Raw genomic sequence first — 57,040 nt, 5'->3', positions numbered from 1 at the left:
CGTTGTCGAAGATGGGCTGCATCCACGGGTTCATCTTCTCCTCGAGCGTCCCGGGCAAGAACCCGATGTCGCGGCCGAGGGGGAAGACGGGCCGGCTGACGAGCAGCTTCTGGTAGACGCTCTCCTCGGTCACCTTGTGCAGGCCCGCGGCGATCGCCAGCAGCGTCTTGCCCGTGCCCGCCTTGCCCACGATGGTGACGAGCTTGATCTCGTCGTTCATCAGCAGGTCCAGGGCGAAGCTCTGCTCCATGTTGCGCGGCCGGATGCCCCAGACGCCCTCCTTGATGCCGCGCGAGAGCGGCACCACCCGCCCCCGGGATGCATTGAAGCGGCCCATGGCGGCGTGGGACGGGTTCGTCTCGTCTTTGAGGAGGATGAACTGATGCGGCGAGAGCGTGTCCTGACCGGAGATCTCCACCTCCGCGCCGGACTTGTACATCTGGTCCACCATGTCCCGCGGCACCAGCCGCTCGGTGAAGCCCGTGTACAGCTCGGTGATCTCCACGCGCTCCGCGTCATAGTCCTCGGCGAGCAGGCCCAGGGCATCCGCGCGGATGCGCAGGTTGGTGTCCTTGGTGATGAAGACGGCCGGAGACTGGGGCTCGCGCTCCATCAGATCCAACGCCACCGCGAGGATGCGGTTGTCCATCAGATCCCTGTCCGCCATGGACAGGGGCGCTTCACGCTCGGTGAAGCACACCCGCAGCACGCCGCCATGCGGCAGACGCACGCCCTCCTTCAGCGAGCCCTCTTCCCGGAAGGAATCCAGGTAGCGCGCGACCAGGCGCGCGTTGCGGCCCAGCTCGGAGAGATCGCGCTTGAACTGATCGATCTCCTCGATGACGTAGATGGGGATGATGACGTTGTGTTCTCTGAACCCGTAGATGGAGCGCGGATCGTGGAGAAGGACGTTGGTGTCGAGGATGAAGTTCTTTCGCATCGTGTGGAGCGCGACCTCGAAGTGGGTGCGACCGATGGACCGACCGTGCGACGGGACTCCGACTGACGGACTGCGCTGCGCCTGCTCTACTCCTCCCGAATATAGGGCTCGCTTCCTCGGCAGGAAGCCCGACGAAGCCGTTTCGGGACCTCCTGGAGTTTTAACGCGTCCAGCGACGAGGACACTCCCCAATCACCCGGACTCCCGGAGCAGTGGACAAAGACGCGCGGAGGACACGCGCATGCCAGCCGGGTGTTGCATGACGCACCAGGGCGAACAGGCCGCTACACGTAGCGGATCTGGACGAGGGTGTACTCGATCTCCCCTCGGGGCCGGACGACCTCCACGGTGTCATCGACCTTCTTGCGCAACAGGGCCCGGGCCAGGGGGGACTCCACGCTGATGCGCCCGCCCGCGGTGTCGATCTCGTCCGAGCCCACGATCTGATAGGTCACCCGCCCGCCGTCCTCGTCCTCGAGCGTGACCGTGGCGCCGAAGTAGACGTGCCCGGTGTCCGTCTGCTCGGACGGAACGACGATGGTCGCGGTGTCCAGGCGCTTCTGGAGGAAGCGCAGCCGCCGGTCGATCTCCCGCAGGCGCTTCTTGCCGTAGATGTACTCGGCGTTCTCCGAGCGATCTCCCTGGGCGGCCGCGGCGGACACCTCGGCGGTGACCTTGGGACGCTCCTCGTTGAGCAGCCGCAGCAGCTCCTTGTGCATGCGCTCGGCCCCCGCCCGGGTGAGGTAGCGCCGGGGTTTGGAGGCGGGCTCCTCGTCCTCCTCCCCTTCCAGGTCCAGGTCGTCGGGTTCCTCGGGTGCTCCCTCGGAGTGTCGGCTGTCGCGGCGCATGCTTCCGGTATAGCGCCTCGCGGGGGGAGCGCCAGCCAGCGGAGGGAGCGGGGCACGTGGAGGTTGGCGGGAAACAGGGACCCGGATCGGGAGTAGAAGTCCGGAACGAGTGCTGGTAGAGAGTGGCCACATCGAGGGGCCTTGCGGAAATCGGAGGGTCCCGTAAAAAAGAATAGTGCGAGTCGCTAGCTCAGCTGGTAGAGCACCGGCCTTTTAAGCCGAGGGTCGGGGGTTCGAGCCCCCCGCGACTCACAGAGGTAGAAGGAGCCGTCCCCGTCGTCTAGAGGCCCAGGACGCTGGCCTTTCAAGCCGGTAACACGGGTTCGAATCCCGTCGGGGACACACGGAAAAGCCCAGCAATCCTACGGGGTTGCTGGGCTTTTCTTTTACCCCCGGTTCCGCATGTGCCCTCAAGTGAGCCCTCCGGCGTCTCTGGTCGGTACGGCGGCGTGATGCCCGCCCGGCCCAGTGCCCGCTCCAGTCGGTGCTCCGTCATGCCAGCGGTCAGTGACTGGCCGTCCTCCTGACAGAACACGTAGGGACCGCGCAGGTGCCGGTGTCCCTTGAGGGCGTCCACTGCCGAGCGCGGCAGGTCCACTGTCCGCTCGCGTCCGCCCTTGGGCAGTCCAGTCATCCCTGCCAGATGGAACGGCGCACCTGGAGCTTGCCGCGCTGCAAGTCCAGCTTGAGGCAATGTTGAGGCATCTGGTGTCTTGCCTGTTCGCGCTCCGAGCGTCCGAGCTTCAGCTTTCGCACTGCCGATACATGTATGCTTTGCTGTACGCTGGAACTTAATCCTGACTCTTCCAACCATATGTCCCTGCCCCTGCTCCCGCCCGGCCGCCGTTCTTTCCTGTTCAAAGCGGGCAACGTGAAGGTGCTGATGACGCGGGACTGCTTCGCCCCCCCATACACGGAACGGGCGGCACCGCTACTACCTTGACTACTGTTTTGAAGCTGCCAGCGCCGGTCAGGACGACGGGCCAGAACGCATTCTGATGGCCTGCGGCTGCAACCCGTCAACGGCCACGCGAGAGGGCTCGGACAATACGGTGTCGAAATTGGTCAATGTCGCCCGGCAATGGGGCTACAGTCGGCTGCTCATGGCCAACGTCTTTTCCTACTGCGACAAGGATCCCTCCAAGCTCAAGGCGCCAAGCTTAGTCTTGTGGGATCGGCATACTGACCGGTTCCTGAAGGCCATGGTGGCCAATGCCGAAGCGGTCTTGTGCTGCTGGGGCGCGTCCGCCATGGACATCAACGCGGGGCGCTGCGCCGCAATCGAAGCGCTACTGCGCGCGACCAACAAGCCACTTTTCTGCATCGGCTACTCGCGGGGCACGGTTATTCCCAGGCACCCGAGTCGCCTCAGTTATCCGGCCGCTCAGGTACCTTTCTAACTCGGAACCCGATGACATGAACTTAGAAGCCATGTCAATCGGCGGATGAGCGACAGCCCCACTCATTCCCAACAAACGCCAGGGCAATTCATTGATACGCACGCGCAGCAAGCAGTAATCAGACCCACCGTGTGAAGCAACTTCTTCAGTGGTAGCGGCGCAGAGGCTGGGGAAGCCAAGCGATTGGATCACCGGAACGCATCAACGATAAACGCGGCTGCGACAGAGCCTTCGAGGATGGCGGTTCCAGTTTTGGACTCGGGCAACTTCCGCATTTGGTCATAACCGAGTCGTGCCACCGCACAAAGGGGAACTTTTTCGCCGGTCGGCGACTGCGCTTCGTAGTAACGGATTACAACCTGCGGACCGCTCGTCCAAACCTGCCCATACAAGCGGCTCGTCGCCGTGAACGGGCCGAAATCCTCCCTTGTGACACTCTCAATGGGCCCATCGTAGAGCGTGACTCGTCGGCTCTCTGTTTGGTTCGCGTCGAGATCCACCAACACGCTGTCCCCAACACGCAGTCCCATGTAGCGCATCGCCTTCTTTGACTCCGCCGGGCACTCCTGTAGCCCCGGGCTGCCATCGGGGCGCAGTGTTACGCCGTTTCCAGTGCAGCCGGTTGAGAAGGCGAGCAGGATGGTAGCGGTGAGCAAGAGAACTCTAGCGGTGTGCATGGTCGGCACCTCTACTTCCGAATCAGCGTGCGGTCCATCCTCACGTAAACTTGAAGCAGGCCATCACCACGGAAGATTTGGAGGGCGAGATCGGTGAGCTGCCCGTCGTCGGTCTGAAAGGCGCTCTTGTCCGCTACCACCGCGATCCTCCCTGTTTCCCCCTCGACGATGCTGCTTCGGTCCATGCGAAGCGCGAAAGGCCGAAGCGTGTAGTGGGTAAGGTCACGGGTCAGGTAGGCACCATCGAACTTCCAGGGCTCGCCGTAGTAGGTGTTCTTCAAGGTGACGAGCGCTGCCGCTTTGCCAGGACCCTCGAAGACTTCGACGACCATGTCCATGTCTTGATTTTTTGGCCGGTAAACCAATCTGCGGCGAAACGGCGTTTTCTTTACCTGCCCGTTTGCGAGCAGCGTCGCGTAGGCGTGGTCGATGGAATTTTCTTCCTGCTTGAGCCGCTCGTTCTCCTCGTTCAGTGTGTGCTCCCTCTTGAGGGAGTCATAAAGGCCAGAGAGAACCGCGTTGTAACTGTCGGGGTCCTTGAACACGTTGACCTGATAGTCGATCCATCCCCAGTCTTGGCGGCTCTTGGGCCTCACAAGGAACGTGAACTCCGTTCCGTCCACGAGCGTTACGAGCAGGGGCAGCGACTCGCCGTTACCGAGGTCTCTCAGCGGTTCTAGAACCACTTTCTTACCGCCTACGAGCGGGGGCTCAAAGCGCCCCTCCCACGCGAGGAACTTCGTTTTCGCTGGATCAACTTCTTTCTCGAAGCGGAGCGCCGTCACCACCTGACCGGCAACGAAGATGGAAGATGGCTCCTGGCTCGGGTGATCTTGGTACTTCAGCGTGCGAATCGTGAGCTTCTCGTCCACGTCCCGGGCCAACGCCGGGACACCCAGCAAGACGAGCAACAGGCCATACCTGAAAAGTGGGAGCGCGCGCATGGAGGAGCTAACCTACCAAGGCGGGCCCGAGCGCAGCAACATTCACGACTCCTCTGTAGGCTGCCGGTCCACATTCTGCTCGGGCGGCCCAAGAACCGCTGGAGCCGACGCTGAAGGTTCCGAGCGTCGGACCCCCTGAAGGCCGCCCGGCTCGGAGGTCTCCGCCCTGCCCACGGGTTCGAATCCCGTCGGGGACACACGGAGAAGCCCAGCAATCCTACGGGGTTGCTGGGCTTTTCTTTTGCCCCCGCTTCCACATGTGCCCTCAAGTGAGCCCTCCGGCGTCTCTGGTCGGTACGGCAGCGTGATGCCCACTCGGCCCAGTACCCGCTCCAGGCGGTGCTCGGTCATGCCTGCGGTGAGCGGCTGACTGTCCTCCAGACAGAACACATTACCGAAGTAGAGAAAGCCTTCGCGAATACCAGGAAGCTTGAAGACCAGAATTGCGCCCCTGGCCATCCGATGGCGGAGCTGTGAGCCCTGTCGAAATTAGACGGACCGCCCGGTCCTCATGAAATCAATGAAGGCCCGAAGCGCCACCGGGAGCTGGCGGCGGCTGGGGTAGTAGAGAAAAAAGCCAGGATAGTCGGGGCACCAGTCCTCGAGGACCCGCACCAGACGGCCCTGCTCGAGCAAGGTGCTCACCAGCTCCTCGAAGACATAGGCCAGGCCAAGGCCGTCCAGCGCCGCATCGATCATGAAGCCCTGGTCACCGAACGTCAGGGGTCCATCGACCTCGACCGTCACCTCCTCGCCGTCACGCTCGAACTCCCAGCGATAGAAGGCGCCGCTGAGAAAACGGTAGCGGATGCATGGCAACTCCCGCAGCTCCCAGGGTGTCCGGGGCACGGCATGCCGCGTGAAATACTCCGGCGAGGCCACGACGGCGGAGCGCTGACGGGGGCCCAGGGGAACGGCGAGCATGTCCGCAGCGAGGTTCTCGCCGAGGCGCACCCCGGCGTCGAAGCCCTCCGCCACGATGTCGCTCAGGCCGTCGTCCACCCGGATCTCCACCCGCACGTCCGGATAGGCCCGCGCGAACCGGGAGATCACGGGCATCAGCGCCAGCTGGGCCGATGTCCGGGCCGCGTTGATGCGCAGCGTGCCCGTGGGCTGGCCCCGGAAGTCATTCAGCTCCTCGAGCGCATCGCGGATGTCGCGAAAGGCGGGGCGGATGCGCTCGAAGAGCCGCTCGCCCGCCTCCGTCAGGGCGACGCTCCGGGTGGTGCGATTGATGAGCCGCACACCGAGCTGCTCCTCGAGACCGCGCAGCGAGTGGCTCAGCGCCGAGGGCGACACCCCCAGCTCCACCGCCGCCCGGCGGAAGCTGCGGTGGGTGGCGATGGCCAGGAACGGCGACAGGGCGATGGGCTCGATCGGCTTCATTGATGAAATCCACTCACCAGCTCGATGCGGACTCAAGTGATTCCCTCAACAACGGGTCCCCTCTACCTTCTGTCTCGCAACGCCGGCGCTTCCGTCGGCGACGACCCCAAGGGGTATTCATCATGCGTATCTGGTTCATTACTGGAGCTTCTCGTGGTTTCGGAGCGCTGATCACCGCCGAGGCCCTGGCCGCGGGCGACGCCGTCGTGGCCACGGCGCGGGAGCCGGCGACCATCACCGCGAAGTTCGGGGAGCACCCGCGTCTGCTCGCCGTCCGCCTCGATGTCACCCAGGAGGAGCAGGCCCGGGCCGCGGCCGACGCGGCGATCCAACGCTTCGGCCGCATCGACGTCCTGCTCAACAACGCCGGCTACGGCCTGCTCGGCGCGGTCGAGGAGGCCACGGCCCGGGAGGTCGAGCGCGTGTTCTCCACCAACGTGTTCGGGCTGCTGAACGTCACCCGCGCGGTGCTGCCGCACATGCGGCGTCAGCGCTCGGGGCATGTGATCAACATCTCCTCGCTCGGCGGCTACGCGGCCTATCCGGGCTGGGGCGTCTACGGCGCCACCAAGTTCGCGGTGGAGGGGCTCACGGAGGCACTGGCCGCCGAGCTCGCGCCGCTGGGCATCAAGGCGACCGTCGTGGAGCCCGGCTTCTTCCGCACCGACTTCCTCGACGGACATTCCCTCGCGGTGGCCGCGCCGATCGCCGACTACGCCGCCTCGTCCGGCGTCACGCGCGAGTCCGCCACGCGGCTCAACCACGCGCAGCCGGGGGACCCCGCGAAGCTGGCCAGGGCCATGCTCGCCCTCGCGAACGCCACCCACCCGCCCCTGCGGCTGCCGCTCGGCAGCGACACGCTCGCGCGCATCGAAGGCAAGCACCGGAGCGTCGCCGCGGAGATCTCCACCTGGAGCGAACTCGCGCGCTCCACCGACGGGGACGGCGCGGGGGTGGAGCGGCATCTGTCCTGATCAGGGCACCCGCGGCGCGCTGAACTCCGGAATCAGCTCGCCCGTGAGACGCAGGCTCTTCATGACCTGCTCATGCCGGAGGGCACCAACCTGGTGGAAGGACATCAGGGCGTCGATGCCGAGCGCCTCGTAGCGCTTCATCCTCCGGCGGACCTGATCCTTCGTGCCGACGATCAGCGACTCCTGCTCGCTGAGCACCTCCCAGAGCTCCTGGTCCGGCACGGCCTCGTTCGACATCACCCGGCCGAGCAACCGCTGGGCTCGGGACTGAGGGGCGTTCGGATCCTTCTTTCGCAGGTACTGGCCCGTCAGCCCTCCGCCGGCGGGATCCTTCGCCAGCGCCTCGAGCTCGGCGGCCGTCTTGACGAAGTGCTCCTTCGCCTCGAAAAAGGTGAAGGAGCCGCTCGTGTACCAGGCCGCTGCCCTCGCCGCGCCGTTCTCCATGGCCTCCTGCTCGCTGTCCGCGCAGTGCACGAAGGTGAAGAAGGCCACCTGGTCGTTCACGAACTCGCCCACCGGCTCGCACCGGGTGCGCAGCGCTTCCCGGTAGAGGTGGATCATCTCCGCGGCCTCTTCCAACGAGGCCCACAGCGTCACCCCCAGCGCTCCCACGCCGTTGCGCCCCGCCTGCTCGAACGAGGCCGGGCTGGAGCAGGCCTGCCACAGCGGCGGATGAGGCTGGCGGTACGGCTTGGGCACGACGTTGATGTTCTTGATCTGGAAGTCAGGGCTGTCCCAGGAGAACGCCTCCCGGGTCCACATCTTCGGAATCATCTCGAAGGCCTGCTGCAACTGCCCCCGCGTCGAGTCCGGAGGGATGTTGAAGTTGCGCCACTCGGGGACGGTGCTCCGCGCCAGGCCCAGTTGGCAACGCCCCCTGCTCAGGTGATCGAGAAAAGCCGCTCGCTCGGCGACGCGGATCGGGTGGTTGAACCGCGCGGGTGCCAGCACCGACGCGTGGCCCACGTGCAGGTTCCTCGTGCTCATGGCGATGGCCGTCAGCATCACCTCGGGCGCCGAGCTGTAGCTGAACTCCGCCGCCCCATGGTGCTCCACCTGCCACCACACCCCGTAGCCCAGCTCGTCGGCCAGCCTCGCCTGCTCCAGGGTTTCCTGGATCAGCCGTTGCTCGTGTCCCCCGTCTCCCCACAGCGCCTTCGGGTACTGCATCTCCGAGAAGACATCCACCCTCATGGTTCCCTCCGTCCCAGCGCAAAGCCCAGGGCACACGCTGACGCCGCCACCCCGGGAGTTCCCGGTGGCTCGCTACGACACGCCCGAGCTGACCCCTGGCCCCGAGCCACGCTGGCCGGCGCCGACGTAACGCGCCCGGATCGGCACCCACTTGCGGACGGTGACCAGCACGAAGCTCAGCAGGCCACTGGTGAGCAGGCACCAGGAGAGACGGGACAGGAACAGCCCCGCCGAGCCCGCGTACGCGAGGCCCAGCAGCGGCAGCAGCAGGCAGTTGCCCAGAACGGGAGTCAGGTCGCTCCACGGGCCCGCGCCAAAGTTCTCCGCCAGGGCATGCATCATGCTGAAGAGCCCACAGACGGCGACTCCCGCCAGCAGGCCCACGCTCATGCCGAACGCGAGAGTGGAGGAAGTGGAGCTGGCCAGGATGGGCTGGAGGACGGCCCCGAGAAAGGCGAACACCGCGACCATGCCCAGCAGGACGGTCCCGAACCATTGCCCTGGCGCCTCCCGCCGCCGCAGGAAGAAGGCCAGCAAGCAAGGGGTGACGAGCAGCAGGCCGAGCACGGCCCCCATCGCCCGCTCCCGCTCCATGCCCCAGTACAGCTGGGCCTGGACGAATTGGAGGCTGATGAGGCTCAGCGAGGCGACCAGGACGAGGCTCTCCGCCAGTCCCCACGCCACCGCCAGCACCTGATCCCGGGTGGGCATGACTCGGGTTTCGGCCCGCTGCATCCACAGCACACCACAGGCCGTCCCACACATGGTGCCCAGGGTGATGCCCGCCACGATCCAGGAGCTCTCCCTCAAGGGGATCGACACGAGCACCGCGACCGCGCCCGCGAGGCCTCCCAACGTCGCCGCGCCCACGGCGGCTCCCACCCCCGTGAGCAGGCTGAGCCCCAGCGCTCCCACGATCGCGATGCAGTAGGACATCGTGAGCTCCCGCGTCATCCCCGCCATCACTCCAGGGGGAAACACGTCGGCGTAGACGAGGAACTGGCCCGTGAGCGCCAGATCGAACAGGAGCACCGTGACGAGCGGCCCCAACAAGCATCGCAGCAGGAAGATGAGCAGAGGCATCTGCTGGGCCTGCTGCACCGAGAGCTGGTAGGCCCCGAAGTCCAACGCCAGCCGAGGGTCCACGGAGGAGAGTTCGCGCTTCCAGACCTCCGCGTCCGCGATGGCCGCCACGAACAGCTTGATGGTCCCATAGGCGAAGCTCCGCTGCCGCCATCCCTGCTGTCCGGCACCACATCGCCGGTTCCAGAGAGACAGGAGGGTCGAGGCCGTGACGGCGAGCACCCGGCCCTCCTCTCGCGTCCGCTGGGTCACCAGCCCCACCACCTTGCCACCCCGCACCACGGGGCAGCCCGGCAGCTCCCGCATGTCCACGCCGGCATCCGGGCTCGTCGTCACCTCCAGCACGTCCCCCTCCGGGCGGAGCCGGCCCAGGAAAGGCTGTCCGCCCTGCGCGGAGGAGAGGTGCACGAGGCAGCTCGCACTCTCCATCGGCGCATCCGCCAACAGGGACCACTGATCCTTCGCGTCCGCCGTGGTCCCCAGTACCTCGACGACGAGGTCCGAGCCGCCAATCGGAGCGCCGCCCTCCACCGCGGGGGCCAACAGCGCCAGATTGGCCTCGTCATCCGATGTCAGGACGAGCACCTGCTCCGCCTGCCCGGCTGCTCGGACCACCACGCGCCGCACGTCCCGGTGCTGAGCTCCCAGCAAGTGGGAGCAAGCCGTCAGGTAGAGGTCCGGGCCCACGCGCCAGGCGGCGACCTCACGCGCCTCTCCGCTCTCGGCGGGGGTACGAAAACGAACGACCTCGGGTCGAGTGTCCATGCGGATTCCCCCCGTGCAGGGCCCGTGAGCCGGACCCGCGTCACGTGGGTACAGCCCACGTTACCAGACTCGGGACGAGGCCACCTCCAGCAGCGGCTCCCTGGGGGTCCCCGGGTTGTCGGAGCGAGGGCTTCCCTCCTGTGAAATTCTCGAGCCAGGGGGCTAGAATCGGGGCTCGCGCCTGAACCCTGGAGGCCGTACTTTGAAACCATGCGTCGCCGCAGTGGTGGGTCTCCTCCTGCTCGCTCCGGTGGAAGCCTTCAGCTTCGCCACGGGCAAGGACGTGACGTTCGTCAGCGTGGAGCTGCTCGATTCCACGGGGACGGCGGACTCCTGTGACGATGACGGAGTGCTCGACACGGGCGAGACCGCGCGCGTGCACGTCACGCTGCGCAACAACGGCACCGAGAAGCTCACTCAGACGAGCATGACGCTCTCCAGCGTGGACCCGGACGTCTCCTTCCCCAAGGGACAGGAGGTGACCTTTCCCGCCTCGGAGCCAGGCAAGCTCACCAGCGCGGAGCTGACGATGAAGCTCGTGGGTTCCGCCAAGCCACGCGACGTCTCCCTGCGCATCGACTACCGCGATAAAGAGCAGCAGGTGCCTGGGGACAAGACGCACACGGCGGTGTACCGGGTGAACACGGACTATCTGCCGGGGACGAGCACCCTCGAGACGGTGGAGGCACCCGATCATCCGTGGACCATCACGGCCAGCCCGACGAGCCTCTCACAGTGGACGCGCCAGCTCGATTCGACGGGCACGAACTGGTTCTTCCGCGGACCGAACAACAAGGTGGCCGGAGACCTCGCGCTCGTCTCGCCTCCCCTCCAGGTGTCGGAGACGAAGGCATTCCGGTTCACCTTCCAGCACCGCTACGTCTTCGAGGCGGCGCCCGGCTCGAACTCCTTCTACGACGGCGCCGTCATCGAGCTGAGCGAGGATGCAGGGCGGACCTGGGTGGATATTGGCACCTGGGTAGACCCCACCTACAACGCGACCCTCGAGAAGTCGGGGCAGAACCCGATCGGGGGCCTGCCAGCATATGGAGGCCAGAGTCCCGGCTACCCCGCGTTCGCTCCGGCCACCGCCGACCTCGGTACCAACCATGCCGGGAAGACGGTGCTCATCCGCTTCCGCATCGGCACGGACCTCGACACGGGCGCCACGGGCTGGGACCTGGATGACCTCCAGTTCGAGGGGCTGGTGAACACGCCCTTCAGCTCGATGGGGGCGCACCGGGGCGTGTGCCTCAACCGGGTGCCGGTGGCGAACGCGGGCCCGGATCAGATCGTCAACGAGCGGCGCCTGGTGACACTCGCTGGCAGCGGAACGGACCCCGAGGGCCGCAAGCTCACCTACGAGTGGAAGCAGGTCGGAGGCCCGCTCGTGACGCTCAGTGACGCGAGCGTGCCCAACCCCACCTTCGCCTCGCCCAAGGTGACGGCGGACACGGATCTCCGATTCGAGCTGCGGGTGCGCGATGAGGTGAACACGAGCCCGCCAGACTCGGTGACCGTGCGGGTGCGCGACCTCCCCGAAGGCAACCACGCGCCCACGGTGACAGCCAAACCGGAACTGAGCGTCTTCGAGCTGGAATCGGTGACCCTGGAGGCCTCGGGCACGGACGCTGACGGGGACCCCCTCAGCTACCAATGGACGCAGGTGGGTACGCCCGCCGTCTCCCTGGACGGTGCCACCACGACGAAGGCCACCTTCGTCGCACCCGAGGTGAAGGAGACGCTCGTGCTCACCTTCCAGGTCGTCGCCAACGACAGCGAGGAGTCGAGCGCCCCATTCACCGTCACCGTGAAGGTGAACAACCGCGAGCATGCGCCGGTGGCCTCGGTGAAGCCGGTGGAGGCGGTGGACGAGGGGACTCGCGTGACGCTCGAGGGGAGCGCCACGGATGAGGATGGGGAGACCGCGTTCGTCTACAAGTGGAAGCAGACGGGCGGCACCATCGTCTCTCTGAGCGACAAAGACACGGCCTCGCCCTCCTTCACCGCGCCCAACGTGGACAAGAGGACGGAGCTGAGCTTCCAGCTCATCGTGAGCGATGGAAAGCTGGAGAGCACACCGGTGAAGGTGATCGTGCCCGTCCTGGACGCGTCGATAGAGGCCCGGGCGGGTGCGGACCAGCGCGTGCGTGAAGGCAGTGGGGTGACGCTCAACGGCTCGGACTCGAAGGGCACCGACCTGAGCTACACCTGGACCCAGGTGGACGGTCCCACGGTGAACCTCATCCTGGCGGGCCCGAGGGCCATGTTCAACACGCCCGACGTGGACGAGGAGACGGCACTCACCTTCCGGCTCCAGGTGACGGACGGCCGCGGAAAAAGCAGCGAGGACACCGTCACCGTGCTCGTGACCGACCAGCAGCCATCGTCTCCTCCGAGTTCGGGCTGTGGCTGCGCCGCGGGCCAGGATGGGGACGTGCCCATGGCGGTCCTCCTGCTGCTCTCGGCGCTCGGCTTTCGTTTTCTGAAGAAGAGCTGAGTCCAGGAGCCACTCGGCGCCGCCCAAGCCCGCGCAATCGGCCTGGTACCTTCCCCCCATGTCCCGTGCCTCTCGCCTGCTCGATCTCATCCAGTTGCTGCGCCGCCACCGCGCGCCGATCACCGGCCCGGCGCTGGCCGAGGAACTCGGTATTTCCATCCGCACCCTCTATCGCGATATCGCGACGTTGCAGGCGCAGGGCGCCGACATCCAGGGTGAACCGGGCCTCGGGTACGTGCTGCGCCCCGGCTTCACCCTACCGCCCCTGATGTTCTCGGCCGACGAGCTCGAGGCGCTGGTTCTGGCCATTGGTGATCGGCTTCTTCGACAAGGTGCTGGTGCTCGCCGCGTGGTGCGAACTCAGCTATGTACTTCCGACTGGCCTGAAGATCGGCCTCTGGCTCGCCAACGAGATGGAGCCGACACCGAAGCCCGCTGGCGGCGTCGAAATCTCGTTCAGCGAAGAGAGCAAGGATGCCGTCCGCGCGACCTATGCCGAGTGGACCAGGCTCGGCCTCAAGGTGGTGCAGGAGCCCACGGACATGGACTTCGGCTTCACTTTCGTGGTCGAGGATCCGGATGGGCATCGCCTCCGCCCCTTCGTCCCGGCCAACAATCCGCGTTAGACCAAGAGCAGCCCAATGCCGCGGCTCGTCGGAGCCAAGGCGTCAGGTTCGTGCCATCACCGGAAACCGATGAGGCCCGGGCGGCAGTTCCAGGCCGCGCACGAAGAGGTCGGCCTCCATGTCCTCTCCGACGACATCCGCCCGAGGCCACCAGCGCTCGGGCGTGAAGCCGAAATGGACCGCCGTGATGGGCTGGTCAATCAATCGCGGGATGTAGGGCCGCAGGTCGAAGGGCTCACGCGCGAAGATGTCGTCGATGTAGAGCGTGCCATCCTCGACACCGGCGAACACCCAGGCATCCGCGTGCAGTTGGCGCAGCGGCCGGGAAAAGGCATTCGCCGCATACCAGCTCGCGATCCTCGCATGGCCGCGTGAGCCAAAGTGCTCGGTCACCACGAGCCCCTCTTCGGACAAAGAGACCAGTCCCGAGCGCACGTGGGCCTCCGCCAACTCGAGCACCGGCGCGGGCTCACCTCCAGGCACCGCGTGGAACGCCGCGCCGAACAACGCCTGCGCCCGAGGCGTGAACCCGAAGCGCGGATAGAAGCCGAGCACGTTCTTGTTGGCGAACAACAGCACCGGCGCTTCGCCGCAAGACTCGAGCGCCGCCCGCATCACCACCCGCGACAGCCCCCTGCCCCGGTGAGAGGGCACGCAGCCGACCGCGCCGAGCTGGTAGCCGATGACCTCGCGGCCCTCGACCCGCAGCCGCATGCGCATCACCGAGGCATTGGCCACCACGCGCCCCTCGTCGAGCACCGAGAAGGCTCGATAGTCATCGTTCCATTCACCCCACTCGCACCAACGCCGGAAGTCCACGGTACGGAAGACCCGAGGCACATAGTCACAGAAGGCGGATCGCAGCGCGGGGTCGCGGTGGTCGATTTCCACGACGGCAGGGGTTGTCATGGTTGGATTCTCCCGCGTCACGCGCTCGGCGCCAGTCTCCAGGCCGCCGTCTGCCGGGAAGCTCTCCGCGAAAAAGCCATTGCAAATCCGGCGACGAGGTGTACCTTCCTTTTCGACGCGTCCCCCGCGTCTCCCATGATCTCCTCTCGCTAAACATCCTCCGCCACGCGGCCTTTCGAGGTGAATCGCCTATCGCTCCTGGTAGGCCGGTTGCCCATTGGCCGCCCGATTGCACCATCGCGACGACGCTCCACGGGTTTCCGCGGGAGTTCACGTCGTGAGCGGGTGACGGCGGAGTGAGGCTACCTGACAAGCGAACGCTCCGAGGCCCCGCCGCTCACCGGCGGGTGGCTGCCTCGCGCTCGCTCGCCGCCCGTCGTCCGACGGGCCGAGCAGCCCGAGAGGCAACCCATGTCACGGCTCTCATTCGCCACGTCCATGCATCCGCCATCCCCATCCGCAGTGCCCAACTGGAGGGCTGTATGAGAGTCGAAACCGTATTCAACCTCTTCAACTATGGTGTGTTTCCCGCGTGGGCGCTGCTGCTGTTCGCACCGCGTTGGAAGTGGACCCGTCGGCTGGTCCATTCCGTACTGATACCCGTCATGCTGGGCGTGGCGCATCTCGGCCTGATGTTGGGTTTGAACCTGAGTGCGTCCATCCCTGAAGGGGCCAGCGCGGCGAGCCTTCGGGGCGCCATGCTGCTCTTCAGCGACCCCTGGGTGGCGGTGCTCTGCTGGATCCACTACCTGGCGTTCGACCTGTTCGTGGGCGCGTGGATCGTCCGGGATGCGGGGCGTCGCGGACTTCCCCATCTGGCGGTGGCTCCCTGTGTCCTGTTGACCATGATGTATGGCCCGACGGGGCTCCTGGTGTACCTCGTCCTCCGCTTCTTCATGCGCGGGGCGCTCACCCTCCACGAGGAATCCGAGGCACCACGGCAAAACGGATGACGAGACGCCGATGCACACACGGCGGCTGTCATCGAGGGCACACCGGCCCGGAGCGGAAGGAAGTCCGCTCCGGGCCGGGACGTTCACATCAGGGTGTCAGGGCTCGAGGCCCCACTGGAGGCCGCCAGAGATGTAGCCGGTCGCCTTGCTCCAGTCCGCATACGTGGTGCCCGCCGAGGCAAAGGAGTAGTCGCCCGACTGCGTGTAGTTGCTCCAGTCGGATTTGGAGAACCGGATCTGGATCTCGATGCTCTGCCCGGCCGCGAGGCTGCCTGCCCCACTCGTGAAGCCAACCTCGAGGTAGTGATCGGCGCCGGTGGCCGGTGTCGCCATCTTGACGAAGGTTCCGGTGACATTCGAGCCACCCACATGGGACCAGTCACAGAAGAAGCTCTGCGCCTGCTCTCCGTCGATGGTGTAGTAGTAGCGGAGCTTGACGGTCGAGAGCGTGATGGCGCTCGTTCCCGTATTGAGCAGCTTGAACCTCGGGCTGATGCCATTGACGGTCGCCGCCGTGGACCCGTTGTACATCTGCACCTTGATGTTCCCCGAGCCAGTGGAGGTCGTATCGATCACCGTGATGGCCAGAACGGGGGACGTGCCCGCGCTGAACTGGAAGGTCAGGCTCGTCGTCCCGACCGGCTGCCTGGCCAGATAGCTCTTCGACAGGGTCACGATCGAGCCGGAGACGGTGTAGTCCGTGCCGGACACGAGCGTCGCCGTGCCATTCTTGATGCCGCCGAAGGTGTTCCCGTTCAGCGTCATCGTCACGGTGATGTCCGCTTGATTGCCCGTCTTCTTGTCGAAGGATGAGCTCGTCGGGCTGATGGTCGACTGCTTGACCGGATCCGGGTCCGGGTCCGGCGTACCGCCCACCGGGTCGCCATAGACGATGCCACGGCCATTCGTGCCCACATAGACGCGGCCGTACACCCGCGGATCTCCGGTGATCGTCGTGACCCTCGCGTATTGATGCTGAGCGTCATTCACCCTCACCCAGGAAGCGCCCCCATCGTCCGAGCGGAAGAAACCGCGCACACCATCGATCCTGGCGATGACGTACAGGGCCATGTAGCTCTGGCCCGGCGCCGCCTTCCCGAACCCGACTCCGTCGGCCTCCTGCACGTTCGCCAACTTCGTGAAGGTCGCGCCGGAATCGGTCGAATGCCACAGACCGTAGGGGCCGGGGGTCTCATTGCCACCAGCGAACCAGACGTCACCTTCGCGGCCAGGAACGGCCTTGAGCGAGGCGGCGCCGCCGCTGGGAAGGCCCGCCGCGGCCGTCTGGGTGAACGTGGCGCCTCCGTTGGTGCTGAGATAGAACTTGCCGGCCGAGTAGGCGTAGAACCTGCTCGGGTTCACGCGGTCGGAAGCGATCTTCGCCCCCGCCGGAATGCCACTGCTGGCCGTCCAGGAATTGCCGCCCGACTTCGAGTAGTACACCCCCACATCCGACGTGCTCCACACGATGGCGTTGCCGTCGGCCGAGACCGAGACCGTTCCCCCGCCCTTCGTTCCCGTCGGTTCCGAGGACGCCTTGTACCAGTTCGCTCCCCCGTCATGAGAGAGGCCCACCGACCTGGCATTGGCATCCGCCGCGTAATCCGCCATTCCCACACGAACCGTGAAGCCCGGGTTGAGCTCCGCGTAGTCGATGCCGTACGTCGTGCTCCACGCCGGCACGGACATCGTCTTGGCGGGCGGCGCCGTCAGGTCATCATGACGGAAGCCGGAAATGTCACCCATCGCGCTGAGGAGCGGCGCTCCAGCCGGCGGGCTGATCAGCTCCATGATGGCCGTTTCCTCGATGCCCCTGGCCATGACGGAGATGTTCACCTTGCCGCCGCTGTCCCAGTCCGTCAGGTTGTTCGTGCCATACAGGGTCGCGCCCGTGCCGTACATCATCCGGTTGGAGTTGAAGGGATCGATCTCGAGATCCCCGATCATCCAACCCAGCTTGGGAGAAGGAGTCGGCGGGATGGGCTCGATGCCCAGCGACAGCCAGGGGGCCCCCGAGATGTCTTGCGTGTAGCGGAGCTTCCGGCTCGGGTAGCCATCCCAGTCCCAGATCGCCGTCCAGGTCGCACCGCCGTTCGTGCTGCGGAAGAGTTTGGCATCCGGCCACCAGCTGTTCAGCGTGGCGACCACGAGCGTGTCCGGGTGCTGAGCATCGACGGCGAGACCACCGTAGCCGTAATAGTTGTCCGTGCTGCTGCTCGGCACGGGGCTGATGTTCGTCCAGACACCCGTCTGGGTGTTGAACTTCCAGACATCTCCCTTGGCGCCATCGTAGGGCCCGACGCCATCGCTATAGGAGATGTAGAGGTTGCCATTGGAGGCAAGCTCACCATGGTGCGGCAGATAGCCGACGGGCTGGCCGGGAATCGCCTCCCAGGTGGCGCCGCCGTCCGTGCTGCGGAAGATGTTGTTCTCCTTGTCCGCGACCCCCACGTAGAGCGTCTGCGTCGCGCCGCCGGCCGTCCCCGTGCTCGGATCGAACGTGATCCACGCCAGCCCGACGATGTCATTGCCGTAGGAGTTGTTCGGGTCTTGAACGTAGGTTCCGGGGTTGGGGAACTGGGTGACCTTCGTCCAGGTCGCTCCGGAGTCCGTGCTCTTCCAGAGGCCGTTGCCGCTGCGCGCGCCGAAGAACAGGATGCTGTTCTTGTTCGGATCAACCACCAGACGCTCCCCCATGGAGCGTCCGGGCATGTTGCCACCGACCTTGAACGGGAGGGGAGTCACCTGCCACGTGTCCCCCTTGTCGGTCGAACGCATGATCTGGCCGTTCGTATCCCAGTCGTTCGTATAGGTGCCGGTCGCCATGTAGACGCGGTTCGGATCGACCGGGTCGGTGGCCAGGGCATCCACACCATTCTTGTTCCAATCCACCCAGCCCGTCGTGTCGGAGAGCGGAATCCAACTGGAGGTCGCGGCATTCCAACGGTACGCACCGCCAATGTCCGTCCGGGCGTAGATCAAATCCTTCTGCTTCTTGTTGAAGATGATTCCCGGAATGAAACCGCCCCCGCCTCCCGTCACGACGTTGCGCCAGTTGTAGGCGGCACTCGGAGCCGCTCGCGCCTCGGGGACAAGGCCACTCCAGACCGAACCAATGGCCGCGGCCAATAGAAGGAAAATGCCAGTCTTACCGAAATGTCTCGTATACACCGCCGTGACCCCCATGGCTTGGAACCATTCAACCTGGTCCAAAAACCAGACCCGGTTAAACGTTTTACCGCTCTCTCACTGTGGGAGTGCTAAGCTGTAAATACCAGGAAAAACGAACTGGAACTGGGATTTCCAGTGTCACGATGCGCCAGATTGGCTTGACACACCGTGTCGATTTCGCCGTGGTTGTAGGTTCTCAGCCGGGGCCGAGAACCGTAGTCCCCATCGTGACACGGCGCGGAGCCCATGGGCGGAGCAATCATTGCCGCGCCATGTTGCGCTACGTGCGGTGGAGTGATTGATGGGCGCTCAGGCCAGCGCCCGGGTGAGGGTGATGGAGAGCTGGCTGCGCACCAGCGCCAGGATGTCGTGCAGTTCCTCGGCCTCCACCTTCAGGCGCTTCTGAAGCTCCCGTTGGGTGGCCAGCAGCAGCCGCTCCCGCGCGTGCGCCAACCAGCGCGCCATGGTGACCCGATGCACGTTGTAGAGCTCTCCCAGCTTCTCCTGGCTCGTTCCCCCCACGAAGTGCAGGCGCAGCAGGTTGAGTTCCTGGTCCGTGAGCGCGCCGAGCGCCGCGCGGAATGACTGCTGGAACGCCTCACGGTACTGGATCTTGATCAGCTGGAGCTCGGGGCCGCAAGCCTCCGTCTTGAGCCCCTGGGCCAGGCGCTCGTCCAGGGGGACTTCGACCGTGGCGCCGCGACGCAGGTTGATGGCCACGCGCAGCGTGACGGCGCGGGCCCACCCCCCCAGCGGGCCCGTACCCAGATAGGAGGCGATCTTCGGCTCGCTCCGATCGCGGCGCAGGAAGAGCCGCTCCCGCACGGCCTGGAGCGCCTCGTCCACGAAGGCCGGTGAAGGATCCACCCGCTGCAATGCCCCCCTCAGCTCGGCACCGAAGCGCTGGTCGAACTCCGCCAGGGCCACGGGGTGGCCCGCGGCGCACCCCAGTGCCAGCGCGAGCTCCTCGGCCTGGACGGTCCGCAGCGTGCCCAGGCTGCCTCCATCCGCCGGCACATGGCGCAGCAATGCCCGGAGGAAGTCGTCGTCCGACACGCCGAAGCGGGTGCGTGCGTGCGCGCTGGCCTCGAGGAGCGCGTGGAGCAACGTCCCCAGCGTGGCGTCCGTCTCCAGCGCGCGCGCGGCCCGTGAAGACAGCAGTTCCAGGGCCCGGGTGTGGAGCTGCGATGGGGAGAACGATGGCATGAGGCCCGCATAGTCCAGCCTCCGGGGGATTCCCAGATGGATGAGGGCCGCCCCCCGGGCCTTCATTCAGTGCGCGGTGGATGGAGCCTCGAACAAGGCGTCTATCTCGGCGCGCGAGGCGGGACCTACCCGCTCGCGCAACTCCAGGATCTGCTCTCGAGCCCGCGGCCGGTCCGTGCCCCCTCTCTTCCACTGCACGAGGGCCAGACCCAAGCGGGCCTCCGCCTGCTCGAGGCTCTTGTCCGGACGACGCGCGTAGAAGGCGAGTGCCCGCTCGAGGGAGGCGCGTGCCTCGTCGAGCCGACCCAGCGCGATGAGCGTCTTGCCAATCTGAACCTGGGCGTTGGCCCGGAAGGGATGATCCTCCGCGAGAGCGGACACGAAGATCTCCTGCTCACGCTGGAAGTGCTCCAGGGCCTGGGAGTGCTGTCCCAGCTTCCGCAGCGCGATGCCCATCGTGTCCAGCGTGGCGCCCACCATGACATGGCGAGGCCCCAACTTCGCGATGCGCAAGGCAAGCGCCTCGCGGCAGAGCGCCAGCGCCTCCGAGGGATGTCCCTGGCGGTTGTGGACCGTGGCCATGTTGGTCAGGAGGGTGGCGAGCTCGGCGGGATCCGAATCCTTCCGCCCGCGTTCGATGTCCACGGCGCGCTGGAACGCGGAGAGCGCCGCCTCCTGCTCTCCCAGCACGTTCAGCAGGAGAGCCAGGTTGGCCAGGGTCTGGACATACTCGCTGGAACTCTCACCCGTCAGCCTGGCATGGATCCGCAGCGCCCGTTCATAGGCCGCGCGGGCCTCGGAATACTGCTTCCGGTGGCGCGTGATGATGGCGAACATGTTGAGCCCTCTGGCGAGCGTCCGCGACTCGGGGCCCCAGTGGCGCTCCGTCAGCTCCAGGGAGCGCTGGATGGCCGCATATGCCTCCTCCGAGCGCCCCCGCATGTGGAGCGAGGAGGCCAGGTTGTAGAGGGCCTCACCCAGATCGGGCGCGTCCGGGCCGAGCGTCTGCTCCATCCGCCTGACGCGCTCCTCGTCCAGCGCGAACGCCTCGTCGAAGTGTCCCTCCGCGTTCGCCAGGCTCGCCCGCGCACTCAGCATCTGCAGCTCCAGGGACGGTTCCTGGCGGTCGAGCCGCTCGAGCTTCGCCTGGGCGTGCTCGATGCCGCGGCGCGCCGCGGCGAGTTCCTTCCGGTGGCCGCTGTCGACGAAGACCATCTCCATCCAGGCCCGAGCGGCGAGGGCATCCTCGTGCCCGGCTTCCGCCCGGAGCACCGCCCGGTCCAAGACCTCGACGGCGCGAGGAAGCTGCTCGTCCATGCGCCGGAGAGTGCCCTCCAGCAGGAGCGCCTCGGCCTGCACGGGATGGAAGCGCAGGGCCTCGGCGGCCCGGGTCAACGCCTCGGCGCGCGGCAGCGCTTCCCGGGTACGGCCCAGCTTGTTCAGCGTCTCCAGCTCCGCCATCTGCTCGCGCAGCGCGAGTACCTGCTGCCGGACGGCGGCATCCTGGGGCAACCCCGGGCGGTTCAGCAGGGCATCCACGTTGGCGCACTCACTCAGCGGGGGCAGTGCATACACGGCGTTCAGCGCCTTGTCCGCCGTGGCCCGGTCCGCATGCTCCAACCGCCGCGCCAGGGCCGACACACGCTGGAGCGCGTGGTTCAGGCACAGCATGCGACGATCGAGCAGTTCCTCGGACTGTTCACCCCGCACGCGCGTGGCCTCACAGGCCTCGCGGTGCATGGTGGCCCAGTCCCGCGTGTAGACATCCACGCTCCGGGCGAGCAGCGCCCATGTCGAGTCCGCGCCGGGCACCCCACTGGCCATCAGCCCGTGGCGCACCCCCTCTCGGACCGAGTCGCCCCAGACGGATTGGACGCGGGTCGGCCCTCCGGCACACAGCTCGGCCGGGCGGGAGAGCCGCCACAGGATGCCCGCCCCCAACAGCCCCAGGAGCAACAGGCTCGAGCCCAGCAGCGCCACCAGGCGCGTGCGCCGCCGCGCTGGCTCGAGTTCCAGGAGGGCCAGCAGGGCCTCCATGGAGGGATGGCGCGCCGTGGGCTCCACCTGGAGTCCTCGCACGAGCGCCGCGTGAATCGGGGCGGGTACGCCGCCCTGACGCTGCGCGGGGACGGAGCGCAGGCGGCCGGAAGTGACTTCCTGGGCCACCTTGTCCGGCGCATCGCCTCCGAAGGGAGGCTCGCCGTAGAGCGCCTCCCAGAGGGCCACGCAAAAGCTGAACTGATCCGTCCAGGGGCCCGTCTCCTTGCCCAACCACTGCTCGGGAGCCATGTAGCGCGGAGTGCCGGCCTGAGCGCCCGAGCGGCTCCACGCCAGGGACTCCGTGCGCCCCGCCTCCTCGCCAGAAGGAGTGGCCGGCTCGGGCCGCATCGCTCGAGCGAGGCCGAAGTCCGTGACGCGCACCTTCCCGTCCCGGCCGATCAGGACGTTGTCGGGCTTGAAGTCGCGATGGACGAGCCCCACCACATGGGCCGCGGCCAGGCCCCGTCCCGCCTCCACGAAGCAGCGCACCACCTGCCGCCACGAGGGCTGCTCGGAGGCCAGCCACCTGCCCAATGTCTGTCCATCCACCAGCTCCATGGCCACGAAGACCCGCTCGGCCTCGTTGCCCACGTCGTACACGGTGACGACATTCGGGTGGGACAGCCGGGCCAGCGCGCGGGCCTCGCGTTGCAGCAGGGACTGCCCCCGCTGAGATGCAGCCCCCTGGGGGCCACTGGGGGACAGCAGCTTGAGCGCGATCTTTCGATCCAGCCCCGGATCGTACGCCGAATACACCACGCCCATGCCACCGGAGCCGATGCAGTCGAGCACCAGGTAGCGCCCCACGGCCGTACCACGCGCCAGCACGGGGGATGGGTGCGCGGGAGGGGAACCACTCGTCGCGGGCGGGGCCCCCGCGACGAGCGCGGACACCACCTCGAAACACACGCTGCAACGGGCCAGGTGGCCTTCGAGCTCCTGACGCTCCGCCCCGCCGAGGGTGCCCGCGGCGAAAGAGGCCAGCACCTCTTCGGGCGGACACGACACGGCGCCTGACGACGAGACTCGGTCCATGGGATGAACGATGCACCAGAACCCTGGCAGCGTCTCGCGGACGAGCGACGTGGGCGCGGGCCCGACGCCTTACGGAGCCAGGCAGTTGCTGGGGCAAGCATCTCCAGGCTTGCAGGTGCAGGATGTCGCCGACGCGACGACCTGGACGTAGAGCTCGGGTGTAGACGCGCCAAACCAGGTGCCGCCGTTGCGCAGCATCCGCCACTGGAACGAGTGGTAGCCCACCTTGGTTGGCGCGAGGAGCTCCACGTTGAAGGTCTTCGTGCCTCCCGGGGGAATCGACTCGCCCAGGTTCAGGGGGGCGCGCTGGAACTTCCAGGTGGTGCTGCTCGTGCCGAGCATGTATCCGTCCGCCTGCGTCCAGGTGAGGCCTCCCGTGTTCCGCATCGTCACCAGGGCCTCGAAGAGTTGACCCGGCCGCACCTGGGTGGGCACCGACTGGCTCACGAAGGCCGCGTCACGCTCCGGGACGACCTGGATGGACATCTTCGCGGAGGGCTGACCGAACCAACCCGCGTCCATGCCATCCTTCACCATCTGCCACTGGAAGTCGTATGCGCCCGGCGCGCTCGGCGCGGTGAGGTTGAGGACGAAGGACTTGGAGTAGCCCGGCCACACCGTCTCGGAGGGAGCGAGGAAACCACGAGCCAGCCCCCAGAGGCGGGCGTTGTCTCCCAGCCGGTAGTACTTGTCCTGGCTCCACGCCCTGGCGCCCGTGTTGCGCATGGTCACCACGGCCTGGAAGCCCTGCCCCACGGTCACCCGGCCAGGCACGGACTGCGAGACGAAGGCGGCATCGCGCTCGGGCACGTTGCACTGCTCCGAGCAGCCCGCCTCGCACGGGGTGACCGTGCCCTTGGTGTAGCAGCGGTTGGAGCACGTGTAGTAGGCGCAGCCGGCCGCGTTGCAGCCATTCAGGTCTCCGTCATGCACGCGGCACGCGGCCTGGCACTCGGTCGAGCAGCCCGCGTCACACAGGCTGGTGCCCTTGGCCTGGCAGCGGTTGGAGCACGTGTAGTAGGCACAGCCGGCCGCGTTGCAGCCGTTCAGGTCACCGTCATGCGCGCGGCACGCGGCGTTGCACTCCGCCGTGCAGCCCGCGTTGCACAGGCTGGTGTTCTTGGGGTGGCACTGCTCCGAACAAAAGTAGTAGCCACAACCCGCGGCATCACATTTCTTCACATCCCCATCGAACGCGCGGCAGTCGGTGACCGCGGCCTGGGAGACGGCGGTGCCATCGGTCGTCACGGCCTCCTGGCTCGAGTTCGGAGCGTCATCATCGAGGGGGGCTCCCGTGCAGGCGGCCGTGGCCAGCAGCAGGGGAAGCCAGAAGTGGGCATGTCGCGTCAGATTCATTCCGGGATGTCTCCTCTTGAAGGCCCAACGAACGAGCAACTCCGTTGCGGCCTGCCTGGATGACACACCCCGGATTTTCGATGTCACATGATGCCGGCTCGCGGCGGGAGGACCGTCACGGCGCGACGAAGAGACAGCGGGTGATGGGGACGATGATGTCCGCGAGCACGTACAGGTAATACGTCTTGCCCGGCGTCAGCGCCGGAGGCTGGCCACCCGCCGGGAAACGCTGCGACATGCCGGCGGGGACGACTCCGTAGCGCACCGTTGCACTGTCGACCCCCGCTCCCTCGGCGGGCGCGTCGAGCCGCCAGAGCGTGCCCTCGGGCAGATCGAGGTTGGGCGGCACCGTCGGTGAGGTGCTCTCCTGCTCGAGGACATACACATAGCGGGCCTTGCCCCCTCGCCACTGGAGCAAACCCCGTGCGTCGACGCCCTCGCCATTCGTGCACGCCGTCGGCCGGTAGAGGCGCTGGGTGTCCAGGGGGCCCGCGCCGTAGGGCTGATCGGCGAAGTCCTCGCGCTTGAAGCCGCGCTGGAAGAGCTCGGACTGGAAGAAGCGCGCCATCCGCTCGGGGTCGGTCGTGACGAAGATGGAGTCCAACGGACGCTCCGGCGAGGCCCGGGAAAAGCCATTGTTGTGCTCGCGGGGGTAGGCGCCGAACCCCACGGTGTTGATCCACCCGGCGCCCATGGCCAGGCCACGAGGGTTGAAGGAGTTGATGAAGTTGCCCGGGGACTCGACGTACCAGTTGGACGTCCCCTTGGGCGCGCGCGTCGAGTGGCAGCAGACGCAGGCGGTTGCCTCGATCTGGGAGCGCACCCAGCCAACCTCGGCAACGTATGCCGGGTCCTTCATGCGCGGATCTTCCCGCTCCGCGTTCGGGGCGGGCGGCACCGCGTAGTACGGACGCTGGGTCCGCACCCGGTCGCAGCTCGCGTAGTCATCGAAGTGACGGCCTGGCTCGGTGGCGCCGGAGATCATCTCCCACGTGCAGACCTTGCCCCCCTCCGACAGGCCCGGCGGCTCCCCCGGCTTGGGGTCCACACACGCGAGGACCGGCTGCTGGAACGTCGGCAGCCCCGTGCCTCCACTGTCCACCACCTTCCCTCCGCAGACGGGCGCCGGCTCGAACGCCCCGCCGCCGAAGAGCTCACAGCCGCGCTGCATGGAGCCGCACTTCTCCTGGTTCACCCCCGGCAGCGTGATGCGCGTCCACCGGTCGTCACCTTTCTCCAGGAAGCAGTAGCCCAACCGCTCCTCCATGCCACACGCCGACCCCAGGACGACCGTCGAGTCCTGCTCCTCGCAGTCCGCCTTCGCGTCCTGCTCGGTCCACTCGCCGACGTAGTCGCGGCACTCCATGCCATCGCTGAACTTGTTCGTGTAGATGCAGTGGCCCACGATCTTGTCCGGCACCTGGGGCACCTGCCTGGGTTGACAGCCCATGATGACGGACCACAAGACACACATCGACAACAACCGCGACGCGGCCATTGGAGAACTCCCGGTGGGAACGGCGTTGAATTACTTCGCGTAGCCCTTCATGAAGCCATCGAGATGCCGCGCGATGAAGACCGTCAGGTCGAGCGGACGGCAGCGGCGCCCGTGCAGCTGGTACTGGTGGAAGAGCGCCATCAGCACCGGGGACAACAGCGCGAGTCCCGCCACCCGTGCATCCGGCACCGACAACTCGCCACGCGCGTGAAAGACGATGAGCAGTTCCTCGAGGGCATTGAGCGTGGGCTCGAAGATGGAAGAGATGTAGAGCTGCCCCAGCTCCGAATCACTCATGCCCTCGGCGAAGCCCGCGGCGTGCATGCCACCCAGCGAGCCCGTCCAGCCTGCGGCGATCTGCTCCAGCAGGTGGTGGAAGGCCTCTCGCGCGGGAAGATCCGCCAGGCTCTTCGCCCAGTCCCGGCGCTCCTGTCCGAACTTCATCAGATGCTCGAAGGCGGCCTGCATCACGCCCTGGCGATCACCGAAGTAGTGGCGCAGCGTGCCGGGATCGACCCCCGCCCCTTCCGCGAGCGTCCGCAGGCTCGGGTGCGTGCCTCCCGCCAGGAGGAGCTGCTGTGCGAGGCTCTGCGCGAGCTTCGAACGCGTCTCTTCATGATCGCGGTTGCGCGCTCCCGATATTCTTCCCATGGCTGGGAATATTATGGGCCACGCCACCCAATCGCAAGCGGGAATACGCCTCGGGGAGCAATCTCATATCCTTCCTCGGCGAGGAACTCTATCACGCGCCGAGCCCCGCGGCGGCGGAGGCCCGGAGGGCCCATTCACAATCAGAAGCCGTGCTCCGCCGGGAAGCGTCCTGGCAGTGATTGGAAACAAGCGCGTGACGAGTGATGTCGCGGGAAAGCAAGGGTTCAGGATTCACGAAAGAATCAAATAGAGATGTAATGTTTATCTGTCAACCCATCCCGAAAAAGATCATTTGGCTCGAATTCCGTCTTATCCAATCATGCCGGTCAGTGCCTCGCCTTTGGAGTTCAACGCGGCGGTGGTGCATTCATGGCGTTGTCCCCCAGAAGAACATGTCATCGCCATGAAACCGTAGCTGGCTCAGTCGTCCCCCAAGGAGAAACACATGCTGACACACATCAAGAAGACGTGGCTGCCCCTGTCCCTGGCATTGGGCGTTGCCTCGGTTGCTCACGGCCACGGGCTGATCCAGGACCCGCCGGCGCGCAACTGGTTCTGTGGCGCGTACACCAAGCCGGATGAAGTGGGCAGACCCGGTGAATACGCGGAGTGCGCCGATGCCTTCCGCGATGACTTCTCCGGCGGCTATCAATTCATGAGCGTGCTCACCCACGCGCAGGGACGGGCCGTGGTCAGCCCCCTGCCGCAGAACGTCTGTGGCTTCAACAGCGAGACCTGGCGCGGCGGTGCCACGCCCTGGGACAAGTCCATCAACTGGCCGACCAGCACCATCAGCTCCGGTCCCCGCACCATCACCTGGAACATCTCCTGGGGCCCGCACTACGATGACACCGAGGAGTTCCGCTACTGGATCACCAAGCCCGGCTTCGTCTATGAGGTTGGCAAGCCCCTGACCTGGGACGACTTCGAGACGGAAGCGTTCTGCGTGCTCAAGTACAACGACCGCAACCCCACCGGCAATCCGGCGGTGGTCGCGGACAAGGCCAACTCGCTCTTCCACACCACGTGCAACGTGCCGCAGCGAGCGGGCCGCCACATCATCTACGGCGAGTGGGGGCGCAACTACTACACCTATGAACGCTTCCACGGGTGCGTCGACGTGGTGTTCTCCGGCTCCAGCACGCGGCCCTGAGAGCACACGGACACGTGAGATGACCACCCGGTAGCAAGCCCGGCCGCCGCCAGGGCGGTCGGGCTGTCCGTGTACCCGAGGGAGCGGAGCAGCACTCGGGGCACGAGGGGATGCACGGAATGTCCTTGGGCATTCGGCGCGCGACCAGGCCGCGCCTTCCGTTCTAGGATGCGGCCCCGCAGGGCTCCATGGACAACCCGTTCCGCTCCCCTCCCCCACCCGGCGCGCCCAACAACCCGGAGGCGCGCCAGTCCTTCACCGAATTCGAGCGCCACTTCCAGGCGACCTTCGAACAAGCCGCCGTGGGACTCGCGCACGTGGGCCTCGATGGCAGGTGGTTGCGCGTCAACACGAGGTTGTGCTCCATCATCGGCTACACGCACCAGGAGATGATGCAGCTGACGTTCCAGGACATCACCCACCCGGAAGATCTGGCCGCGGATTTGAGTCTCATCCGGCAGGTGCTCGCGGGCGAGCGCTCCAACTATTCGATGGAGAAGCGGTACTTCCACAAGTCCGGGGAGATTGTCTGGATCAACCTCACGGTGTCACTCGTGAGGAAGACGGATGGCTCACCGGACTACTTCATCTCCGTCATCGAGGACATCACCCGACGACACCGTGCCGAGCTCGAGCGGGATACCCTGCTCGCGCGCGAGCACCAGGCGCGCACGGAGGCGGAGGAGCTGGTCCGCCGCCGCTCCGCCGAGCTGGACGCCACGCGCAATGCGCTCGTCCAGGCGGAGCGGCTGGCCACGGCGGGCCAGCTCGCGGCGGGTGTCGGGCATGAGATCAACAACCCCCTGGCCTACGTGCTGGCCAACATGACGTTCGCCCTGGAAGAACTCTCGAAGCGGGAGCAGGACGAGAGCCTGGAGGAAGTGCGGGACGCGCTCGAGCAGGCCCGCAAGGGCGCCGAGCGCATCCGCAACATCGTGCGGGATCTGCGCACGTTCGCCAGCAGCAAGTTCGAGACCCTGGGACCGGTGGAGGTGCGCGAGGCCCTGGAGTTCTCCGTGGACATGGCGGCCCACCAGCTGCGCCAGCGGGCACGGCTCGTGCGCGACTACGCGCCAGTGCCACCCGTGCTGGGCAACGAGTCCCGCCTGGGACAGGTCTTCCTCAACCTGGTGCTCAACGCCGCGCAGGCCATCCCGGAAGGAGCACCCGAGGAGCACCAGGTGACGCTCACCCTCCGTCCCCATGAAGACACGTGGGTGGCCGTCGAGGTGACGGACACGGGGTGTGGAATTCCCACCGGGAACCTCCCGCATCTCTTCGAGCCGTTCTTCACCACCAAGCCCGTGGGCGTGGGAAGCGGGCTGGGTCTGTCGGTGTGCCACGGCATCGTGACCGGGCTGGGTGGGTGGATCGAGGTCGAGAGCCAACCAGGCCGGGGGAGCACGTTCCGCGTCCTCCTCCCCATGGCACGGCAGGCCGAGGTGCCAGGGGAAGTCTCGGAGAAGACGGCGCCACCGCCCCGGCAACCGCGGCGCGTGCTCGTGATCGATGACGAGCCCGAGATCCTCGAGGCGCTCGCCCGCCTGATTGGTCCACCGCACTCCGTGGTGAAGGCCGGCAACGGGACACGCGCGATGGAATTGCTGGCGGAGGACGCCCACTACGACGTCATCTTCTGCGATCTCATGATGCCGGGCCTCACCGGCATGGATCTGCACGAGGGGATCGCGAAGAAGCATCCGGAGCTGCTCGAGCGGATGATCTTCATGACCGCGGGCTGTTTCACGCAGCGCGCCGTCGAGTTCCTCGAGCGCATCCAGCCCCGGCGCCTCGAGAAACCCTTCAGCCCGGAGGCCGTCCGCGGCTTCCTGTGATGTCCCCGGCCTCGCCGTTGCGCTCCGCGGGTCAGCGAGAAGCGCTCTTCGCCGGGCTCGCCCAGCCGGGAAGCACGGGCTCGTCGATGCCCGTCGCCCCGTCCTGCTCCAGCCGGGCCCGCAGCTTGGGAGGAGCCCCCACCACCACATCCCGCCCGCGCTCGAAGCGTTGGGCCTTCACCAGCGCCAGGGTGGCCCGGTCCAACAGGAGCGCCCGGCGCGGTGAGGGGACGAGCAGCACCGAGATGTCCTTCGTCAGCGCTTTCACCGCATCGGGCCGGAGCGTCCCGTCCCGCCGGAAGAAACGGGTCTGGACCTCGTCGTTGGTCCCATAGTCGTCTCCGGCCCCGACCCGCGCGAGCCAGTGGGCGTACTCGCCCTGTCCGTCGGCGCGCCTGGGCTCCGCGATCCCCTCCAGCCCCCGCTGCCCCCAGTGGTACCAGCCCCCCTGCCAGGCCGAGCCCGGGTCGAGCTTGCGCGCGAAGCTGAAGGTGCTGTCCGTGGTGGCGCCCACGCCGCCATGGCAACCCATACAGGCGGTGGTCTCCTCGACGTTCTGGGGGCGCAGCTCGCCGTCCGCGTCCTCGATGAAGCCCTGCATGAGCCACCCGGTGCCCGTGCCCACCCCGCGCTCCACATCCGCGAGCACGCGCTTCAGCTTGTCGGGCTGCTTCATCTTCTCCCGGGCCTCCGCCTCGGCCGCCAGTTGGAGGTCGCTGTACGTCAACCAGCGGGTCTTCCTCATGTAGCGCAGCTCCTTCATCCGGGCGGCCATGCGCACCTGCCCTCCCTCCACGTCGAGGTAGCGCAAGCTATGGAGGAACTCGGTGCCTCGCGGGAAGAGGCCGGCGGCGGGCCAGCCCTCGCGCGCCGGGTCCAGACCGGCCGCCTGTCCCACGTAGCCGAAGGGACGTCCGGGCCTGGGTGGCCACACGAAGGCCACGCGCGTCGCCGAGCCAAGCACGCCATCTCCATCGAGATCCGAGCCGAGCGCCCGCTCGTCCGTGGGCGGGAGCGACACATCCACCCGGCGGATGTACGCCTCCAGGATGGCGAGGTTGACGCGGTACACGGCCTTGCTCTCGCGTCCGGTCGAGTCGTGCCGGTACGCCGCGGGAAGGCGGATGAACACGTCTCCCGCGCTCCCGTTGGTCGGCCAGAACATGCCGGGAAAGGGGGCATAGGCGAACGCCCGCCAGCCCGTCATGGCCCCGTCTGGAGAATGATCGAAGCCCTCGCCATCCGTCTGGAACCAGCAGTCCGGGGTGTAGCCTCCCCACTGGCCATCGCCATTGCCATCCCAGGCGGGGGGCGGATGCGCCAGCGCCGCCGCGAGCCGTAGCCCGCCGCGCTCGTCCACGTAGTTGTTCGACCGTACCCAGGCCAGCAGCTCGGCGTCCGACAGTTCGACGGGTGGCGGCGGCTGGACGAGGTTCGTCCAACGGTTCTCCTCGGCGGAGCGCGCCACCGAGAGGACCGTCTGGACCTCGGCGTCCTCGACGAAGTTGGGCGCGCGCGGCGTCTGGTGACACGCGAAGCAGCCGTTGCGGGTGCGGCCACCGGCTTCGTCCTGGGTGATCGCGTAGCACTGCGCGGGCAGGTAGGCGGCCGGATTCGAGAGCCGGGGAGGCTCTCGCGCGTCCGTCGGCAGAGAGGCCACGAGCGCCTCCCGCATCTGGACGACGGGCGTCGGCGCGGGGCGTCGTGAGCCGCCCGCGCGCCACACGAGGGCCGCTCCAGCCACGAGCAACCCGATCACCAGCGCGATGCCTGTCGCCCTTCGGCGGCCCATGTCTTCTGCTCTCTCGGTGGTCTGGAAGAGGGGCGTACTCAGTTCATCGCCGGGAACGGGCCGATGTAGCCGGTGTACGACTGCTTCACGCTCGCATCGGTGCCGGCCTTCTCGATGTCGGACTCACCGTAGGGGTGCTGGACCTGGGCCTTGATGTACGCGAAGCCGTTGATGTCCGGGTAGAAGTAGATGCCCGTCGTCTCCGAGCCGTACGGGGCGGAGAAGATGCGGGTCAGCTCCCGCGTGACGATGTTGTAGGCCCACACCATGTCGTTCTGGTGGCCATCGACGGTGTCCTCGCCGATGAGCAGCGTGTTGTACCCGTTGATGAAGGACAGGTTGTCGGGATTGGCGATGCCATTCACGCTGCAGACGTTCGCGGTCGCCGGATTGGAGACACCGTTGCTGTCCACGGTCGTGAAGGAGGGATCGTAGAAGGGGCTGTTGCTCGGGTAGAGGCTGGCGCCGGGCGCCTTCAGCCACATGCCTTCGACGAGCGGCGCGGCGGACTCGACGACATAGTCACTGCCGAGTTCCACGTTGGGCGAGACGACCATCTCGTAGACCGCGCCACAGTCGTTGCGGGCGACCTGGATGTGATTGCCCCCACCCAGATCCTTGCCCTTTGGATCGTCGATCATGCCGTGGTTCAGCTCGCTGAACGACACGTAGAGCCGGTGGGCGGCGGGGTTGTACGTGATTCCCTCGGTCTTGCGGAACTCGGTGGTGCCTCCGACGTAGGCCGCGTAACGGCGGCTCTCCAGGCGGGAAGCCGCCAGCTCCTGACCGGGCTTGAGCCGCAAGCACTCGCGGCCGGTCTCCGTGTTGATGGCGCGGAACCCGGAGGTCGCGCTCGGACAGGTGCCATCGCTGGCCTGGGGCTCGGTCTCGAAGATGTGGGAGAACTGGATGCCGCCATCGATCAGCGCCTTGACCTCCGCGTCCGTCGCGCTGGGACCCAGGGGCAGCCAGTAGATGTCCGCCCGGCCCGAGGGCTGGCCCGTCGGGGTGGTCTGGAACCACCGCGCCGCGTAGAGCCGTCCCTCGGACAAGTCTCCCGGCCGCGTCGCCACGAACATGTAGAAGCCGTCGTTGCTGCCATCGTCACTCAGGTAGACGGTCCTGCGATCCGGCATCACATAGGCGAGTTCGAGCGCCCGCCGGCCCGCCGCGTAGTGCTTGGCCACGGTGGTGCCGCCCGAGTCGTCGACCGCGACCTCGATCACGTAGCCATAGCGGTATGGGGAGTAGACGGCCTTGGCCTCGGCGATGGAGGCGGTGGTCGGATCCAACCCCCAGTAGCGCAGCATCGAGCGCTCGGCCAGGGTCAGCGTGCTCACCGAGGCCGCGCTCTCATAGGCACGCGCGTCCGTCGGGTACTCCTCACTGCTCAAGTTGGTGTTCCAGGGCGACACGCTGCCCGCGCAAGGGGTCCAGTACCCCTGCACGCCCGAGAAGTCGATGGGCCGGGTGCTGATGGCGGTGAGCTTTCCGTCGGACCCCTGGCGCAGCTCGGAGAGGTACATCGACGCGGGCGTGGTCTCGAACTGGGTGAGCTCGAAGAGCCTGTTGCCCTTCTGGATGAGGGCCGAGAAATCGTTGGACGGAGAGATGAAGTCCGAGCCGTCCGTGTTCTTCACCGGGCTGCCATCCTTCTGGATCATGCGTCCGAAGATGTGCTCGCCCAGGGGCTGGCCGGAGCGCAGCACGGTCTCGTACCGGAGGGAGACCTCCTGCCCGTTCACGCTCGCCTTGGGACTGGCGTAGACGGCCCGCTTCTCGTCCGCGGTGCGCGCGGCATTCACCGGAGTGAAGCTGAGCGACTTGCCCTGGCCGCCCGGGCCCTGCGGCCCCGGGGTTCCTGGCGCGCCTGGGGCTCCCGGCGCACCCGGTGCTCCGGTCTCACCCGTACAAGCGGAGAGCGCGAGCGTGGTCAGGGACGCGCACACCAGGTGCCCCGTCCAGCGCACCCATCCCGAATGGGTCGATCTCATCTGTGTCCTCACCTTGGAAGAAAGGGGACGGAGCGGCTGCCAGGTCGGCTCCGGTTGCCGACGGATGCTACTGGCGGCGGGTGGTCGCCCTGAAGCTGTTTGTCACAGGATCGTCACGACCCACTCAGCCGCTCATACAGGGAGTTCAATCGGCGCTCCTCGGCGCAATGCGTTGAAGCGGGAGGAGCCGCGTGCGCGACTTCCGCGAGGGCAAGCGACACGAGGCATTGACAGCCAGAGGAAGCGAACGCTCCCTTGCTCGAACGGGTGACTATATTCCGGCCATGATCGACAGCCTGCTCGACGTGACCGTCTTCACCCGGGTGGTGAGCGCGGGAAGTCTCTCGGCCGCGGCCAGGGAGCTGGGAATGTCGCTCGCCGTCGTCAGCAAGCGCCTCGCGCGGCTGGAAGAGCGGCTCGGGGTGCGGCTCGTGAACCGCACCACCCGCAGCCTGAACCTGACCGAGGAGGGGGCCGAGTTCCATGAGCGGTGCGTGCGCGTGCTCGGCGAGATTGGTGAAGCGGAGGAGAAGGTACGTTCCCTGCGGCGTGGGGCGAGCGGACTGCTGAAGGTGACCGCGACCGCGGCCTTCGCCCGGCGGCACCTCGGGCGGCTCATCCCTCGCTTCCTGGAGCGCTATCCCGACATCCGCGTGCAGCTCGACGTCTCGGATTCGGTGGTCGGCCTCGTGGAGTCGGGCTACGACGTCGCCATCCGCTTCGGCGCCCTGCCCGACTCGGACCTGATCGCCAAACGACTCGCGCCCAATCACCGGGTGGTGTGTGGAGCGCCCTCCTACTTCGCCAGGAAGGGCAGGCCCCGGCGCCCCGCCGATTTGAAGAACCATGACTGCATCGCCTTCGGCAACCCGCCGAACCAGGACTGGCAATTCGAGGGGCCCGATGGAGAGACGACGACGGTGCGCATCGCGGGCTCGCTCGTGACCAACAATGGCGAGGTCGCGCACGAGTGGGCGCTCGAAGGCGGTGGGCTCGTGCTCAAGTCGATCTGGGACGTCGGAGTGGACCTCGATGCCGGACGGCTCGAAGTGGCACTGCCCGATTACCGGGTCCCCGCCGCCCCCATTCATGCCATCTACCCCCATAACCGCGGGGTCGCGGCGAAGGTGAAGGTCTTCATCGAGTTCCTTGGCGGGGAACTTCGCGCGGCCTACCGGTGGGACGGCATGGACCGGGTGGAGAGCTCCGCCTCCACGTGAGGGCTCGCCAGAGGCCCCGCTCGTTCCGGGACGCGCGCTCAGGGCGTCACGACGGCGCCGATCCGCGTGAGGAACGTGAGGTTGTCCTCCAGGTGCCAGTTCGTGGAGATGCGGCCATTCTTGATGGTGTAGATGTCCACGGCGTCGAATTGGATGGAGCGGCCATCGCCCTGGAGGTCACCGAACCGGCCGGAGAAGTGGCCGGTGAAGCGCAGGCGGCTGATGACCTGATCACCCACCACCCAGGCCTCCTCGACCGAGACCTGGAGGTCCGGCACCGCCGCCCGGAAGGTGCGCGAGGCGACGATGGGACCCGTCGGACCCTGGGGCCGGCCCTCGGGAAGGTTCAGGTCGATGAAGTCCTCGGCGAGCGCCGCCCTGGCGTACGCCTCCTCGCCCGTGTTCCAGAAGGCGTAGTAGCGCCGTGCCGCCAGAAGCTGCGTGTACGCCTGGTAGTGGGTCAGGCCCCGATCCACCGTGAGCTTCTTGGGCTGAGGCAGCTCCTCGGCCGCCAGGGTGGACGAGCCAACGAGGGCAGTGAGGCCGACAAGGGCGGCCAGGATGTGAGTCGCGATACGCATGGGCATCTCCCGTGGTTGAGCGTGTTCGTCACGCGTCGTGAGATGAATGAATGCGTGAAACGCGCGGCGCCGGATACGGCCAGGGTGTGAAGGGTACCTTTCGTTTTTGGAGAGGGTGGGCTCGCGCCCCCAAGCCCTGACTGGAATGAAAGACACAGCAAGGGGAGCAACGATTCGCGCCCGGTGGGTCCCTTCGCGGTCGTACGGAGTCAAGGGGTCGGGATTGCGTGCAACCCGGAGTGCGGTTATATTGAGCGAACGATGATTGTCCTGACGTGCCAGCGTCGATTTAGCCGCCCCCCGAGCCCCACCAGGTGCCGGGAGGCCGTGCTGCGTCGCTAGCCCGTTCTCCCTCGGCGAATCGCCTCTCGGCGTGACGCCCACCTGGACCAGGGGTTCGGGGGGTGTCCGAGCGTGGCGACGCCTGCTCCTCCGCTCGAGGATCCGGCGTCGCCTGGAGCTGTCTTCCTTTCACTCCAGTCCGAGAGCCCTTCCATGTCCGTCCGCATCCTCAGCACCGACGCCGTCCGCCGTGCCCTGTCCATTCGCGACCTGACCGATCCCTCCTCCGGCCCGCATGCCATGCAACGTCTCGTCGACGACGTGCTCGCCGCCCTGCGCGAGGCCTGGCGTTGTGACGTGCGGCTGCACCGGCGAAGCCCCATCGTCTCCGTCTCCGACAATTATGATCGGCTGCGCTACCCGCTCGACGGTGCCGCCCGCGACGAGCGCTATACTCGTTATGTCTGTGACACCGCGCTGCTACGCACCCAGACCTCGGCGATGATTCCGCCGCTGCTGCGCCAGCTCGCCGCCATACCCCAGTCGCCCGAGGACGTGTTGCTCGCCTGTCCCGGGCTCGTCTATCGCCGCGACTGCATCGATCGGCTGCACACCGGCGAGCCCCACCAGATGGATCTCTGGCGCGTGCGACGGGGCGCTCCGCTCGGCGTCGAGGCGCTGCGCCACATGGTGGAAACAGTGGTGCGCTCGCTGCTTCCCGGGCGGGAGTGGCGCGTCACCCCGGCCCGGCATCCCTACACCACGGATGGGCTGCAAATCGACGTCCACCAGGGCGGCGAGTGGGTGGAGATTGGCGAGTGTGGCCTCGCCCACCCCGAGCTGCTCGCCGAGAGCGGGCTCGATACGGCGCGCATCTCGGGGTTGGCCATGGGCCTGGGGATGGATCGCATCCTCATGCTGCGCAAGGGCCTGGACGACATCCGCCTGCTGCGTGCCGAGGATCCACGCATCCGCTCGCAGTTGCTCGACCTGGAGCCCTACCACGAGGTGTCCTCCATGCCCGCGGTGCGCAGGGACTTGTCCCTGGTGCTCGAGGGAGACGCCACGGGCGAGGAGCTGGGAGACATGGTGCGCGCCGCGCTCGATCCCCAGGCCGAGGTGGTGGAGGCCGTCGAGGTGCGCTCGGAGACGCCCTACGAGGCGCTGCCGCCCGCCGCCGTGGAGCGGCTCGGCATCTCCCCCGGGCAGAAGAACGTGCTGCTGCGCGTGGTGCTGCGCGCGCTCGATCGCTCACTCACCCACGCCGAGTGCAACGAGTTGAGGGACCGCATCTACGCGGCCCTGCACCGCGGCTCCGCCTGGCAATGGGCGTCGGCCTCCGCCACTCCTCCGTGACGCGTGACGTGGAAACCTCGAGCCCCCGGTGACACCTTCGCGGCTCCCCGGTGTTTTCTGGAGGATTCCCATTCCTCACCGGGGAGCCACACTCATGGTTTCCAATCGATTCCTCGCGAGTCTGGCCAGTGCGCTGGCATGGGGCGGACTCACGAGTTGTTCGAACCCAGCTCCAGACGTGGATGGCGCGCGGGTCACCAACGTCCAGACAATGACCGAAGCCCAGGCCCCCCTGGGTCACATCGCCGCCGGCAAGCGTCTCTTCAGTGAGGCGTTTCCCCAGACCAACGGGCGCTCCTGCGCCACGTGCCATACCCTGAGCGAACACACGACGCTGAGGCCCGCGAGCGTCGAGGCGCGACTGGCCGCCGACCCGGGAGAGCCGCTCTTCCGTCGCATCGACGCGGACGACCCCGAAGCGGCGCGGCCCACGTATGAGCATCTCAAGAAGGGCCTCGTCCGTGTGGTCCTGCCACTCCCCAGCAACATGGACGTCATCGACGACGCGGGCAACATCATCACCCCCGCCGACCGGAAGATCTCCGTCTGGCGTGGAGTGCCAACCATCGAGGACCTGGCCATCTCCGGGCCGTATCAGCTCGATGGCCGGGCGGCCACGCTGGAAGAGCAGGCACAGGCCGCGATCCTCAGTCACAGCGAGGGACACGAGGTGGGGCTCGCGCCGCTGAAGCAGATCGCCGACTTCGAGCGGAGTGTGTTCTCGTCACCCCGGGCCCGGTTCGTCTCGAAGCTGCTCCAGGCCGGCGTTCCCCGCGACCAGATTCCTCCTCCCGAGGACTTCATGCTGCTCACCGCCCAGGAGCAGCGTGGCCGCGAGGTCTTCGAGCTGGCCTGCGCGGCATGTCATGGTGGCCCCACCACGAACCAGATCACGAACCGCGCCGTCCACGCGTCACTTTCCGCCGCGCTCAAGCCAGACGGCAACGTCTTCTTCACCCAGGTGCCTGGTCAGGGGCCCGTTCCCGTGCGGGTCCCTCGCCCGGGCAACGAGTTCGTGAACATCGGGTTCGGGTCGCTTTCCTATCTCGGGCAGATCGGACAGCTCCCGTTGTACACCTCCTCCGTGGAGTTGCCGCGCTACCGCTTCCGCTTCTACACGGACGGCACGCGCCAGCACGCCGTCACCGAACTTCCACCCATCCCGGTCACGGCCAGTGGTGAGCCCTTCGATCCGACTCCGGCGCTCGACGAGAACGGACTGCCCATCGTCGGTCCCAACGGCCTGCCCCAGTGGTTCACCACGGATCCCGGCCGCGCCCTCATCACGGGCGATCCCCTGGATTTCGAGGCCTTCGACGTGCCGTCGCTTCGAGGCATCGCGGGGACGGCTCCGTATTTCCACGACAACAGCCACGAGACCCTGCGCGACGTCGTCGACGGCTACAGCCGGCTCATCCTGCCCTTCACCGCGGAGATGAACCTGCCGCCCGTCCACCCCCCCGAGACGCCCGGAGGTCTGCCCGAGGCGCTCAAACCCGAACAGAAGCGGGACCTGCTGGAGTTCTTGAAGCGGCTCTGAGTCCCCCCGCCCATGTGGGGGAAGTCCAACGGCGCTCGCGGCCCCGGGCTCAGGCGGACAGGAGTGCCGTCAGGATCTCCTCGGAGCGGCGTTGTCCGTAGCCTCGCCCGTAGGCGCGCGAGGTGATCGCCACGACCATGCGCCGGGATGGGACGAGATAGAGCTTGTTGCCGCCATTGCCCGACGCGAACCGCACCGTCACCGCCCCGCCCTTCAGCCGGTGCGTTTTCGTGTACCAGAAATAGCCGTAGGCGTCGGCATAGGGGTCGACCGCGCTGATCGGGACGAGCGGCCGCATGCTGGTCTCGAGCCAGTTGGATGGGAGGATCCGCCGCTTCCGCCATCGGCCCCCATCGAGGAGCATCTGTCCGAGCCGGGCAAGATCACTGGTGGTCAAGGACAGGTTGCCCTGGCCCTTGGTATGACCGGCCACGTCGCTGGCCCAGTCGACGCGTTGGATTCCCAGCGGTTCGAACAGCGCTTCGCGCGCGAAGGCCAGCAGGCTCTTCCCCGTCGCGCGTTCCAGCAACAGTCCGACCGCATAGGACGCCAGCGAATTATAGACATAGCGCGTGCCGGGTTTGTCGACGGAGGGAATACCGAGCAAGAAGGCGACCGGATCGCTCGCCGCATCCATCCGATCCTCATTGCCGGGCGAGTCAGGATCCTCGTCATTCGCGGCCAGACCGGAGCGCATGGTCAGCAGGTCCGCGAGCGATGCCCGACCGAGAGCACTGCCACGCGCCTCCGGCCAGCCGCGTTCGATGGGCGCGTCCAGTGCGCCCAGGAGTCCACGCTCGAGCGCGGCACCGACCAGGAGCGAGGTGATGCTCTTCCCGGCCGACCGGATATCGTGAAGCGTCTGAGGGTCCGCGCCGTGATAGTGCCTTTCGGCCACCACGGCCCCGTCGACACGAACGACGACACCGTGCAGGTCGGGATGTTCATCCTGCGCCCAGCGCTCGAGGAGCGGCGACAACCGCGCTGAAGCCTCACGCGCGTCAAGGCGCGATGGAGCAAGCCCCGTCACGAGAAGCGCTGCTCCAGCCAGGACGTCTCGACGCCGCATACCGCCTCCAGAACGACCGCGCGCAGCCAGGGCAGCGGTCGTGGCGACGGTAGCGTGTACTTCGTCGCCTGGCCACGCGGGGAGGGGTTCCATCGCGCCGGGTGATAACCTGCGGAGCCAGTCATGTTCCTCATCGACACAGAAAAAGAGTTCCTGGGCGCCTTCCGCTCGAGGGATCGCAAGTTCGTCGAGCCGCCCAAGGGCACCCAGTTTCCCCTCTTCATCCGCGACTACCTCTCGTGGGTGGATCCCCACGGGGTTCGCGTCTTCCTCGTGTTCGCCCCGCCAGGAGGCAAGCGGCCCACGGGCATCGCCTTCCGCCGCGACCAGCAGGGCGACAAGACCCTGGGGCTCCGGGTGTGTGACTGGTGCCGTTCCTCCGGCTCGGCGGATCAGATCGGGCTGCTCACCACGGATGTCGACTCGAAGCGCCGGGTGGGCGTGAACCTCTGCCTGGATCTGCGCTGCAACGAGCGGCTCGAGTCGGCGACGAATCTGGCCGGCCGGAATGCCCTGGACGAGAACCGGCAGCTCCTCGAGCGCATGGCCCGCTTCGCGACCGAGGCGCTGGGCCTCGACCTGGGCCCCAAGGCGTGAGCGGCGGTGCCGCGCGTGGGGCTACTCCGCGCGGTAGCGCTCCAGCAGGGTGCCCGCCCAGGTGAGGCCGCTGCCCACCACCGCGAGCGCCACCGCGTCCCCCAACCTGGGGTTGTCCCAGTTCTCCGAGAACACGGTGGGCGCGCCCGAGGCACCGCAGTTGCCGCGGTATTCCACGTTGGAGAAGTGGCGCTCCGCCGTGACCTCGGTGCGCCGTTGCACCGCCTCCAGCATGCGCAGGTTGGCCTGGTGCCCGATGAAGCTCAGCCCCTCGGGGGTGCGTTCCGGCGAGGCCGCGAGGTAGTGCGCGCGCAGTTCGAGGAAAGTCTCGCTGGCGCGCTTGATGGCGAAGGCCTGGACGGCAGCGCCCTGCTGGGTGAAGTGGCCGGCGCGGGGCACCTTCACCTTGTCCGCACCCGCGGGGCTTCCACCGAGCAGCGTCTGGGTGATGCGCCAGGGACCGGGAATGCGCGGGCTGATCAGCGCGGCGCTGGTGCCATCGCCCCACAGCACGCAGCTCGAGCGGTCCGAGTAGTCCACCACGCGGGTGGAGTTCTCCGGGTTCACCACGAGGATGAAGTCCGGCAGGCGCTCCGGCCGCATTCCCGCCAGGAAGTGGAGCTGGGCGCAGAAGGACGAGCAGGCGGCGTTGAGGTCCAGGGAGGGCGCCTCGATGCCCAGCGCCTCGGCGATGCGGCAGGACTCCGCTGGAATGCACTCGTCGGGTGAGCAGCCGCCCGCCACCACCATCCCCACGTCCTTCACGTCGCGCCCCGCGCGCTGGAGCGCCATCAGCGCCGCGCGCCTGCCCGTCTCCGCATTGGAATACAGCGCGGCTTCCAGTGCTCCGCGCACGTCCCGGTTGCGCGTCTCACGGATGTAGTCGAGCGGCAGCACCGTGTGCCGGGTGCGGATGCCCACACGCTCGACGATCCACGTGTCGTCCGTATCCAGGCCGATATCCTGGAGAAACGCGTTGGTGATGAGGTTCTCCGGGTGGAAGTGTCCGAGTGCGTGGAGGAACATGGATGCGGTCTACCCATGACATGTCAGCGCCATGCCACGAATCCGTGGATTTCACACGAGTGTCACTTATCTGACTTAAGGCACCACGTCCTCGCACCCCGTCAATGGAACGAGGGGCCCGGAAAGCAGTGCCCCAAGGCCATGGAGAGCGGCCTGGTGACGGGGAGGCGGCAGGGAGCGGCCTGGCCTGTCGAGTGGACAGCTCCTGGCCTTCGCGAAGGAGGGGAGCTGCTAGGTTCGTCAGGATGATCACTGAATGGGTCAGACCCTCGTGGGGGGGCCTGGTGCTGGGAAGCTGCGTGCTGCTCCAGCCCGTGTCCGCGGCCGCCGCCTCCGACTGGTTCTCGGATGACTTCGAGACGGGGGCGCTGATCGCGCCGGAGGGCCAGTGGGACCTCGCCAGGAGCATCAGCCCCAACACCCTCACCAACGGGGCGGCGGGGGCCCACCGGGGGCAGTACGGGCTCACCCTGATCGACAGAAACAACAGCAGCGTCTCGGAGTTCCAGGGGAGCGCCGACTTCGAGAGCACCCCCCTGACCTCGGAGTTCTTCTTCCGCTCGTGGATGCGCCTGCGCGACGTCGGCAACCCCGGGAAAGTGGTGGCCATCCAGACCAACCCGATGAGGGTGGAGCTGCGGCTCCTGTCACCGAGCCCGATCTGGGAACTGTCCGTGAGGAAGGGCACGGAGCAGACCTACGCCAGCGTGCATGGGACACGGGTGGAGCAGGATCGCTGGTACCTGGTCGAGTTCAGCGCCCGGGGACTGGGGACCACCCACGGAGAGGCCAGGTTGTGGGTGGACGGCGTCGAGCAGGGGGCGAGCGAGCAGCGCACCGCGCTCTCCGGACTCGACTGGCGCGATGCGATCTACGTGTTGAAGTGGATCCAGGTGGGCGAGCCGTGGACGGACCAGGGGTTCTTCACCGGCTCCATCGACTTCGATGACGTGCGGGTGAGCGCCACGCCCATGGCGAGCCGGCTGCAACTCCAGCGGACGGAGGACACGGGCGCGTCCTCGGGGTGCCTCGCCGTGGACGTGTCCCTGCGGAGCTCCGCCTCCGGGGCACTCGCGCCCGCGCCATACGAGACGGAGGTGTCCCTGTCCACGACAGCGGGAGAGGGCCGCTACCACGCGGATGAGGCCTGCAAGTCCCCGGTGGAGCGCGTGCGCCTTCCCACCGGTACCTTCGAACGGCGCGTGTACTTCCGTCCGGGGGGTCCTCCGGGAACGGTGACGTTGGCGGCCTCGCATCCGGACTTCCTCCCCGCGACCCTCCAGGTGGAGGGAGACGGGACTCCCGTGGGAGACGCGGACGGCGGCGCGGCGGGGCCCTGGACGATGGGATTGGGTTGCACCTCGGCCTCGGGGGCGCTCGTGTCGCTGCCGGTGCTGCTGTGGCCCGGGTCGCGACGGAGTCGCCGGAGGCAACCGACGGCGGCTACCCGCCAGGAGTGAAGCGCAAGCCGGTGACGCCCAGCAGGTGCGTGGTGCCGTACGAAGCGTTCGCCGGAAGCAGGCGTCCACTCAACTCCACGAAGAGGTCGAACTTGCCGGACAGGGGGAGGCTCGCTCCGGCGGACAGCCCGCCACCGAACAGGAGCGGTCCCCCCAGGGCATATGCATCGAGCGAGAGGAAGAAGGTCAGCGGCCCCACGAGCCTTGGTGCCTGGGCACCCAGTCGCGCGGACGCTCCGAATCGGCTCCCCACGGTGGCGTTGAGCTCGCCGTAGACATACGTGCCCGCCAGCCTCGCTCCGGCCTCCAGTCCCACTCCCGACAAGGGTGACACGCCCAGCGTGGCCCGGACCTGGGCGCTGAAGGAGAGTCCGGACCAGGGCGCGTCCCTCGAGGCCGCTGGGGGAAGGACGACGCGCACCTGTTCCGTCCGGCCGGCACGCACCTTGACCTGGAGCGAGGTCCTCCCCTCGCCCACGTCCAGTGTGTGCGTTCCAATGGGGACCGGGCCCCGCCAGGGCGCCTGGCCGAGCGGCTGTCCATCCAGCAACAGCCGCGCACCGGAAGGATCGACCTCCACGGCCAGCTCGCCCCGGAGCCGCTCGCGCAGGCTCTCGAAGAGCGTCACCACGGTGGGCTGCACGCGCTCCGGATCCAGACGAACGTCCGGATCCGACTCGAGCGCCCGGGCGAAGGAGGCCTCCATCTGGGAGTAACGGCGGAGCGCCGCGTACGCCTCGCCCCGGACCAGGTGCAGCCGAGCAATCTCCGTCTCGTCCCGGGTCGTCTTCAATCCCGCGTCCACACGGGAGAGCGCGGACTCGAAGTCCCCTTCGGACAGGGCCTCGAGCGCCGCATCCAGCTCGCGGTGCGCTCCAGTGGGCGAACCGGCGGCGAGCAGCAGCGACATCACCAACAGGGGAACGCTCATTCGTGAAGCTCGATGCGTACCACTGCTTTCGAGCCCGGCAAAACCTCGATGGGGCGTTCCTGCGGGGCGAAGCCGTCACGATCCACGCGCACGGAGTGACGCCCCTCGGGCAGCTCGAGTGACACCGGGGTGGCCCCGTGGTGCTTGCCGTCCACGCTGACGTTGGCCCAGACCGCCCGGCCCTGGTGCAGGGTCACCACGCGCACCTCTCCCCTGCCCTGCTTCGTCCTCTGACGGGAGTTGCTTCCCGCAGGGGAGGACGCGAGCGGGACCTGTGCTCCCCGAGTCCGGCGGGAAGCCGTCGTCGGGGAAGCGGGCGTGTTCGATGCGGGCGTGTTCGATGCGGGAGCCACCGGTACTGGCACCAGGGCGGCCCCGGTCGCCGCGCTCGGAGCGGCGGGGGCCGGGTCGATGTCTCGAGCCGAAGTGGAGTCCCGAACCGGGGGCGCTTCCCGCGCCAGGCTCGGAGTGGCAGTGGCGGGCCTGGCCGGAGCGGTCGACACGGAGGCGTCCGATGCCGTCACCACGCGCGGGGCCGGGGCCTCCGCCGTGCCACGGTGCGTGAATGTCGCGAGGAGGAGCGCGCTTACACTCGCCCCACCCAACAGCACCCAGGACACGCGCCGCACGTGCTTCCCACGCCCCGCGGAAACCGGCGCCGGTGGGGGCGTCGACGAGGGGGACGCCAACGCCACGGGAGGGCTCGCGCTCGCGCGATCCGCCTCCTCCAGCGCCGCGAGCAGCGCGAGTGCACTCTCGTGGCGCTGCTCCGGGTTCATCGCGGTGACCCGGACGAGGACCTCCGCCCAGGGGAGCGGAAGCCACGGAGCCTGAGCCTGGAGCGCCGAGACCGCGGCCCGAGGCCCTTCGCCCAGCAGCCGGCAGGTGCTCGACGGAGGCAGGCCCGTCAGCGCCTCCAGCAACACCAGCCCCAGGGAGAAGAGGTCCGTGCGGCTGTCGACGGGCTCGCCCCGGGCCTGCTCCGGCGCCATGTAGCTGGGCGTGCCGAGCCGCACACCGCTCTGGGTGCGGTCCTCGCCGCGGTGCTCCCAGAGGATGCCGAAGTCGAGCAGCGTGGCGTGCCCACTGGGCGAGACGAAGATGTTGCCCGGCTTGATGTCGCGGTGGACGCAGCCGCGCTGGTGGATGAAGTCCAACCCGGCGCACAACTGCCGCGCCAGGGCGAGCACCTCCGGTACCGGCATGGGCCCGGGCACCGAGCGCAGGTAGCGCGCCAGGGACATGCCCTCCAGGTGCTTCATCACGATGAACGGACGCCCGCCCTCGCGGCCCACCGCGTGGATGGGGGTGATGTGCGCGTGCTCCAGCCGCGCCATCGCCCGTGCTTCCCGCTCGAAGCGCGCCACGCTCTCCGGGTCCTCGCACAACGGCTCGTGGAGCAGCTTGATGGCCACGGTGCGCTCGAGCGCGAGATCCCGGGCCCGGTACACCTGACCCATGCCTCCGGCGCCCAGCAGCGCCTCCAGCCGCCACTTGCCCTCCAGCACGTCCCCCGGGGCGAGTGACGGCCGTGCCGGCCCCCGCGGGCGCCCTCCCGCTTCCCCAGCGTGCTGGGTGATGGCGGTGCACTCCGAGCAGGCGGCTCCCGGAAAGGGAACGGGCAGCCCGCAGGTGGCACACGAGGAGGCTTGCTTGTGGGGATGCATGGGGGCCTCTATGTTGCCACACCGCATGGTCTTCTCCTCCACCGAACCACTGACTCCCAGTGCCCTGGCGGAGGGGCGACCAGAAGCGCGCGGCCCACGTTTTCGCGTGGTGGTGGAAACGGGACCCGACGCGCGGCGGGACATCCCCCTCGAGGGCACGTTGCTGGTGGGCACCCAGGTCGAGGGCGGCCTGCGACTGAGCGATCCGACGGTGTCGCGGGTCCACCTGGAGCTTCAGGCCCGGCCGGAGGGCGTGCGAGTCCGGGACGTGGGCTCGCGCAATGGCACCTGGTCGCTGGGCGTGCGCATCCACGAAGTCACCGTCGCGGGCGAGGCCCGCTTCACGCTGGGCAAGACGACGCTGCTCGTCATGCCCGAGCCGACCGAGGAGGCAGCCGAGCCCGCGCCCCGCACCACCTTCGGGCGCGCGCTGGGGCAGAGCGCCGCGATGCAGAAGCTGTTCGGCGTACTGGAGCGCACGGCGCGCTCCTCCTTCTCCGTGCTGTTGCTCGGCGAGACGGGCACCGGCAAGGAGCTGTTGGCCGAGGCGATCCACCGGGCCTCGCCCCGGAGCAACCGGCCCTTCGTCATCGTGGACTGTGGAGCGGTGGTGCCCTCGCTCATCGAGAGTGAGTTGTTCGGGCATGCGAAGGGGGCCTTCACGGGCGCGCACACCGAGCGCCAGGGACACCTGGTGCAGGCGGATGGCGGCACTGTCTTCCTCGACGAGGTGGGCGAGCTGCCGCTGGAGCTCCAGCCGAAGCTGCTCCGGGTGCTGGAGTCGGGCACGGTGCGCCGGGTGGGCGACAACGCCGCGAAGGAAGTGGACGTGCGCGTGGTGGCGGCCACGCACCGCGACCTGAAGGCGGAGGTGGCCGCGGGGCGCTTCCGGGCGGACCTCTACTACCGGCTGGCGGTGGTGCCGGTGCGCGTTCCCGCACTGCGCGAGCGCGCGGAGGACATCCCCATGCTGGTGCGCCACCTCTTCCAACAGGCTGGCCAGCCGGACTTCCCCCTCACCGAGGAGCTGGTGCAACGGCTGGTGGGCTACGACTGGCCGGGCAACGTGCGCGAGCTGCGCAACTTCGTGCACCGGGTCCTCGCGGCGGGAGACGCGGAGCTGCCGGACACGAAGCCGGTGAGCACGGTCACCGCGACCGAGGACTTGAGTGGACTGACCTTCAAGGAGGCCAAGGAGCGCATGGTGGAGGCCTTCACCCGCGAGTACCTGACGGCGCTGCTCGCGCGGTGCGGCAACAACATCTCGGAGGTGGCGCGCACGGCGGGGCTGGCGCGCAGCCACGTCCACGGACTGCTCAACCGCTACGGGCTGAAGGCGGGCGACTGAGCGTCAACCCTTCGTCCCTCGAGTCGGGCGGGACACGTCGGCGGTGTGGGTGACGGTGGCGCCCTCTCGCGAGCGCTCCTGACCCCAGGCGAGACGCCCGGAGCCGGGGAGCCAGGGAGCCACCAGTTCGGCCAGCTCGGGCAGGCCCACCAGGGGAGCCTCGGCGCGCAGGACGAGGTCGAGCGACGTGCGCAGTTCCATCAGCGAGGGGCGCCGCGAGGGCTCCTTGGCGAGGGCCGCCGTCACGCTCCGTTGGAGCGCCTCGGGCACGGCGGGCCGCACCGTGCCGAGTCCGCGAGGGACTTCCTTGAGCACTGCTTCCATCGTCCGCACGGGAGTGTCCCGTCGCAGGGGCTGCACGCCCGAGAGCAACTCGTAGAGTGTCAATGCCAGTCCATGCACGTCCGTCTGGGCATCCAGCGGCGCCTCGCGAAGCTGCTCGGGCGCGGCGTACTCCAGGCGGGCCTTGACCCGGCCGGGCTGAGTCTCCGTCAGCCGTCCACTCCGGCGGGCAATGCCAAAGTCGAGCAGCTTCACGGCTCCGGTGTCGGCGATCATGACGTTGCCAGGATGGATGTCCCGGTGGACGAGACCCAGGGGTTGACCCTCCCGGCCCCGGAGGGCGTGCAGGTAGGCGAGACACTCGGCCACGTACGTGGCGATGCGCGCCGCATGGGCCCAGGGCAGCGCCCCCTGCCCCGCGGCGCGGCGTGTCTCCAGGAGCTGCGCCAGGGTGAGGCCATGCACGTAATCGAATACGAGGAACAGCAGCCCATCCTGCTGGCCGAAGGTGCGCAGCCGCGCCAGGAACGGATGATGAAGCAGGGTGGACAGGTGGGCCTCGTCGAGGAACTGATTCACCCAGGTCTGGTCTCCGGCGACCTCCGGACGCATCCGCTTGAGCGCCACCAGCCGGTCCGGCCCCACCCCACCCTTCACCTCCGCGAGGAACACCTCGGACATGGCGCCCATGGCCAGACGCTTGAGAAGGACGAAGTCATCGAGGCTCGGTGCCTGTTGCATGGAAGACTCCAGGCTACTCACTTCCAGCGCCAACAGGACATCGGGTGGCATGGCGGCCCGGGTGCGCGTTCCGGGCCGGGCGTTGACTCGGGCGAGGTGCGGTGGCACCTTGCGCCCATTGGATCGTGCGAATGACTCGCGCGGCGGGAGGTGTGCCATGGGAACTGTACTGAACGGTGCCTCGGGTCGCTCCACGCCGACGCTCGCCTGACCGGGCGCGCTCCGCTCCCTCGCTGAAGTCGAGACGAACGGGCCTGCCGCCTTCGGTGCGCGGGTGCCGGCACGGAGTTCTGTCGATCTGACCTGGCCGACGTGTCTTGCGCGTGCTCCGCGTCTGGAGCCGCCGGGGCTCGTGCGGCCTGACGGGAACCGTTTGTCTTCATGACTTCTTCCAAGCATCGCCGTGGCCGCGCCTCGCACAGGGGCGCGGATTCTTCCCTGCTGTCTTCCGAAACCGACGCCATCCCCGCGCGCCACCTGCGCATCCAGTCCACCCTGTTCCAGGAGGTGTCCCGCCTCTTCCGTGGAGAGCTGTCCGATCCCTTGCTCGAGGGCGTCGCGGTGACGTCACTCGAGCTCACGCCGGACGGGCGCAACGCCCGAATCGGCTTCACCCTGCCCCCCGAAGCCGCGGCCACCGGGCCGGCGCCGGTCGAGAAGGCCCTCGAACGCGCGAGCGGCTTCATCCGCTCGCAACTCGCGCTGGGGTTGGACCTCAAGCGGGTGCCGCACCTGCGCTTCATCTACGTGGGCGTGGCGTCCACGTGGAGCGAGGAGCACGAGGAAGGGGGTGAGGCATGATGCCGCGCGTCCTCGAAAGCCCACCGGGAGCCGTCCCCATCCTCGCCTGGGCCCGCGTGGTGCCGGCGGGCGCGGTGAAGCAACTCCAACACATCGCGAGCCAGCCCTACGTCGTCGAGCACGTGGCGGCCATGCCGGATGTCCATATGTCCGAGGGGGTCGCGGTGGGCACCGTCTTCGCCACCGAGCGCCACATCGTTCCCGGAGCGCTCGGGGGAGATCTCGGCTGCGGGGTGAGCGCCGTGCGCTTCGACTACCCCGCCTCCGCGATCGATCGAGCGGGGCTGACACGCCTGCTCGCCGCGTTCGCACGGGCCGTGCCCGTGGGCGATGCGGTCCACCGGGGACGGGGGCTGCCACTGCCACCCGGGCTCGAAGCCGCGCGCCTGTCCACCCACCGCCTCCAGCGCGAGTGGGAAAGACTGGCGCCCAGACATCTCGGGACACTCGGGGGTGGCAACCACTTCCTCGAGCTGGACCGGGACGCGGGGGGAGACCTCTGGCTGTTGCTCCACACGGGCTCACGGGGCGTCGGTGCCGCCATCGCCGCCCACCATGTGCGTGTAGCCCAGGCTCAGGGAGAGGGCTCGCTGCCCGGCCTGAGCACGGAGACTCCCGAGGGGGCCGCCTGCCTCGCGGACACGGAACTGGCGTGTCACTTCGCCCGTGCCAATCGCGACGCGCTCCTGTCTCGCGCGGGGGCAGTGCTCGCCGACATGCTCGGGAGGGAACCGCTGCCGGACTCCCGAGTGGATGTCCACCACAACCACGTCGCGGCCGAGCAGCACTTCGGCCGCACGTTGCTCGTCCATCGCAAGGGAGCCATCGGTCTGGCCCCCGGACAGACAGGCCTCATCCCCGGCAGCATGGGAACGGCCTCGTACCTCGTCACGGGAAGAGGCGAACACCGCTCCTTCGGCTCTTGCTCACATGGGGCGGGCCGGGTGATGACACGCAAGGAAGCGCGAGCCCGCATCCGTCCGGACGCACTGGAACACGCCCTGCGCCGTGTGGTGTTCGACGTGGGACGCGCCGCCTCCCTGGTCGAGGAGGCTCCGGCCGTCTACCGCGACATCACCGAGGTGCTGGTGGATGAGGAGGAGCTCGTGACGCCGTGGCTGCGGCTCACGCCCATCGCGGTGCTCAAGGGCTGAACAGTTCGCCGTGTCGACGACCCGCGTGGAGGGTGCGGGCGTCGACGCGTTGGGTCTAGATTCTCCCGGTATGACACGGGGATCGAGCTTCAAGACCAGCCTGGCCGTGCTCCTCTTGGGCGTATCCGGGTGCAAGAGGGCGCCGCCCCCCACGTGGGGCGGAGAGGTCGTCGAATGGATGGACCCCTCGTTCGAGGATCCAGAGCCCGAGGTCTCCGAGCCCGAGGCCGTTTTCGAGCCCCTGCGTACCCCTCCGCGAGCCTCCAGCTTCCTCGTGCTGGGGGGTGGAGGAGAGCCCGCGAGCAACGAGATCGCCCTGGAGAAGAACGTCCTCTACTTCCAGCGGACGCTCCAATCGCTCGGCTTCGCTCCCGAGTCGGCGTCCATCTATTTCGCCAATGGGACGGACGGGAAGGCCACGGTCCGCTACCGCGCCGGGGGCCGGGGCACACGCGATTCGTTCAAATCCCTGGAGATTCCCCATCTCAAGGGAGCGGCGACCCTGGAGCACTTCCTGGAGTGGCTGGAGGACAACGCCCGGAAGGCGCCCGAGCGACCCGTCTTCCTCTACTTCACGGGCCACGGGGGGATGAACGGCAACAACCTGGACAACAACCACCTGGCGCTCTGGGACTCGGACACGCTGACGGTCCGCGCCTTTGGCCTCTTCCTGGGCCGGCTCCCGAGCACCACCCCTGTCGTCACGATGATGTCACAGTGCTACTCCGGCTCGTTCGCCAACTTCATCTACCAGGACGCCAACCCCCAGCATTCCGTGGTGGCACAGCCCCGGTGTGGCTTCTTCGCCACGGTGGAGTACCTCCCATCCGTCGGGTGCACCCCGGAGGTGGACGAAGCGGATTACCGGGACTACAGCTCCAGCTTCTTCGCGGGGCTCGCGGGCGTCAGCCGGACGGGAAGCGTGGTGGCCTCGGCCGACCATGACGGGGATGGACGGGTGAGCTACGCCGAGGCCCATGCGTTCGCCAAGGTCGATGGCGAGACGACGGATCTGCCCATCTCCACGTCGGAGGCCTGGCTGCAACGGCGCGTCAGGGGCGTGGACATGCGCGCCTTCCTCTCCAAACCCATTCTCGACGTGTCACGGACCGGACGCCCCGAGCAGCGCTACGTCGTGGACTCGCTCGTGCGCAGGCTGAGCTTCGTCACCGAGCGCTCCTGGCTCGACAACCTCCAGGCGGTGGAGTTGAAGACGGAGGAGCGCGAAGCGGATGCCATGCGCCTGCGCATGGAGCTGCTCAACATCGGCATGGAGCACAAGGTCCGCGCCTCGGGGAGCGCTCCGGCGCTCGCCGTGCTCGAGCGTCTGCTCCAGTGCGAGCGTGGCTCCTGGGACTCACCACCGGGCGTGGCCCCGGCTCCGGTCCCCGCTCCGCCCTCCGCGGCCAGCCAGGATCACGACAAGGGAAACGCCACCTGATATCCCCTGACTCCGCCGCGTGAGGAGAAGACCTCACGAGTGCCCGAACCGGAGCGCGACCTTCGGAGTCGTTGGGAGAGAGCGTTGGACGCGACACAGCAGGTGGGGAAATATCAGCTGATCCGCAAGCTCGCCACGGGAGGCATGGCCGAGGTATTCCTCGCCAAGGCTGCGGGGCCCATGGGTTTCGAGAAGACCCTGGTGCTCAAGCGCATCCTGCCCCAACTCGCGCAGGAGCCCGCCTTCGTGCAGATGTTCCTGTCCGAGGCCAAGCTCGCCGCCCGGCTGACGCATCCGCACATCGCGCAGATCTTCGACTTCGGCGAGGCCGATGGCGCCTACTTCCTGGCCATGGAGTACATCGACGGCCCCAGTCTGCGCGCGCTCATCAAGCGCGCCGCGGCCCAGGGACTGGCCCTGCCGCCCGCCATATGCGCCCGGCTCATCGCCGACGCGTGCGAGGGGTTGGCCTTCGCCCACGACTTCGCGGACCCCGACACGGGCGAGCCCCTGGGGCTCATCCACCGGGACATCAGCCCGGACAACATCCTGCTGTCCCGGCAGGGAGCGGTGAAGGTGGTGGACTTCGGCATCGCCAAGGCCGCCGGGCAGGCCCACAAGACCGAGAGCGGCGTCATCAAGGGCAAGCTGGCGTACATGCCGTCCGAACAGATACGGGCCAGGGAACTGGACCGGCGCGTGGATGTGTACGCGCTCGGGGTGGTGCTCTACGAGCTGCTCACGGGCCAGCGCCCCTTCATCTCGGACACGGACGCCGGGCTGATGCAGGCCATCCTCTACGAGCAGCCCATTCCCGCGGCCCGGCTCCGTCCGGATCTGCCACAGCCCCTCAGGCGGATTCTCGGCAAGGCACTCGCCAGGGAGCGCGAGCAACGCTACCCGGACTGCCACGACTTGCAGGCGGACCTGGAGAGCTTCATCGTCTCCGCCGGCAAGCCCGTGACGACGCAGCAGGTGGCCCAGCTCATCCGGGCGACCTCGGATACGCCGATGCCGGCCCTGACACCGGCGCCCGTGCCGACGGCTTCCGCGCCACCGAACCTCGCCAGGAGACGCTCCTCCTCGAGCACGAACGAGGTGCCGACCGCGAACGTGCGCGTGTCCCCTCCCTCGAGGGAAACTCCCAACACCCTCGTCACCCCGCTCCCCCGGAGCGTCGAACTCGAAACAACGCGCCCGTCACGGCCCACCCTGCCACCCGTCCCCGCGTCCGCCCTCGACAGGGACGGCCAGGAACCGCAGCCGATGACGGAGGCGGCGCGTCAGACGGCCGTGCCGCCACGCCCTTCGGGTGCCGCCGCGGCCGTGCGGCGCCCCGTCATGTCGGCGGAGAAGCCCCGCACCTCGAACCGGTGGGGGCCCGTCCTGCTCGGCGGCGTGCTGCTGGCGACGTGCGGTGGCGGCGTGGCGCTCTGGCGGATGAAGTCCCAGCCGGAGGTTCAAGGCTCCGCCCCCATGCCCGGGAGCACACCCGAGCCCCTCTCCCAGCCGGCGCCCAACGCGAGCGAGCCGACTCCGCGCGCGGAAACCCCGGCGCCAGGGGAACCTCCCGTGGCGGCTCCGGAGCCCGCCGGACAGGTGGAAGACAAGAGCTTCGCGTCGGTCGCGCCCCTCGTGGAATTGCGCGTCCGGCCCTACGCCACGGTCTTCGTGGATGGCAAGCGCCTGGGCGTGACTCCCCTGAAGGGGCAGCTGAAGCTGCTCCCAGGACGCCACACCCTGAAGCTGGTCAACGACGAGATTCGCAGGACGAAGGAGATCATCCTCGACGTGAAGGCGGGAGCGAACAGCTCTCTCTGGGTCAATCTACTCGAGGAGTGAGGCTTCAAGGCTTCCCTGAACAGGCAGCGAAGCCTCGCGAGGCTTCCCCGCCCAGTCGTCGATGCCACGAGAGGCTGTCTCCAGAAGCTTGCTGGAGTCGGCTTCCCGGACCTTCTGGCCCAACTGGAACAGCGCGCTCAGAGCGGTGCTCCTGCTGGCCTCATCCATCTCAGTGGTCCGCGCCTGAAGAGCAATCAGCCGCATCATGAGCCGTTCACACTCCGCGGCGACAGCCGCCCGGCATCCGAACAGATTCGCTGGTGGCTCTGGAGGGACCACGGCGGGCGCTTCGGGCAGTGGTACGTCCTGGTCCTCGTCCCCGACTTCCCAGAGCGCTTCCGGCACGGCGGATTTCGCCTGGAGCCAATCCTCGGAGGAGGGATAGAGGGCGAACTGGTGGGCGAGCTGGTCGATCTCCTGGCTGACACGCACCCACTCGGTGATCGTGCCCGCCTCCGAGACCTGGGTCTTCAAGGTCGCCATGGCTTTGGAGACCGCTTTGCGCGGAATCCCCGGCGCGCACAGCATCTGTTCCATCGAGGCGAGGCGCCACAACTGCTGGGCCTTCAAGGTCCTGCCATTGGCCGCGATGAGTGTGGACGCGCACTTCGGCGAGGCTTTCTCCTTGGACGAAGCCACTGAGGGTGAGTCACTCGTCGCAGCGTTCTGGTGGGCCTCGAGCGATTGGAGCATCTCCTGCTGAACCTTCTGCCGGATGGCCTCGAAGTGGGCCACGACCTTGGGGGAGACCTGCTCAGGAAGCTGCTCATTGGGCCGGAGCATCATCGCCACCTGGAAGGCTTCTTCGGACTCCTGGAGCCTCCCCATCTCGAACAAGAGGATGCCCTCATAGAGGGACAGGGTCACGAGCGCGGACGTGCTCAACGGGCGCCCACGCGCGAGTCCGACCTGATCGAGCGCCTCCTCATACTTGAGCTTCTCGAAGAGGCCTCTGATCTTGCCCATCGTGGTCTTGTATTCGACAGCTCCCGTTCCCTCCGCATGAGCGGGCGGATGCGGCGCCCAGGCGAGGAGAAGACCGAGGACAGGGACGAGTCTCTTGTGGACCATGGCACTCACGTGACGACGCATCGTCTGGAGAGGGGGGATGGTGGGGCTCCCCTCAAGTAGAAGATCAATCCACGCCGCTGGCAACATGAATACGCAGTCCAGGTGAAGGAACCCCGAGTGCAAGGATTCCCTCACTTTCAATTCCTCCCGGGAAAACTCAAATCCACACGTTGACGCAGCCAGGCAACAAGCGTGTCACGGGACGATGGCGAAGGCGCGCGCCGGGAAGCCCAGACCATTGGCCACCTTGGGCCAGGTCACGACGATCAACGCCCCCGTGGGTGGCACCTTGTCCAGGTGGGCCATGACCTCGATCTGATAGCGCCCCTGGCCCAGCACCCACTTCTCCGCGTCGAGCGTCGAGGTGATGTCGGTATCGAGCGACTCGTGACCGATGGCCGTGATTTTCCTCTTCTCGAAGAGGAACTGGACGGCCGCCAGGGACCAGGCTGGGAAGGGGTAGCGCTTGAAGCGCTCGGGATTGCCCCAGTCCTTGTACATGTCCGTACGCAGCGCGGCGAAGGAGCCCTCCGGCACGCGGCCGTGCTTCTTCTCCCAGTCCAGGATGTCCTGCACGGTGATCGCGTGGTTGGGGTCCTTGCCGAGCAACGGGGTGATGTCGAGCACCACCAGGGGAAGGATCATCTCCCGCAGGGGAATCTGATCCAGGGTGATTCCGTTCTCGTGGAAGTGCGCGGGAGGATCCACGTGGGTGCCGTATTGACCCACCATGGAATAGTAGGTCGTGCGGAAGCCATCCTTCTCCAGATTGTAGGGCCGGTAGGTCTTCGGATCCGACGCGGTGGTGAAGGTGGCCTGGCCAAAGCCCTGCCATACCGGCGTGCTGGGGCTGAAGCTATGGGTGAGATCGACCATCTTGCGGGAGGCGAGCGCCTTGTAGGCCTCGGCCAGACTCGGTCCCTCGGCCTGTACGGCCGTGGCACCCAGGACCAGCGAAAGTGCGAGCAACTCGCGCGCCAGGGTTTTCTTCTCGAACAGACGACTCAACACGGACATGGCTGTCTCCGGAGAAAGAGAGCTCCAGACTAAACCAGGTCATGGACCAGACGCCGCGTGGAATACGAATGTCACGGCGGAACTCGCCGCCACGAGCGGCGCTTCTCAATCACAGCCAGGCGAGAAGCCCTTTGTGGGGCGCGCTCCGGCCCCCCTGGGGGAATGATCATTCCCAGGAGAATTCAAACTCATAATCGAGGACGGACGGCTGCCGTCCGCTGATCTTCACGTTCTGGGCGCCCATCCGGTCGAGCGTGGCCCGCAGGCCCCCCTCGTGATACGCGCGGGGAATGAAGTTGCGAGTGAGGAGGAGCCGGCCCGTCGTGGGCCCATCCCACACCAGCTGGCGAGTCCCATAACTCGTCGTCATCCGGTAGATGCCCTGAATGCTGATCATCAGGCTCCGGGTGTCCTGACCGGAGAGGTGCTTCAACGCCCTGCCCATGAGGGAGTCGAGGAAGTCCGTCATCGCCTGATGTCCCAACAACCACACGGCCCTGTCGAAGCCGCCGTATCGAGGGGCCAGCACCTGCCCGGCGGCATAGGTCAACCGGATGAGGGAGCTGGTGGGATAGTTGAAGAACTCCACGAAGTGGCGCTCTCCGCTGGCCATCAGGCAGTGCCTCGCGGCCGCTTCGCCATCGAGCGCGCGCACCTTGTCGAGCGTGCTCTTGAAGAAGAGTCCTCGCACGGTATCCTGCGGGGTCGCCAGCGCCAGCCGTTGTTCCATTTCCTGCTGCCAGAACAGTGACGACTCACTGTCCGTCAGCCCTTGCGAGATCGTGCTCATGGATTCCCTGTGGCCCTGGAGCGAAGCCTCGTCACCCCAGGAAGGGAGTCTACCACGGGCCATCCAGGGCCCCGAGGGCCCCCCGCCCCCACACGCGGCTCACCCCGGAGGAAGCAGGGCCGCCTGGGCCGCGGCCACGGCCGAGCCCGGTGCGATGCGGTGGCCCGCTCCGGCGAGTGCTCGCTCGATGGCTCCTACGGTGACCAGCACATCCCCCGGGCTCACGACGTTCATATGCCCCACGCGGAAGTAGCGCGTCTTGAGTTGGGGATGGAGGCCGCCAGCGAGCACCACGCCCTGCTCGCGGACCTTGCCCACCCACGCGGCATCCACGCCCTCCGGGAAGTAGAGGGCACTGAGGGTATGGGCGGCCACGGACTCGGACGCGGGCAACGTGCGCAGACCCAGCGCGCGCCAGGCGGCCCGGAAGGCCCCTGCCATGCGACGGTGCCGCTCGAAGCGCGCCTCCATGCCCTCACGTAGGAGCTGTCCGAGGCTCACCTCCAGGGCGTACACGAGGTTGACGGGTGGGGTGGCGAAGTACGCGGCCCGGCCCGCCTCATAGGCCTCCATGATGGGAAGCCACTCGGCGAAGTCCGCGTACAAGGAGCGCACGGGTGTGCGGCGGGCGCGCCAGGAGTCCATGGCCCGTCGGCTCACACTCAAGAGCGCCAGTCCTGGAGGCACTCCAAGCGCCTTCTGACTCGCGGTGAGGTAGACGTCCGCGCCCCACGCGTCCTGGTGGAACGTCTCGCCGGCGGTGGCGCACACCCCGTCCACCACGGACAGCACCCCGTGCCGCTGGGCCGCCCGCACAAGCGCCTCCGCCGGTGCGAGCACTCCAGTGCTCGTGTCCACGTGCGTGACGGTCATCAGCTTGAAGCGGCCTCCCGCGAGTAGCCGCTCCACCTCCGCCGGGTCCGGCACCTCGCCCGGGGTGGCCCGCACCTGCAGCACCTCGGCCCCGTAGCGCTCGAGCAACGTGGCCATGCGGTCGCTGAAGTAGCCGGTGTTCACGACCAGGGCGCGCTCGCCCGGCTCCACCAGATTGGCTACCGCCATTTCCATGGCCCACGTGCCGCTGCCCGCCACCACGAAGGGTTGGGCCGAGGGGGCCAAGCACACCTCTCGCAGGCGTTGGAGGGCCCGGCCGAACACGGCGATGAACTCGGGGGACACGTGGCTGGCTGTCTTGGCGCCCAGCGCGCGCATCACCTCGGGATCGAACTCCACCGGGCCGGGGATCATCAGCAGGTCTCGCTCGCTCATGGAACGAGGGCGTAGCGTGACGCGGGCACGGACTCCACGACGAGCGTGAGGGGATGTCCTAAAGCGACAGTGCAGCGCGAAGCCCGCAAAGGCGAAGGCCCCGAGTCGACACCTTGGGGTGCGGACTCGGGGCCTTCAGAAAAAAATCCGGCAGCGACCTACTCTCCCGCGCGGTTTCCCGCGGAGTACCATCGGCTCTGGAGGGCTTAACTTCCGTGTTCGGGATGGGAACGGGTGGGACCCCTCCGACATTGCCACCGGAAAAACAGGACAGTTCATACGAAGGGTATGTGAAACCAACTTCCACTGCGAAGTGCTCGTGCCTTCTTCCGGGCCCGGCGCCGCGCTGTCGCGCTCGCTCGGGGCCTCGACCCTGGCCTCGACTCTCGTACCACCCACCGCTCCCGGTGGGGCTGCTGAGAGATTGAGGTAAAGTAAGCCTCTCGACCTATTAGTACCGGTTAGCTCAACGCGTTACCGCGCTTACACACCCGGCCTATCAACGTCGTCGTCTTCGACGGGTCTTCGGGGGCTTGCGCCCGGGATACCTGTTCTTGAGGTCGGTTTCCCGCTTAGATGCTTTCAGCGGTTATCCAATCGACACATGGCTACCCAGCGATGCCTC

The 57,040-nt window shown here is 67.5% G+C and carries 43 protein-coding genes, 2 tRNA genes, 2 rRNA genes and 3 pseudogenes (2 of these 50 cut by a window edge); 20 read left to right on the top strand and 30 right to left on the bottom strand.

Annotated features, from left to right (window positions below; all coding sequences use genetic code 11):
* Together CYFUS_RS18200 and greB are read right to left on the bottom strand one after the other, a co-directional pair.
* A protein-coding gene (locus CYFUS_RS18200) for a PhoH family protein (RefSeq protein ID WP_095986373.1) crosses the window boundary here: on the bottom strand, positions 1–940 show its 5' portion. 380 nt of this gene lie to the left of the window's left edge; only the first 940 of its 1,320 coding nucleotides appear in the window; it begins with the start codon at positions 938–940; its stop codon lies beyond the left edge, outside the window.
* A 284-nt stretch (positions 941–1,224) separates the two neighbouring features.
* Positions 1,225–1,788 (bottom strand): transcription elongation factor GreB, encoded by a 564-nt coding sequence (greB, locus tag CYFUS_RS18195; protein WP_198316617.1) that lies wholly within the window; start codon positions 1,786–1,788, stop codon positions 1,225–1,227.
* Positions 1,789–1,967: 179 nt separating this feature from the next.
* Between greB and CYFUS_RS18190 the strand changes: the two genes are divergently transcribed.
* Positions 1,968–2,040 (top strand) — tRNA-Lys (locus tag CYFUS_RS18190).
* Positions 2,041–2,057: 17 nt separating this feature from the next.
* Positions 2,058–2,130: transfer RNA gene (locus CYFUS_RS18185), tRNA-Glu, on the top strand.
* Positions 2,131–2,236: 106 nt separating this feature from the next.
* Here CYFUS_RS18185 and CYFUS_RS52760 read toward each other — a convergent pair.
* A pseudogene (locus tag CYFUS_RS52760) lies at positions 2,237–2,472 on the bottom strand (site-specific integrase); the annotation flags it as partial.
* Between the two features lie 305 nt (positions 2,473–2,777).
* On the opposite strand from CYFUS_RS52760, the pseudogene CYFUS_RS18175 reads away from it, so the two are divergent.
* Positions 2,778–3,188: pseudogene (locus tag CYFUS_RS18175) on the top strand (DUF1643 domain-containing protein); the annotation flags it as partial.
* A 188-nt stretch (positions 3,189–3,376) separates the two neighbouring features.
* On the opposite strand, the gene CYFUS_RS18170 reads toward CYFUS_RS18175, so the two are convergent.
* From CYFUS_RS18170 to CYFUS_RS18160, 3 genes are all read right to left on the bottom strand, one after another.
* On the bottom strand, positions 3,377–3,865 hold the full coding sequence (locus tag CYFUS_RS18170) for a serine/threonine protein kinase (RefSeq protein WP_095992087.1): 489 nt from the start codon (positions 3,863–3,865) through the stop codon (positions 3,377–3,379).
* 11 nt (positions 3,866–3,876) lie between these two features.
* Positions 3,877–4,809: a DUF2381 family protein gene (locus tag CYFUS_RS18165; RefSeq protein WP_095986371.1), complete on the bottom strand. Its 933-nt coding sequence runs from the start codon at positions 4,807–4,809 to the stop codon at positions 3,877–3,879.
* 489 nt (positions 4,810–5,298) lie between these two features.
* Positions 5,299–6,195 carry a LysR family transcriptional regulator gene (locus tag CYFUS_RS18160; protein WP_095986370.1) on the bottom strand — a complete coding sequence of 299 codons (897 nt, stop codon included), beginning with the start codon at positions 6,193–6,195 and terminating at the stop codon, positions 5,299–5,301.
* 122 nt (positions 6,196–6,317) lie between these two features.
* On the opposite strand from CYFUS_RS18160, the gene CYFUS_RS18155 reads away from it, so the two are divergent.
* Positions 6,318–7,169 carry an oxidoreductase gene (locus tag CYFUS_RS18155; protein ID WP_095986369.1) on the top strand — a complete coding sequence of 284 codons (852 nt, stop codon included), beginning with the start codon at positions 6,318–6,320 and terminating at the stop codon, positions 7,167–7,169.
* Here CYFUS_RS18155 and CYFUS_RS18150 read toward each other — a convergent pair whose 3' ends face one another.
* Complete coding sequence (locus tag CYFUS_RS18150; RefSeq protein ID WP_095986368.1) at positions 7,170–8,363, bottom strand: LLM class flavin-dependent oxidoreductase; 1,194 nt, start codon at positions 8,361–8,363, stop codon at positions 7,170–7,172.
* Positions 8,364–8,435: 72 nt separating this feature from the next.
* The gene (locus CYFUS_RS18145) at positions 8,436–10,211 is read right to left on the bottom strand and encodes a hypothetical protein (protein WP_095986367.1); all 1,776 of its coding nucleotides are present in this window, start codon (positions 10,209–10,211) and stop codon (positions 8,436–8,438) included.
* Positions 10,212–10,413: 202 nt separating this feature from the next.
* On the opposite strand from CYFUS_RS18145, the gene CYFUS_RS18140 reads away from it, so the two are divergent.
* The 3 genes and pseudogenes from CYFUS_RS18140 (at position 10,414) to CYFUS_RS50655 (ending at position 13,337) form a co-directional block, all read left to right on the top strand.
* Entirely contained in the window at positions 10,414–12,711 is a 2,298-nt protein-coding gene (locus tag CYFUS_RS18140) for a PKD domain-containing protein (RefSeq protein WP_157758506.1), read from the top strand.
* Positions 12,712–12,769: 58 nt separating this feature from the next.
* Positions 12,770–12,934: pseudogene (locus CYFUS_RS52755) on the top strand (helix-turn-helix transcriptional regulator); the annotation flags it as partial.
* Positions 12,935–13,022: 88 nt separating this feature from the next.
* On the top strand, positions 13,023–13,337 hold the full coding sequence (locus CYFUS_RS50655) for a VOC family protein (RefSeq protein WP_157758505.1): 315 nt from the start codon (positions 13,023–13,025) through the stop codon (positions 13,335–13,337).
* Positions 13,338–13,379: 42 nt separating this feature from the next.
* On the opposite strand, the gene CYFUS_RS18130 is transcribed toward CYFUS_RS50655, so the two are convergent.
* Positions 13,380–14,246 carry a GNAT family N-acetyltransferase gene (locus tag CYFUS_RS18130; protein ID WP_095986365.1) on the bottom strand — a complete coding sequence of 289 codons (867 nt, stop codon included), beginning with the start codon at positions 14,244–14,246 and terminating at the stop codon, positions 13,380–13,382.
* Positions 14,247–14,728: 482 nt separating this feature from the next.
* Here CYFUS_RS18130 and CYFUS_RS18125 point away from each other — a divergent pair, with 482 nt between their 5' ends.
* Positions 14,729–15,199 carry an ABA4-like family protein gene (locus tag CYFUS_RS18125; RefSeq protein ID WP_095986364.1) on the top strand — a complete coding sequence of 157 codons (471 nt, stop codon included), beginning with the start codon at positions 14,729–14,731 and terminating at the stop codon, positions 15,197–15,199.
* Positions 15,200–15,295: 96 nt separating this feature from the next.
* Here CYFUS_RS18125 and CYFUS_RS18120 read toward each other — a convergent pair whose 3' ends face one another.
* The 6 genes from CYFUS_RS18120 to CYFUS_RS18095 form a co-directional block, all read right to left on the bottom strand.
* Complete coding sequence (locus tag CYFUS_RS18120; protein WP_232537637.1) at positions 15,296–18,328, bottom strand: X2-like carbohydrate binding domain-containing protein; 3,033 nt, start codon at positions 18,326–18,328, stop codon at positions 15,296–15,298.
* A 351-nt stretch (positions 18,329–18,679) separates the two neighbouring features.
* Positions 18,680–19,576 (bottom strand): sigma-70 family RNA polymerase sigma factor, encoded by an 897-nt coding sequence (locus tag CYFUS_RS18115; protein WP_157758504.1) that lies wholly within the window; start codon positions 19,574–19,576, stop codon positions 18,680–18,682.
* 66 nt (positions 19,577–19,642) lie between these two features.
* The gene (locus CYFUS_RS18110; RefSeq protein WP_095986361.1) at positions 19,643–22,651 is read right to left on the bottom strand and encodes a serine/threonine-protein kinase; all 3,009 of its coding nucleotides are present in this window, start codon (positions 22,649–22,651) and stop codon (positions 19,643–19,645) included.
* A 69-nt stretch (positions 22,652–22,720) separates the two neighbouring features.
* Entirely contained in the window at positions 22,721–24,007 is a 1,287-nt protein-coding gene (locus tag CYFUS_RS18105) for an NBR1-Ig-like domain-containing protein (RefSeq protein WP_095986360.1), read from the bottom strand.
* Between the two features lie 115 nt (positions 24,008–24,122).
* Positions 24,123–25,505, bottom strand: a complete 1,383-nt coding sequence (locus CYFUS_RS18100) for a hypothetical protein (RefSeq protein ID WP_095986359.1) — start codon at positions 25,503–25,505, stop codon at positions 24,123–24,125.
* 30 nt (positions 25,506–25,535) lie between these two features.
* Positions 25,536–26,156, bottom strand: a complete 621-nt coding sequence (locus CYFUS_RS18095) for a TetR/AcrR family transcriptional regulator (protein WP_095986358.1) — start codon at positions 26,154–26,156, stop codon at positions 25,536–25,538.
* Positions 26,157–26,601: 445 nt separating this feature from the next.
* Here CYFUS_RS18095 and CYFUS_RS18090 point away from each other — a divergent pair, with 445 nt between their 5' ends.
* Together CYFUS_RS18090 and CYFUS_RS18085 are read left to right on the top strand one after the other, a co-directional pair.
* Complete coding sequence (locus CYFUS_RS18090) at positions 26,602–27,309, top strand: lytic polysaccharide monooxygenase auxiliary activity family 9 protein (protein ID WP_095986357.1); 708 nt, start codon at positions 26,602–26,604, stop codon at positions 27,307–27,309.
* A 188-nt stretch (positions 27,310–27,497) separates the two neighbouring features.
* Positions 27,498–29,144: a PAS domain S-box protein gene (locus tag CYFUS_RS18085; RefSeq protein ID WP_095986356.1), complete on the top strand. Its 1,647-nt coding sequence runs from the start codon at positions 27,498–27,500 to the stop codon at positions 29,142–29,144.
* Positions 29,145–29,175: 31 nt separating this feature from the next.
* Here the strand turns inward: CYFUS_RS18085 and CYFUS_RS18080 are convergent, their stop codons facing one another.
* Both CYFUS_RS18080 and CYFUS_RS18075 read right to left on the bottom strand, forming a co-directional pair.
* Entirely contained in the window at positions 29,176–30,936 is a 1,761-nt protein-coding gene (locus CYFUS_RS18080) for a hypothetical protein (protein WP_095986355.1), read from the bottom strand.
* Positions 30,937–30,974: 38 nt separating this feature from the next.
* Entirely contained in the window at positions 30,975–32,930 is a 1,956-nt protein-coding gene (locus CYFUS_RS18075; protein WP_198316616.1) for an alkaline phosphatase PhoX, read from the bottom strand.
* Between the two features lie 284 nt (positions 32,931–33,214).
* Between CYFUS_RS18075 and CYFUS_RS18070 the strand changes: the two genes are divergently transcribed.
* The gene (locus CYFUS_RS18070) at positions 33,215–34,150 is read left to right on the top strand and encodes a LysR family transcriptional regulator (RefSeq protein WP_095986353.1); all 936 of its coding nucleotides are present in this window, start codon (positions 33,215–33,217) and stop codon (positions 34,148–34,150) included.
* Positions 34,151–34,188: 38 nt separating this feature from the next.
* Here the strand turns inward: CYFUS_RS18070 and CYFUS_RS18065 are convergent, their stop codons facing one another.
* Positions 34,189–34,731: an ester cyclase gene (locus CYFUS_RS18065; RefSeq protein ID WP_198316615.1), complete on the bottom strand. Its 543-nt coding sequence runs from the start codon at positions 34,729–34,731 to the stop codon at positions 34,189–34,191.
* Positions 34,732–35,226: 495 nt separating this feature from the next.
* Between CYFUS_RS18065 and CYFUS_RS18060 the strand changes: the two genes are divergently transcribed.
* Positions 35,227–36,369 (top strand): hypothetical protein, encoded by a 1,143-nt coding sequence (locus CYFUS_RS18060; RefSeq protein ID WP_232537636.1) that lies wholly within the window; start codon positions 35,227–35,229, stop codon positions 36,367–36,369.
* Positions 36,370–36,463: 94 nt separating this feature from the next.
* Positions 36,464–37,909, top strand: coding sequence for a cytochrome c peroxidase (locus CYFUS_RS18055; protein ID WP_232537635.1), 1,446 nt, complete (start codon positions 36,464–36,466; stop codon positions 37,907–37,909).
* A 49-nt stretch (positions 37,910–37,958) separates the two neighbouring features.
* Here the strand turns inward: CYFUS_RS18055 and CYFUS_RS18050 are convergent, their stop codons facing one another.
* Positions 37,959–38,888, bottom strand: a complete 930-nt coding sequence (locus tag CYFUS_RS18050) for a serine hydrolase domain-containing protein (RefSeq protein ID WP_198316614.1) — start codon at positions 38,886–38,888, stop codon at positions 37,959–37,961.
* 47 nt (positions 38,889–38,935) lie between these two features.
* Positions 38,936–39,103 carry a hypothetical protein gene (locus CYFUS_RS51725; protein WP_198316613.1) on the bottom strand — a complete coding sequence of 56 codons (168 nt, stop codon included), beginning with the start codon at positions 39,101–39,103 and terminating at the stop codon, positions 38,936–38,938.
* Here CYFUS_RS51725 and CYFUS_RS18045 point away from each other — a divergent pair.
* Entirely contained in the window at positions 39,102–39,575 is a 474-nt protein-coding gene (locus CYFUS_RS18045) for an FBP domain-containing protein (protein ID WP_095986348.1), read from the top strand. The genes CYFUS_RS51725 and CYFUS_RS18045 overlap by 2 nt on opposite strands.
* Before the next feature lie 21 nt (positions 39,576–39,596).
* Here the strand turns inward: CYFUS_RS18045 and CYFUS_RS18040 are convergent, their stop codons facing one another.
* Entirely contained in the window at positions 39,597–40,601 is a 1,005-nt protein-coding gene (locus CYFUS_RS18040; RefSeq protein WP_095986347.1) for a 3-oxoacyl-ACP synthase III family protein, read from the bottom strand.
* Positions 40,602–40,846: 245 nt separating this feature from the next.
* Here CYFUS_RS18040 and CYFUS_RS18035 point away from each other — a divergent pair, with 245 nt between their 5' ends.
* Positions 40,847–42,061, top strand: coding sequence for a LamG-like jellyroll fold domain-containing protein (locus CYFUS_RS18035; RefSeq protein WP_157758503.1), 1,215 nt, complete (start codon positions 40,847–40,849; stop codon positions 42,059–42,061).
* On the opposite strand, the gene CYFUS_RS18030 is transcribed toward CYFUS_RS18035, so the two are convergent.
* On the bottom strand, positions 42,045–42,992 hold the full coding sequence (locus CYFUS_RS18030) for a PEGA domain-containing protein (protein ID WP_095986345.1): 948 nt from the start codon (positions 42,990–42,992) through the stop codon (positions 42,045–42,047). The genes CYFUS_RS18035 and CYFUS_RS18030 overlap by 17 nt on opposite strands.
* On the bottom strand, positions 42,989–44,659 hold the full coding sequence (locus CYFUS_RS50650) for a serine/threonine-protein kinase (protein WP_198316612.1): 1,671 nt from the start codon (positions 44,657–44,659) through the stop codon (positions 42,989–42,991). The genes CYFUS_RS18030 and CYFUS_RS50650 overlap by 4 nt, the downstream gene beginning before the upstream one ends.
* Before the next feature lie 112 nt (positions 44,660–44,771).
* Between CYFUS_RS50650 and CYFUS_RS18015 the strand changes: the two genes are divergently transcribed.
* On the top strand, positions 44,772–46,007 hold the full coding sequence (locus tag CYFUS_RS18015; protein WP_232537634.1) for a sigma 54-dependent Fis family transcriptional regulator: 1,236 nt from the start codon (positions 44,772–44,774) through the stop codon (positions 46,005–46,007).
* A 3-nt stretch (positions 46,008–46,010) separates the two neighbouring features.
* On the opposite strand, the gene CYFUS_RS18010 is transcribed toward CYFUS_RS18015, so the two are convergent.
* Complete coding sequence (locus CYFUS_RS18010) at positions 46,011–47,030, bottom strand: serine/threonine-protein kinase (protein ID WP_157758501.1); 1,020 nt, start codon at positions 47,028–47,030, stop codon at positions 46,011–46,013.
* A 381-nt stretch (positions 47,031–47,411) separates the two neighbouring features.
* Between CYFUS_RS18010 and CYFUS_RS18005 the strand changes: the two genes are divergently transcribed.
* The 4 genes from CYFUS_RS18005 (at position 47,412) to CYFUS_RS17990 (ending at position 52,268) form a co-directional block, all read left to right on the top strand.
* A complete protein-coding gene (locus CYFUS_RS18005) occupies positions 47,412–47,831 on the top strand; it encodes a ribosome-binding factor A (RefSeq protein ID WP_095986344.1) in 420 nt (139 codons plus the stop codon).
* Complete coding sequence (locus tag CYFUS_RS18000) at positions 47,828–48,985, top strand: RtcB family protein (RefSeq protein WP_095986343.1); 1,158 nt, start codon at positions 47,828–47,830, stop codon at positions 48,983–48,985. Before CYFUS_RS18005 ends, CYFUS_RS18000 begins: the two co-directional genes overlap by 4 nt.
* A gap of 178 nt (positions 48,986–49,163) precedes the next feature.
* A complete protein-coding gene (locus CYFUS_RS17995; RefSeq protein ID WP_095986342.1) occupies positions 49,164–50,426 on the top strand; it encodes a Caspase domain-containing protein in 1,263 nt (420 codons plus the stop codon).
* Between the two features lie 144 nt (positions 50,427–50,570).
* The gene (locus CYFUS_RS17990) at positions 50,571–52,268 is read left to right on the top strand and encodes a serine/threonine-protein kinase (RefSeq protein WP_232537807.1); all 1,698 of its coding nucleotides are present in this window, start codon (positions 50,571–50,573) and stop codon (positions 52,266–52,268) included.
* Here the strand turns inward: CYFUS_RS17990 and CYFUS_RS17985 are convergent.
* From CYFUS_RS17985 to CYFUS_RS17960, 6 genes are all read right to left on the bottom strand, one after another.
* The gene (locus tag CYFUS_RS17985; protein WP_157758500.1) at positions 52,254–53,426 is read right to left on the bottom strand and encodes a hypothetical protein; all 1,173 of its coding nucleotides are present in this window, start codon (positions 53,424–53,426) and stop codon (positions 52,254–52,256) included. The two genes, CYFUS_RS17990 and CYFUS_RS17985, sit on opposite strands and share 15 nt — an antisense overlap.
* Before the next feature lie 108 nt (positions 53,427–53,534).
* A complete protein-coding gene (locus CYFUS_RS17980; protein WP_095986339.1) occupies positions 53,535–54,356 on the bottom strand; it encodes a cyclase family protein in 822 nt (273 codons plus the stop codon).
* A gap of 166 nt (positions 54,357–54,522) precedes the next feature.
* Entirely contained in the window at positions 54,523–55,146 is a 624-nt protein-coding gene (locus CYFUS_RS17975) for a TIGR02265 family protein (protein ID WP_157758499.1), read from the bottom strand.
* A gap of 99 nt (positions 55,147–55,245) precedes the next feature.
* Positions 55,246–56,415, bottom strand: a complete 1,170-nt coding sequence (locus tag CYFUS_RS17970; RefSeq protein ID WP_095986337.1) for a pyridoxal-phosphate-dependent aminotransferase family protein — start codon at positions 56,413–56,415, stop codon at positions 55,246–55,248.
* A 145-nt stretch (positions 56,416–56,560) separates the two neighbouring features.
* Positions 56,561–56,677: ribosomal RNA gene (gene rrf, locus CYFUS_RS17965) — 5S ribosomal RNA — on the bottom strand.
* 168 nt (positions 56,678–56,845) lie between these two features.
* Positions 56,846–57,040, bottom strand: a 23S ribosomal RNA gene (locus CYFUS_RS17960) (it continues 2,772 nt past the right edge of the window).

It is taken from the genome of Cystobacter fuscus (assembly GCF_002305875.1).
Taxonomy (GTDB): Bacteria; Myxococcota; Myxococcia; order Myxococcales; family Myxococcaceae; genus Cystobacter; species Cystobacter fuscus_A.
Note: the sequence above shows the minus strand (reverse complement) of the source record. Positions and strands in the feature narration are given on the sequence as shown.

Bases quoted from the DNA above. Each gene is read 5' to 3' on its own strand.
- CYFUS_RS18035 (WP_157758503.1), top strand. From the start codon at position 40,847: ATGATCACTGAATGGGTCAGACCCTCGTGGGGGGGCCTGGTGCTGGGA.
- CYFUS_RS18125 (WP_095986364.1), top strand. From the start codon at position 14,729: ATGAGAGTCGAAACCGTATTCAACCTCTTCAACTATGGTGTGTTTCCC.
- CYFUS_RS18080 (WP_095986355.1), bottom strand. From the start codon at position 30,936: ATGGGCCGCCGAAGGGCGACAGGCATCGCGCTGGTGATCGGGTTGCTC.
- CYFUS_RS18070 (WP_095986353.1), top strand. From the start codon at position 33,215: ATGATCGACAGCCTGCTCGACGTGACCGTCTTCACCCGGGTGGTGAGC.
- CYFUS_RS18170 (WP_095992087.1), bottom strand. From the start codon at position 3,865: ATGCACACCGCTAGAGTTCTCTTGCTCACCGCTACCATCCTGCTCGCC.
- CYFUS_RS18165 (WP_095986371.1), bottom strand. From the start codon at position 4,809: ATGCGCGCGCTCCCACTTTTCAGGTATGGCCTGTTGCTCGTCTTGCTG.
- CYFUS_RS18055 (WP_232537635.1), top strand. From the start codon at position 36,464: ATGGTTTCCAATCGATTCCTCGCGAGTCTGGCCAGTGCGCTGGCATGG.
- CYFUS_RS17985 (WP_157758500.1), bottom strand. From the start codon at position 53,426: ATGTTGCCAGCGGCGTGGATTGATCTTCTACTTGAGGGGAGCCCCACC.
- CYFUS_RS18130 (WP_095986365.1), bottom strand. From the start codon at position 14,246: ATGACAACCCCTGCCGTCGTGGAAATCGACCACCGCGACCCCGCGCTG.
- CYFUS_RS18100 (WP_095986359.1), bottom strand. From the start codon at position 25,505: ATGGCCGCGTCGCGGTTGTTGTCGATGTGTGTCTTGTGGTCCGTCATC.
- CYFUS_RS18145 (WP_095986367.1), bottom strand. From the start codon at position 10,211: ATGGACACTCGACCCGAGGTCGTTCGTTTTCGTACCCCCGCCGAGAGC.
- CYFUS_RS18010 (WP_157758501.1), bottom strand. From the start codon at position 47,030: ATGCAACAGGCACCGAGCCTCGATGACTTCGTCCTTCTCAAGCGTCTG.
- CYFUS_RS18090 (WP_095986357.1), top strand. From the start codon at position 26,602: ATGCTGACACACATCAAGAAGACGTGGCTGCCCCTGTCCCTGGCATTG.
- greB (WP_198316617.1), bottom strand. From the start codon at position 1,788: ATGCGCCGCGACAGCCGACACTCCGAGGGAGCACCCGAGGAACCCGAC.
- CYFUS_RS18000 (WP_095986343.1), top strand. From the start codon at position 47,828: ATGATGCCGCGCGTCCTCGAAAGCCCACCGGGAGCCGTCCCCATCCTC.
- CYFUS_RS18115 (WP_157758504.1), bottom strand. From the start codon at position 19,576: ATGCCATCGTTCTCCCCATCGCAGCTCCACACCCGGGCCCTGGAACTG.
- CYFUS_RS18005 (WP_095986344.1), top strand. From the start codon at position 47,412: ATGACTTCTTCCAAGCATCGCCGTGGCCGCGCCTCGCACAGGGGCGCG.
- CYFUS_RS18150 (WP_095986368.1), bottom strand. From the start codon at position 8,363: ATGAGGGTGGATGTCTTCTCGGAGATGCAGTACCCGAAGGCGCTGTGG.
- CYFUS_RS18030 (WP_095986345.1), bottom strand. From the start codon at position 42,992: ATGAGCGTTCCCCTGTTGGTGATGTCGCTGCTGCTCGCCGCCGGTTCG.
- CYFUS_RS18105 (WP_095986360.1), bottom strand. From the start codon at position 24,007: ATGAATCTGACGCGACATGCCCACTTCTGGCTTCCCCTGCTGCTGGCC.
- CYFUS_RS17980 (WP_095986339.1), bottom strand. From the start codon at position 54,356: ATGTCCGTGTTGAGTCGTCTGTTCGAGAAGAAAACCCTGGCGCGCGAG.
- CYFUS_RS18155 (WP_095986369.1), top strand. From the start codon at position 6,318: ATGCGTATCTGGTTCATTACTGGAGCTTCTCGTGGTTTCGGAGCGCTG.
- CYFUS_RS18060 (WP_232537636.1), top strand. From the start codon at position 35,227: ATGTCCGTCCGCATCCTCAGCACCGACGCCGTCCGCCGTGCCCTGTCC.
- CYFUS_RS50650 (WP_198316612.1), bottom strand. From the start codon at position 44,659: ATGCATCCCCACAAGCAAGCCTCCTCGTGTGCCACCTGCGGGCTGCCC.
- CYFUS_RS17970 (WP_095986337.1), bottom strand. From the start codon at position 56,415: ATGAGCGAGCGAGACCTGCTGATGATCCCCGGCCCGGTGGAGTTCGAT.
- CYFUS_RS18095 (WP_095986358.1), bottom strand. From the start codon at position 26,156: ATGGGAAGAATATCGGGAGCGCGCAACCGCGATCATGAAGAGACGCGT.
- CYFUS_RS17995 (WP_095986342.1), top strand. From the start codon at position 49,164: ATGGACCCCTCGTTCGAGGATCCAGAGCCCGAGGTCTCCGAGCCCGAG.
- CYFUS_RS18075 (WP_198316616.1), bottom strand. From the start codon at position 32,930: ATGAGATCGACCCATTCGGGATGGGTGCGCTGGACGGGGCACCTGGTG.
- CYFUS_RS18040 (WP_095986347.1), bottom strand. From the start codon at position 40,601: ATGTTCCTCCACGCACTCGGACACTTCCACCCGGAGAACCTCATCACC.
- CYFUS_RS18045 (WP_095986348.1), top strand. From the start codon at position 39,102: ATGTTCCTCATCGACACAGAAAAAGAGTTCCTGGGCGCCTTCCGCTCG.
- CYFUS_RS51725 (WP_198316613.1), bottom strand. From the start codon at position 39,103: ATGACTGGCTCCGCAGGTTATCACCCGGCGCGATGGAACCCCTCCCCG.
- CYFUS_RS17990 (WP_232537807.1), top strand. From the start codon at position 50,571: ATGGCCGAGGTATTCCTCGCCAAGGCTGCGGGGCCCATGGGTTTCGAG.
- CYFUS_RS18160 (WP_095986370.1), bottom strand. From the start codon at position 6,195: ATGAAGCCGATCGAGCCCATCGCCCTGTCGCCGTTCCTGGCCATCGCC.
- CYFUS_RS18085 (WP_095986356.1), top strand. From the start codon at position 27,498: ATGGACAACCCGTTCCGCTCCCCTCCCCCACCCGGCGCGCCCAACAAC.
- CYFUS_RS18065 (WP_198316615.1), bottom strand. From the start codon at position 34,731: ATGCGTATCGCGACTCACATCCTGGCCGCCCTTGTCGGCCTCACTGCC.
- CYFUS_RS18110 (WP_095986361.1), bottom strand. From the start codon at position 22,651: ATGGACCGAGTCTCGTCGTCAGGCGCCGTGTCGTGTCCGCCCGAAGAG.
- CYFUS_RS17975 (WP_157758499.1), bottom strand. From the start codon at position 55,146: ATGAGCACGATCTCGCAAGGGCTGACGGACAGTGAGTCGTCACTGTTC.